Below are 57671 nucleotides of genomic sequence, written 5' to 3' on the forward strand. Positions count from 1 at the left end.
TTTACCGACCGCTTTCGCAGCACCAGTTGATGATGGGATGATATTTTCTAAAATGCCACGACCACCACGCCAATCTTTCATTGATGGGCCATCGACTGTTTTTTGAGTCGCTGTCGCCGCGTGGACGGTGGTCATCAAGCCGCGCTTAATACCAAAGTTATCGTGTAATACTTTGGCAACAGGCGCTAGGGCATTGGTTGTACAGGATGCGGCAGACACAATTGACTGACCGTCATAATCTTTGTGATTAACCCCGAAAACAAACATCGGTGTGTGATCTTTTGATGGCGCAGACTGCACCACTTTTTTAGCACCCGCCTCAATATGTGCCTGACAACTTTCTTCAGTCAGGAAAAAACCTGTACATTCGATGATTAGATCAGCGCCGACTTCATCCCATTTTAAGTCTGCTGGGTTACGTTCGGCAGTAATGCGAATAGTTTTACCATTGACCACCAGGTTGCCGTCTCTGACTTCGACTTCACCATGGAAGCGACCATGTACAGAATCATATTTGAGCATGTAGGCCAGATACTCTGGATCTAACAAATCATTGATAGCGACCACTTCAATATCTGTAAAATCTTTGATGGCTGCACGAAACGCCATGCGACCAATACGGCCAAAACCGTTTATACCGACTCTAATCGTCATGCTTAGTCCCCTATCACTATATCCGTCTGTCTAAGAACTGAAATCTCAGTTTGAAATTTCACTTATTAGACTTTCGAGCTTTAGAGAGAGAAAAACCAGTGAGCAGATGCCCACTGGTTCAATCTCTTTACTTCATTTCTAAACCAGTAATAATTACAGTACTGATTTAACTGTCTTAACGACATTTTCAACGGTGAAGCCGAAGTGTTTCATCAACACACCACCTGGCGCAGATTCACCAAATGTGTCGATACCAACAACACCACCTTCCAGGCCAACATACTTGCGCCAGAAGTCAGTCACACCCGCTTCAACAGATACACGTTTAACACCTGGTGTTAATACGCTGTCTTTGTAAGCTTGGTCTTGACGATCAAACACGTTAGTAGAAGGCATAGAAACAACGCGTGCTTTCACACCGTCAGCTTTCAGTTCTTCTTGTGCTTTAACCGCTAAGTCAACTTCAGAACCTGTCGCGATAATGATGACATCCGCTGCGCCGCCTTCTGCTTCAGACAGAACATAAGCACCTTTACGGATACCTTCAAAGTCAGCTGTGTCGTGTTTACGACCAGGAATACCTTGACGGCTTAATACTAAGCTTGAAGGACCATCTTTACGTTCAACCGCAGCAACCCAAGCAACAGCCACTTCAGTTTCATCAGAAGGACGCCATACATCCATGTTAGGAATGTAACGCAGACCCGCTGTGTTTTCGATTGGTTGGTGAGTAGGACCGTCTTCACCCTGACCAATAGAGTCATGAGTTAAGATAGCGATTGTGCGTTGTTTCATCAATGCCGCCATACGCAGTGCAGACTTAGCATAGTCAGAGAACATGTGGAACGTACCACCGTAAGGCAGTAAACCACCGTGCAGTGCCATACCATTCATGATGGCATACATACCAAACTCACGAACACCGTATGAAATGTAGTTACCTGACTCTTTACCAGAAACATGTTTGAAGCTTGAACAGCTTGTCAGATTAGAACCTGTTAAGTCAGCAGAACCACCGATAAATTCTGGTAATTCAGGTGCTAAAGCAGTGATAACGTTTTGTGATGCTTTACGTGAAGCAACGCTTTCTGCTTTATCGTTGAAATCAGCGATCATTTTATCTGTGAATTGTTTCCAGTCAGCGGGTAATTCACCTGCCATGCGGCGTTTAAATTCAGCAGCTAATTCTGGGTATTCAGCAGCATAAGCGTCGAATTTTTTGTTCCATTCAGCTTCCGCAGCATCACCTTTCGCTTTCGCATCCCAACCCGCATAAACGTCTTCAGGAATAACAAAAGGTTCGTAGTCCCAACCTAACTCTTTACGAGTTAATGCAACTTCTTCTTCACCTAATGCCGCACCATGGCAATCATGGCTAGCTGATTTGTTTGGTGAACCGAAACCGATGATGGTTTTACAGCAGATCAGTGAAGGTTTGTCAGTGACTTTTTTCGCTGCTTCAATAGCTGCATTGATTGCATCAGAGTCGTGACCATCTACTGATTGAACGTGCCAGCCGTAAGCTTCGAAACGTTTAACAGTGTCATCTGTGTACCAGCCATCAATGTGACCGTCGATAGAGATGTTGTTGTCATCCCAGAATGCGATCAGATTACCCAGACCCCATGTACCAGCAAGAGCACATGCTTCATGAGAAACACCTTCCATTAAACAACCATCGCCCATGAAGACATAAGTGTGGTGGTTAACGATGTCATGACCTGGCTTGTTGAATTGATCAGCCATCAGTTTTTCAGCCATCGCAAAACCAACACCGTTGGTGATACCTTGACCTAATGGACCTGTTGTTGTTTCAACACCTGGTGCATAACCATACTCTGGGTGACCCGCACATTGTGAATGTAATTGACGGAATGTTTTGAGTGAATCCATTGGCAAGTCATAACCTGACAAATGCAACAATGAATAAATCAACATTGAACCGTGACCATTAGATAGGATGAAACGGTCACGATCAGCCCAATTTGGGTTATTTGGGTTGTGTTTTAAATGGTCATTCCATAACACTTCGGCAATATCTGCCATACCCATAGGCGCACCGGGGTGACCCGAGTTTGCCTTTTGTACTGCATCCATGCTGAGCGCACGGATTGCATTAGCTAAATGTCTACGTGTAGCCATTATCTACATTCTCCTATTAAAAAAAATTAAGCTGCCCGCCATTTGATCGAGCAACCCATACTAGGTATTTGATTTTCTGGGCCGTGGCCTGTTTCTGCCACTTGTTTCATTGCTTCAAACAAATCTCGTCTGACATCAGATGCTGCGGCTTCTTTTCTACTGGCATCCAAACGACCGCGATATTGTAGTTGCAAATCACTGTTATAACCAAAAAAATCGGGTGTGCAGACTGCACCATAAGCCTGGGCAACCTGTTGTGTTTCGTCGTACAGATATGGAAATGAGAACGCTTGCTGTATCGCAAGCTGTTTCATATTGTCGAACGCGTCTTCAGGGTACTCGTTCACATCATTAGACATAATCGCGACAGAATTGATACCTAATGCTTTCAACTCATTCGTATCACGTACCAATCTATCTATTACCGCTTTTACATAAGGACAATGGTTACAAATGAACATAACTAACAATCCATTTTCACCACGACAGTCTTCTAATGTCCAGATTTTACCGTCTGTTCCTGGCAGAGAAAAATCCACAGCAGGCAAACCAAATTCACAGACTGGTGTCTCTAAAGCCATAAACGCTCACTACAGTTATACTTTATGTCGTTTAAGATGAAAAACGACGCATGAAACTCTTTTGGAGTTCTGCATATTACCAGACAATTTACATAATGCGAAATGAAGCTGTCAGCGATTTTTAGCCTTGCCCTTTGCGATGATCTGTAAAAAAAGTAATGACTTAGATGAGGCACCGATGAAATTCCTCTCAGCCAATCGCAGCAGAAATAGAATAATTTCTGGCACTGCGCGGTTTCTTTGATCGCCTCAAGCTGAACATCGCATATTAAGGTGAACTGTTATCACTTCATGCCAACATCATGTTTTAATGTATTTATTGAATTACTACCTTTAATCAGGTTCATTTCCTAGCTGAGAATTTCATGGCTCAAAAAAAAGCGCCTTCTAAAAAGCGTACCCGCTCAAAAAAGTCATCACCACGTAGAAAAAAACAAACGGGGTTTATCAGCCGCTCAAGTTTGCTGAAAATTGCTTTTACTCTACTGGTTCTACTTGGCTTATTAACCCTTTTCCTTGATGTTCAGATTCGTAGTCAGTTTGAAGGCAAGCGCTGGGCTGTTCCTGCCAAGGTATATGCTCGCCCATTAGAGTTGTATGCCGGGGCTCCTGTCTCACTCTCCGACCTGAAAATTGAATTAAAAGGTTTGGGGTATCAATTTCGTTCAAAAGCCGCACAGCCTGGCCAGGCCGCCTTCTCCTCATCGAAGGCCATCATCGCCACACGTGGCTTTCGTTTTAGCGATGGCATGGAGCCGGCAAGAAAACTCATTCTCGACTTTAATGCTGAAGGTGTAACACGCCTAAGAGATTATCAAGGTCAGGATGTGCCATTGGTTCGCCTTGAACCTGTTCTGATAGGAGGCATCTACCCACTTAATAATGAAGACCGGGATCTTATTCAGTTAAAAGATGCCCCTCCGATGTTGAGCGAAGCTTTAATCGCTATCGAAGACAGAGATTTTTACCAGCATCATGGCATCTCCCCCAAAGGCATAGCCCGAGCTATGGTTGCCAATATTAAGGCTGGTAGTTTTGTTCAGGGCGGTAGTACCCTGACTCAACAGCTTATTAAGAACTTCTATCTCACCTCTGACCGTAGTCTGGTTAGAAAGCTACTCGAAATTCCGATGGCTTTATTGTTAGAGCTGCACTACGACAAAGATGACATTTTGGAAGCCTATCTGAATGAAGTCTATCTGGGACAAGATGGCGCACGTGCCATTCATGGTTTCGGTTTGGGTGCACATTACTTTTTCGCACAACCACTACAAGAGTTGAAACTGCATCAGTTAGCATTACTTGCCGGCCTGGTGAAGGGGCCTTCTTATTACGACCCAAGGCGCCACCCTGAGCGAGCAAAAAATCGACGCAATCTGGTGCTAAAAGTTTTGTATGAGCAAGATAAAATTACACAGCAACAATATCAGCAAGCGAGAAATGCCAGCCTTGATGTTGTCGAGAAAGGCACACTATTAAAAGAAGCGTATCCTGCCTTTTTGGACTTAGTGAAACGACAATTACGTCGTGATTATCGTGATGAAGATCTGAACTCAGAAGGGCTACGGGTCTATACCAGCCTGGATCCGATCACTCAAAGTCATGCTGAGTCATCTTTAAAATCCACCATTACGAGTCTGCAACAACACCATGGCTCTAAATTGAAATCGCTACAGGGCAGTATGGTAGTGACAGACCCACAAACGGGTGAAGTCCTAGCGGTCATAGGTGACAAAAATACACGCTATAAAGGCTTTAATCGCGCATTGGACTCTGTACGCCCCATCGGCTCGTTGGTAAAACCTGCCGTGTATTTAACAGCCTTAGAACAAGGTAAAACACTGGCCAGTATGGTGGATGATTCAAGCTTCACTCTGACACTTCCCAATGGTCAAACATGGAAACCAAAGAACTTCAGCAAACAATCCCATGAGGATGTTTTACTGATTGATGCCTTAGCTCATTCTTACAACATAGCCACCGTTCGCCTTGGAATGGAAGCAGGCTTGGATGAGGTCATTAATACGTTGAACCGATTAGGCATTAAACGTAAGCTAGATGCCTATCCCTCGCTTTTATTGGGTGCTCAGGGCTTGTCACCACTTGAAGTCGCGACCATGTATCAAACCATTGCTGCCAATGGTTTCCAGACGCCTGCCCGAGCTATTCGCACGGTTACAGACAGTCACGGTGAAGCACTATCCAGCTACCCATTTCAACTGCGTCAGACTATCGATGCAGATGATGTTTACCTGATTCAAACGGCCATGCAAGAAGTCACTCACAGTGGCACAGCTGCCAGCATTTATTCCAGTTTACCCAGCCATATCAATACTGCCGGTAAGACGGGCACAACCGATGATCAACGAGATAGCTGGTTTGCAGGGTTCAGCAATAACCGACTCGCCGTGGTATGGCTTGGTCAGGATGATAATTCCCCCTTACCATTCACTGGTTCAGGCGGTGCGTTGCGTGTCTGGAAAAACTTTATGAGGAGTCAGCCTCTGGATTCGTTTGAGGCACCATTGCCAGACGATATAAAATGGCTCTGGATAGACACACAAACGGGCCTTTTATCCGCTCAAGAATGTGAACATTCCCGACAACTGCCTTTCATCTCGGGAACAGAGCCTGTCGAAATGTCTGAATGTGTCACTCAGCCAGGACAGCAATCTAATCCGGTGACTCGGTCACTGGACTGGATTAAAGATTGGTTTCAATAAGGGTTAATAATGACAAATTCTGCTTTACGCTTTTTCATGACGGGGTTGATGTTAAGTATGCTTGCGGCATGTTCAACAACACCTTACCAACCATCTCAACCACCCGTGGATGATCGAAGCAGCGAACCGACACTGCCACAGCCGCCGGAAACACCTGCCTACCCGCCAGTAGAGGACGTTACTCCTGAACAGCCAAGATCTGCTCAGCCAGCACCATCCCCCCAGGTACAAACACCGATAAAACAAAGTCCTGCTGTCGTGGCGTTACTGGATAAAGCGGAACAAGCGAGAGTAAGTGGTGACTTACGGAGTGCACAAAACAACTTGCAGCGAGCTCAACGTATAGCACCGCGGGATCCTAAAGTGTATTACTCACTCGCTCAGACCCATATGAGTCTGGAAGATTATGACCTTGCAGAACAGGTCGCGCTTAAAGGTGTCTCCTTATCATCTGGTAATAATGTACTGCTTAAGCGTTTCTGGCAGTTACTGACCGAAATAAGACTCAGAGCAGGAGATGTCTCGGGTGCCGAAGTGGCGAAACTCAGAGCACAGAAATATTAAGCAGACTGGCTAAGTTGCTGATAAAGAGAAGGGTAGTCTGTCAACAGTTCAGTCATGCCCTCAATGTCAAAGACTTCCACTTTTTCTAGAAGCTGTTGCGCGTAATGAGCTAATGGCGTGAATGTTTCTTTCTCTGCGATTTGCTTCAGATCAGCAGCAAAACGTTTAATTTCACTCATATTGTTGCTTTCATTGACCATTTTCCAAATCGGCATTTTGCTCTCCATAAAGCTAAGGATCACTGGTAATACGGCCATTTCATGATCGGACAATGTCAGGCCACGAGTCTCTTCAGATCCGTTAGGTATCGAAGCTTCATGTTCTAAAAATTCTGCCAGCTTGCTGTAAAGTTCAGACTTTTTGACCGGCTTACGGATATGGTCATCAAAATGCTCTGATTTAAGACGTTCGAAGTCATCTTTCATTACAGATGCTGTCAGGGCGATGATTGGGATATTAAATTCCGCTTTAATTTTCTCTGCTGCCTGATACCCATCCATCACAGGCATACGCAGATCCATCAGAATCAAATCAATACCCTGGGCTTTTACGGCTGCGACGGCCTCTTTACCATTTTCAGCTTCTACAATCTCTAGCGCAGAAGAGGAAAAGCTTTCCGTGACCAAACGACGGTTATCTTCAATATCATCCACCACAAGAATAGTTGCAGGTGAAAACACAGGCAGTGAAGATGCCGAGTACTGCTTCAAGCTTGAATCAGCGGCAATTGATGCGACGACAACGTTATTCAGATGCACCGTAAAAGTAGACCCCTTACCTACTTCACTTTTCACTGTGAGAGCTCCACCCATTAGTTTAATCAGACGACTACAAATGGATAAACCGAGCCCCGTTCCGCCAAATTTTGCATTGTCCTGACCAGGCGTTTGATGAAAGTCTTCAAATATTCGCTCTAACTGATCCTCAGGTATGCCTAAACCAGTATCTTCAATATCAATTCGTAATTTTAGATGACTACCCACAGCGCTCTCGACACTTGCCCGCATCGTTATTCGACCTGACTGAGTAAATTTAACCGCATTTCCCAGTAAGTTGAGTAATACCTGACGCAGACGAACCACATCCAGCATCAGACTATGAGGAATGTCTGAATCGACTTCCAGAATCAGTTCAACACCTTTATTCCGTAATGGCACACTGAATATATGCGATAACTCTTCAAACAAGACATGCGGGTTGGTGGCAGCATATTGTATGTCGAGTTTTCCGGCTTCGATTTTGGATAAATCCAAAATGTCATTAATTAATAACATTAAATCATTGCCAGCCGACTGAATCGTTTTTACATAGGATTTCAACTTATTGTCTTTAACCTGCTCATAGAGCAACTCGGTAAAGCCAATAATGGCATTCATCGGCGTCCGGATTTCATGGCTCATATTGGCCAGGAATTGAGATTTAACGTTACTTGCCTTTATCGCGTCTTTACGGGCAATATCTAAACGCGCATTCTGCTCTTCAATCAGCTCCATATTATTGCGTAAATCGTTAGTTGCCTGCTCAACTTCGCTTTCTAGTTGCCCTCTGCTTTTCTCCATTAACGCAAATGAAAAGAGGCCTGCTTCTAAGAAAACACCCACTTGAAAACAATAGGTGGTGAAGTCGTTGGAAGGTAAAATTCCGATAAGGCTTAACATACCTATAACTGCGCCGGTGGCGAGCATACTCCATGCAAATATGAAGTAACGCGCGGGCTTAAACTTATTGAAAAATGCTNNATTTCATGGCTCATATTGGCAAGAAACTCAGATTTTGTACGGTTAGCCACTTCCGCTTTTTCCTTCGCCTCGACGAGTTGAGCCTCCATCTCGATCCGATCCGTCATATCTACAGCGATACCTAATAACGCCTCCTGCCCTTGGTATTTGATGGGCATAATAGATACCATCATCGAGCGTTCTTCACCGTCCATTTTTTTGAATTCGACGATCTTTTGATCCACAAACCCTTGGGTTTTTATCTCATTAAGTACTTCTTCACGTTGTTTCGGGTTCGAATAAAAACTCAGAATATTAAACTGAGGTAATTCATCCAGCTGCATGTTGTAGTCTAATAATGCCTGAGGGTTAGCAGTGATGATCTGACCGTCAAAATGTGTCACGGCAATCTGTAAGGGCATATGATCAATCAAGGTTTTTGTTTGTGCTTCGGCAGCCTCACGTAAGCGGACTTGAGCGGCTAGTTTTCTATTCCAGAATAAAATCCAAGCCACCACAACTAAAAACAAGATCACAATTTTCAACATCAAACTGTAATCGACAATCGCCGCATATTTATCTTTCCCCCAGTCATCAAGTATGCGTTGCTTATCTGCGAGTGAGATAGCATTAAAGGCCCGGTTAAAAAGGCTAACCATCGGTTGATAAGCCTCGCTAAACCCAAATGCCAATGAGGTTTTGAAGCCGGTTTCCCCTACTATGCGTATGTTGTTAATACTCATTTCGGCAATGTGATAACTGGCCTGAGCCAGTGTGGCTATTAATGCATCTACTTTTCCAGTAGACACGGCAGTCAAGCCCTCTTGAATCGACATGACTTCAATAAAGTTGATATCTGGATACTGACTACGAATATTATCTACATAGCCATATTCATGAATCACGGCAATTTTTTTCTTTTTTATTGACGAGATATTTTCGACATAAACATTATCATCACGCATGACAATGACTATTGGACTGTTTAAATATGGCCTGGTAAAGGTCAGAAACTGACCCAGTGTTGAATCACTGGTTTCTGAAATCATATCGACCTTACCTGCTTTAATAAGCTCAATTGACTCTGCCCAAGTGGAAGTAGGCACGTACTCAATAGTGATGCCCAGTTTGTTTTCTATCAGTTGCAAATACTCAGCAACAATACCGATATAATTTCCATCTTTATCAAAGGCTTCATATGGCAACCAGTTAGGGTCACCGGTAAAACGAATTGTTTTATGCTCGTTTAACCAGAATTGTTCACTCGGTGACAAAATAATATTCTTCGATACGGCCTCATCAGTAATATTTCGTTTAAACCATTTATCATCGATACTACGTTTCTGTACTGCTGATATCGCAAGTAAAGCTTTATCAATAATTGATGACAACATCGGCTCTGATTTTTGCGTAGCCATGTAGAGATTCTCACTCCCTAAATAGCGTGTCGACTGTAATGGTTCGATATTCAAAATAGCTTTGTTATCAAGTTTGTAGCTCAAAACAGCATAAGTGTCGTATAACAGTTCGGCATCGCCATTCAGGACTAAGTGGATAGCCTCATCTGATGAGCCGGTTTCAATGATATTAAGCCTGGGGAAATAGCGTTTGATCGTACTAATTCTGGAGTCATCTTTTGGTAAAGCCACTCGCAATCCATCCAGCGAGTTTTTATTGTCGAGTTTAATGTCATTACGAATAAAAAAATATTCAACAGCCTCATGATACGGACTGGAGAATGTCATATAAGCCATTTTTTCCTGCGTCATAAATACTGCAGGTAATAAATCAATCTCTCCATCAACAAACTGTTTTAGATGATCACGCCAAGAGCCTTCCGTTTCATAGGTAAATTTTAAGCCTGTTAATGAAGAAACGATGTTGAGATAATCCCTGGCAATACCGATGTATTGATTATTTTCGTTCACAAAATCATAAGGTGGCCATTCACTCCCGGCCCCCACAATAATTTCAGGATGGGTGTCTATCCAGGCAATTTCTTCTTTCGTTAATAGCACAGGTGATTGGTACTGAGCTCGGACTGTTTCCGCGGCGGATTGGACAGTTGGACTATAGAAGATGAGGATTGAATTCAGTAACAGAATGAACGTTGTGATTAATGTCATTCTTGTGGTTACTAAAGGATAATTCATCTTATAAGCATCTATTTAACAATGTCAGCAAACTGATCGAGGTGGCTTATCATCAAGTCGACTAACTCAGGATCAAAGTGAAAACCGCGCTGTTCCTGGATGAAAGCAACCGCATCATCAACTGTCCAGGCTGTTTTATAGCAACGTTGATGAGTCAAGGCATCAAATACATCCGCCAGAGCAACAATTCGCCCATAGATGTGTATGTCAGATCCTTTTAAACCACGGGGATAACCGCTCCCATCCCATTTTTCATGATGCTGATAGGCAATAATCGCGGCTGATTTAATTAATTTTCGTTTGGAACCTGATAATAATTTATACGCGTTTGTCGTATGCGATTTCATCACCTCAAATTCTTCTGGCGTGTATTTTCCTGGCTTGTGAAGAATCTCATGAGGGACTGTCATCTTGCCGATATCATGCATGGGTGAGGCATGGTAAAGAGTATCGGCATCAGTATCGCTTAATGTGGGATGCAGTTTGGCCAAGAGTGCAGAAATCTCAGCTACCCGACGAATGTGTTTACCTGTTTCATCTGATGTGGATTCCATCAATTCAGTTAGAAACCAGATGAGTTCTTTTTGGCTATTTTCTAACTCAGATAATAAGCGCGCCTGTGCAAAACGGGATTTTGTTTCCAGATCAATATTTTGCTTCTCAAGCCATTTTTTTGTCTGATATAACTGGACATGCGTTCTAACACGAGCAAGGAGTTCAGCGGCATGAAAAGGCTTGGTCACATAATCGACCCCACCGACTTTAAAAGCTCTGGCTATAGAATCCACATCCGCTTTTGCGGTGAGAAAAATGATTGGAATGTCTTTGAGTTGAGTTTGGCTTTTTATACGCTGACAGGTTTCATAGCCATCTAAGCCAGGCATCATGATGTCGAGCAGAATCAGATCAAACGCAGCATCATCGTTTTGCAGAATTGACAGTGCTTTTTCACCACTATTGGCAAAGGAAAACTCATAGCTGTCTTCCCTCAGTAAGCTCATAGCGACCTGAATATTGTCAGGGACGTCGTCAACTATAAGAATCTGAGCATGTGGTGCCATCAATCCAACCTATTAAAAAGTTGGTTCGATTATATAAGCAAGTTGAAAGAAAAGTACAATACCCTGCATCAAGCAGGGTATTAGAAAATAAATTCAGCTACTACATCGGGCAAGTGACAGCAGCATGAATAAGTGATGTTATGACAAGCCCAAGACATCCTGCATATCAAACAAACCATTTTGTTTTTGCATTAACCAGCTTGATGCCCGCATGGCACCAAAAGCAAACGTCATACGGCTTGAGGCTTTGTGGGTGATTTCAACCCGCTCACCTTCTGCCGCAAACATAACGGTGTGATCACCAACAATATCGCCAGCACGTACTGTCGCAAAACCGATGGTATCTCTGTCACGCTCACCTGTGCGGCCTTCACGACCATATACCGCACATGTTTTCAAATCACGGCCTAAGGCATCAGCCACCACTTCGCCCATACGCAATGCCGTTCCAGACGGTGCATCTACCTTATGGCGATGGTGGGCTTCCACTATTTCGATATCAACGTCATCCCCCAATACCCGGGCAGCCATATCTAATAGTTTTAATGATAAGTTCACCCCAACACTCATATTCGGCGCCAGGATAGTGGCAACTTGTTTGGCCGCATCGTCGATGGCTTGTTTTTGGTCTGCATCAAACCCCGTTGTGCCGATAACAGGTCGACATTGATTAGCCACACAAAACGGCAATAAAGCCATGGTCACTTCGGGCAAAGTGAAATCAATAATGATGTCGGAGTCTTTTGTGGCCTGCTCAATATCCGAGCTAATCGCAATACCTAACTTGCCAACGCCTGCGACTTCACCTGCATCTGCCCCGATTAATGATGAATCGGCACGATCGATCGCTGCACTGAGAGCTAAGCCCTCAGTCTGTTCTACAGCCTGAATCAAACAGCGTCCCATTCTGCCAGCAGCGCCATTTATCGCAATCTTAGTTGCCATATTTATTCCTTTTTCATTTCACCTAGTGATGACAACACATCATCTTATTCAAAAAAACGTTTTACCGCATCCAACCAGGAGCTGTGTTTCGGGTTATGCTTTTCACCACCGCCTTGCAGATCGCCCTCAAACTCTTGCAGTAACTCTTTTTGTTTCTTTGATAATTTCACCGGTGTTTCGATGATAACCCGGCATAAAAGATCACCGGTTGCGCCGCCACGAACTGACTGAACACCTTTACCTTTAAGTCGGAATTGTTGTCCGGTTTGCGTGCCCTCTGGGATCTTAAGATTAGCCTTACCTTCCAGCGTGGGTACTTCCACTTCACCACCCAACGCAGCAGTGACAAAACTTAAAGGTACATCGCAGAATAAATTCGTGCCATCACGGGTAAACACGTCATGACGATTTACCGATACTTCCACGTAAAGATCTCCAGCAGGTGCACCATGGGTGCCCGCTTCACCTTCACCTGAGAGTCGAATTCGGTCGCCGGTATCGACACCAGCAGGCACTTTGACCTGTAAGGTTTTCTCTTCTTGAACCAGCCCTTCACCATGACAATCCGGACAAGGCTCTTTGATCATCTTTCCGGTACCACGACAATGTGGGCAGGTTTGCTGCATGGTAAAGAAACCTTGCTGAATTCGAACCTGACCATGCCCACCACAGGTAGTACACGTGACGGGTTGTGTCCCTTTCTTCGCACCAGAACCATCACAGGTGTTACATTCAACATTGACTGGTATGCGAATAGTCGCCGTGGTTCCCGCCACAGCATCTTCCAATGACAAATCAAGTCGATATCTTAAATCAGCACCACGATAGGCTTGTTGCCGGCCGCCACCTCCACCGCCAAAGATATCATTGAATACATCACCAAAAATATCGCTGAAGCCGCCACTGCTTCTAAAGCCACCGCCCATGGATTGGTCGACACCTTCATGACCGAACTGGTCATAAGCAGCCCGCTTCTGGCTGTCAGATAAAATTTCGTAGGCTTCTTTGGCTTCCTTAAACTTGGACTCAGCTTCAGCATCATCAGGATTTCTGTCCGGATGATATTTCATCGCCATGCGACGGTAGGCTTTTTTAATCTCAGCTTCAGTCGCCGTGCGTGATAATTCTAAAACTTCATAATAGTCTTTTTTGGCCATTATTCTTTTTCCCAACTACCTAAAACGACAAAACAGGCGCCGGAGATTCCTGACGCCTGTTTGCCATGCTCAACATAATCTTGTTAAAGATTATTTTTTCTTATCGTCGTCGACTTCTTCAAACTCTGCGTCGACAACATCATCACCAGCTTTCGCATCATCAGCTTGACCGGCATCTGCAGCACCAGCTTCCGCATTTTCAGCATAAGCACGTTCTGCCAGTTTGCCAGCGACTTCACTTAAAGCGGTTGTTTTCGCTTCAATGTCGTCTTTGTCTTCGCCTTTGATGGCTTCTTGTAAAGCGGCAATCGCTGATTCGATTTTTTCTTTTTCGTCAGCCTCAACTTTATCACCTAAATCTTTAAGTGATTTTTCTGTGCCGTGAATCAATGCATCAGCTTGGTTACGTACAGTGACAAGCTCATGGAATTTACGATCTTCATCCGCATGCGCTTCCGCATCTTTCACCATTTTCTCAACTTCTTCATCTGATAAACCACTAGAGGCTTTAATCACGATAGATTGTTTTTTGCCTGTCGCTTTATCCGCTGCTGATACGTTGAGAATACCGTTAGCATCAATATCAAATGTCACTTCGATTTGTGGTGTACCACGTGGTGCTGGAGGAATATCCGCCAAGTCAAAACGGCCCAGTGATTTATTCGCTGATGCCATTTCACGCTCACCTTGAAGTACATGAATGGTCACTGCAGGTTGATTGTCTTCTGCCGTTGAGAACACTTGATTCGCTTTAGTAGGAATCGTGGTGTTTTTCTCAACCAGTTTGGTCATCACGCCACCCATGGTTTCGATACCCAGGCTCAGTGGTGTAACGTCTAGTAATAATACGTCTTTGACATCACCAGAAAGTACAGCCGCTTGGATAGCCGCACCCACTGCCACCGCTTCGTCAGGATTCACATCACGGCGAGGCTCTTTACCGAACATGTCTTTAACCGCTTCCTGTACTTTAGGCATACGGGTTTGACCACCGACTAAAATCACATCGCTGATTTCAGACGTTGATAAGCCGGCATCTTTCAGTGCCATTTTACATGGCTCCATGCTGCGTGAAATCAGGTCTTCAACCAGTGATTCCAGCTTGGCACGAGTTAAACGCATTTCCATGTGTTTAGGACCTGATGCATCAGCTGTGATGTAAGGCAGATTGATATCTGTTTGCTGGCTTGAAGATAATTCGATCTTCGCTTTTTCAGCCGCATCTTTCAGACGTTGCAGAGCCAGTGGATCTTTTGCCAGATCAACACCTTGGTCTTTTTTGAACTCTGCGACTAAATAGTCAATGATGCGTTGGTCAAAGTCTTCACCACCCAGGAATGTATCACCGTTAGTCGCTAATACTTCAAACTGGTGCTCGCCTTCAATATCCGCTATCTCGATGATTGATACGTCGAATGTACCACCACCTAAGTCATAGACAACCACGGTAGAGTCACCGCGTTTTTTGTCCATACCATAGGCCAGTGCTGCAGCGGTAGGTTCGTTGATAATACGTTTGACTTCTAAACCGGCAATTTTACCCGCATCTTTAGTGGCTTGACGTTGTGAGTCGTTAAAGTAAGCAGGTACAGTGACAACAGCTTCAGTCACTTCTTCACCTAAAAACTCTTCAGCTGTTTTCTTCATTTTCATCAGAACACGTGCTGAAATTTCAGGTGGTGCCATTTTTTTGTCATTTACAGAAACCCAGGCATCACCATTGTCTGCTTCAACGATTTTGTAAGGCACCATGTCGATATCGCGCTGAACGACATCTTCTTTGAATTTACGGCCGATCAAACGCTTGATGCCGTAGAGTGTGTTATTAGGGTTGGTAACTGCTTGACGCTTCGCAGACTGACCCACTAAAACTTCTTCATCTTTTGTGAAAGCGATGATTGATGGCGTAGTGCGATCGCCTTCGCTGTTTTCGATAACGCGCGCTTTACCATCTTCCATCACTGCGACACAGGAATTTGTTGTTCCTAAGTCAATACCAATAATTTTTCCCATTTTTATACTCCATCAATCTTATTCTTGCTGACTATTTATGCAGCCTTCGGGTATGTAATTGGGGGGCAAAATTTAAATTTCAAGCCCCGAATCTATTTTTTATTGAGAGACCACAACCATTGCAGGTCGCAGTAAACGACCATTGAAGCTATATCCTTTTTGCATCACGCTGATCACATGATTGGCCTCGATACCATCTGCCGGCTGCATAGAAACGGCTTGATGTAATTCAGGATCAAACGGCTGTCCAACAGGATCAACTTGCTCCAGTCCGAGTTTGCCAATATTGTCGAGTAACATTTTCATCGTCATACTCATGCCATCACGCACAGCCTCTAAAGTAGCTGATTCTGACTTGGCGGCATTCAGGCCAAGTTCAAGGCTGTCACAAATAGGTAAAAGCTCATTCACAAATTTATCTAAAGCATGTTTATGGGCGTTTTCCAGGTCTCGTGCATGACGACGACGAACGTTTTCCAGATCAGCGCGAGCCAATAACACTTGATTCCAGTTTTCTTCGGCTTGTTGTTGCGCTTCTTCCAGTAACTGTTCAGTCGTTTTTTCAGTTTCTGCTGATGCCTCAGTGTCAGCTTGCTCATTTGCTTCTACATCTGGCTTTTCGATTTCTTCGTTGCTCATGATTGAATCATTCCGGTTTGCTAATCACAGACCGTCAATCTGGGGGTGAAAAATTTGATTTCAAGGCGAAATTTGGATTTTGTTTAGATTCCCGTTCAGGCTTCCGATGAGCGTTGATTTATTTGCAAGCTATTTCGCCTTGCTGGCGAGTCAGGGAAATGCTTGCCCATTTCCCTAACAACCCTAGGGCACCCCACCGTGCTGGCCTACGGCTCCACTCGTCATAACATTGATTCAGGCGGTCGACTAAAACTCGCTGCGCTCAAACACTAGCCTCCCTCAGACCTGAATAAATGTCACTCCTCGCCAGCACAAACGGGGATTAAAAAAGCTCCCAACCCTCCCGTCTATTGCCGCCAAAAATTGGGCTTGGTTGATGGATTGAGTGGTCGAGTGTTTGAGCGCAGCGAGTTTTCGACCACGCCATCAGCCAAGTTTAATTCTTGGATAAAAGGCAATATCGGGTGCTGTACGAATCAAGAACATCGGTAACAAAAAAGTTCAACTACATAGGTAACACATGGTTTAAATCATGAGCATCAACAACGGAGGTGCTCATGCCTTGGCGAGATGTGAAACCAATGGAAGAACGAATTTTATTTATTGCAGATTATCTACGCGGCGCCGGAGGTAGTTTTAGTGAGTTGTGCCGACGATACCAGATCAGTCGAAAGACGGGTTACAAGTGGTTACAACGTTATCAGGCTAAAGGACTCGATGGGATGGCTGAACAATCCCGACGGCCTTTTAGTCATCCCCAAACGATACCCTATGCCATCAAGCAAGCTATCCTTGATATCAGGACAGCTTCTCGCGTCCAGCCAGGTCCCAAGAAAATTCAGGCCCGTCTGAGAATACGTTTTCCCAACCTGGAGCCTCCCTCATTAACCACGATTTACAATGTGCTCAACCGGGAAGGTCTTGTCGATAAACGACGAAAACGCCGACGTGTCGCATCTTACCAAGAGCCATTTAAGTCTGTGAATGCGTCGAATCAGGTGTGGAGTGTAGATTTTAAAGGTCAGTTTAAATTAGGGAATGGGCAATGGTGTTATCCCTTAACCGTTATGGATCATCATAGTCGTTTCTTACTGGCTTGCATCGGTTTGAAAACAACGGCGACTGATTCGACTAGGCGTTGTTTTGAACAGGTATTCAGGGAGTTTGGGCTACCTCTACGTATTCGCAGCGATAATGGGGTGCCGTTTGCCAGTAAAGCGGCGGGCGGCTTATCGGCATTAAGTATTTGGTGGATTAAGTTGGGCATTCATCCCGAACGAATTCAGCCCGGCAGGCCTCAGCAAAATGGTCAGCATGAGCGGATGCATCGCACCTTGAAACAGGATATTAAACATCAGCCTGTCAGTCATTCAATGGCTGCGCAGCAGCAACAGTTCGAGGCATTCTGTCAGGCGTATAATCAACAGCGTCCCCATGAAGCTTTGCAACAACAAACACCTGGCTCCCAGTACACGGTATCTGAAAGGGCTTATCCTGATAAGTTAGAGCCAATCCATTATCCAGATTATTTTGATGTGTTGAAGGTGACTCGGACAGGTGTCGTTTATTGGGGAGGTGGTCAGGTATATGTCTCTCATTTATTGTCTGGTGAGTACATTGGTATGGAGCAGGTGGCGGATGGGGTTTGGGATATTTACTTTGGCCCAGTGAGACTGGGCGGGTTTGACCAACGCAAAGTAAGGGGTGGCGATACAAGTTATTGGACTATTCGGGTGTAACCCATGTAGTTGAATTAATTTGTTACCGATGTAGGTGAACCGTACAGGGCCCTTTTGTTTGGTTCGTTTTCTTTGGGCAAACAAAGAAAATGAACGCCCAGCGGCAGCGTATGATTCTATAAAGAAAAAAGTTGTTAGGTATCGATTTAACCCGACATACTTATCTAGTTTACGAATCTAAGTGTACATAGGCCAGACTGTTCCATATGTAGAATTTTTAGCTTCCAATAGCAAATCATATTTATCAAACTCATAGTTAACAGCAGCTAAAAAGCCGTTATGAAACCTTTTTACAATATGTTGCTCCAGAACATGTCCAAATCCATTCGGGTTGGCATCAGGCCAAACATCTTTTAATAACAATACGGGTAATTGGGCAAAACTATTTTGATACTTATGTATCGGACAATTTGCTATTAGTATCAGATCTCTACTATATAAAACTGTTAATTCTATTGAGGCATTACCGAACTTCAGTTTAAAACCACTTAACAAAAAAATAAGGCAAAATATAAACTCTCTGTACTCAATGTCACTTTCTGATATGGCAACATTTTTCAAACCAACCTTTTGAAAAGCACGTCGAATACCTGTAATAATTTCTTTATGAAAACTAAGCCCCGAAAAAATTGGCGGTCGTGTATGTGAAATAGTGTCGTTGCTATTAACCTGCCCGATATATTCCTCCATTTTAGGAACAATCTTTTCTACACGCTTTAAAAGGATACCTTTATTTTTTTCTTCAGGATGTGCAAGGAAGTCAGCAACCTCACGAATAATACTTCCTTTTTGCGAGTAGTCCCTTATTAATATTAAGAAAAATGCAACATCATCTTGCTCGAACTGCCTTTCTCTAAATAAAGTATAAAAAGATAAAATTCTGTGCTTACAGTATTCATTCATCCTTCAAAGAAGCCTTTTCTTTAAATAAGATGTTTAATCTCTCAACCAAACACACTCACCACCACTACTTTTCTGCACTTTCTCCAGCATAGCCTCATGCGCAGCAAGCTCCTCTTCAGAGGCACGGATGACTCTGAGCTTTCTTGACGGAACGGCTGAAAGGGTTTCTTCTGTTTCATTTTCTGATGATGTCTTAGGTTCCACTTCCTCAGCCGCCAGCAGCATGGCAACCTGCCCACCGGTCATGGCTAAATAAACGTCAGCTAAGATCTCAGCATCCAGTAAGGCACCATGTAACTCACGGTTTGAGTTATCCACCTCATAACGTTTACACAAGGCGTCGAGATTATTTTTTTGGCCAGGATGTTTGTCCCTGGCCATTTTTAAGGTGTCTAACACACTGCATAAAGTATTGACCCTGCGCTTTTCACCTTTAAGCTTTTTCAGTTCGTGATCAATAAAGCCAACATCGAACGGGGCGTTATGAATGATAAGTTCAGCACCATCAATGAATTGTAAGAAGTCTTCAGCAACATCTTCAAAACTGGGTTTGTCGGCTAAAAATTCATTGGTAATGCCGTGGACTTCAATTGCACCGGCATCAATTTCACGATGTGGATTGATATATTGGTGAAATGTTTGCCCTGTCAGGCGACGATTCACCATTTCCACACAGCCAATCTCAATAATCCGGTGATCTTCAGCGGTGCTGATACCGGTGGTTTCGGTATCCAGAATCACTTGTCGTTTAACAACATTTTCTGTCATGACGTCCTCTTATTTCTTAGCGGCTATGTGTTCTCTGGCGGCAACAGCTAATTGATCCGCACGCTCGTTCTCAATATGTCCCTGATGGCCTCGGACCCATTCCCACTTTACCTGATGGGGGGCTACGGCCTTGTCGAGGCGTTGCCACAGCTCAACATTCTTCACCGGTTTCTTTGCTGCTGTCTTCCAGTTTTTGGCTTTCCACCCCGCTAACCATTCCGTCATACCTTTAATGACATATTGTGAATCAGTGGTGATGGTAACCTGACATGGACGCTTTAAGGCTTCAAGACCTGCGATGACAGCCATCATTTCCATCTGATTATTGGTGGTATTTTTTTCAGCACCGGATAGCTCTTTTTCCTGTCCCTTTGCACGTAATATGACACCCCAGCCACCCGGGCCAGGGTTGCCACTACAGGCACCATCAGTAAATAACTCAACGTGGTCCATCTGTTCCTTCTCTTGTTATCGGTTTGTTCACTAAACCGGCTGACGGAAATAAGTTCGGTTGACGCCAGCGTTGTTTAAGCGGGTTGAGCGAGATAGTTCTCTTGCAAGCCACGACTATCGTCACACCACCAAAACACGGCCATAGTCGTTTGCCCCATCGTTCCAAAAAACGACATCTGTTTAACCAGCTGGTCCGACTGAAAGGAGGTCTGAACATCACCTTATGATGTTCGACCACCTCAAAATTTAATAATGCTAACCAATCCCGAATTCGGGTTTGAGTAAAAAAGTGACCATGCCACGGCGCATTATCCTGCCAGGAAAATAAGCGTCTCAGTCCCCATAAACTCCAAGGGCTGAAGCTGCATAATATTAATTTACCGTCTGCCGCCAGAACACGCTCTGTTTCTCGTAACACTTGATGCGGGTCATGTGCATATTCCAATACATGCAAAAGCAGTAAATTATCTATACTGTGTGACTTAAGCGGCAACGACTCAGCACTGGCATTTAAGTCTCCTGAGGGACCCACAATACTGGTTTTGATAATACGGTTTGAAGGTGGAAATAAAGAATAATGCCCACCTAATTGCACATAAAAATAGCCCACCAATGGGTGATTAAGTGAAGTCAAAACCGCCTTTTCCTGCTGTATGACCGACTCACCCAGTGGACTATGCCACCATTGATTCAATCGTCGTTGTTTGTTCTCATTCATAGTCTGAGCCCATTAAGGAGAAATCATGGTGAATGTGCACCGAATTCCCGCATTTGATGACAATTATATCTGGCTAATCCAGGCGCAAGGCACAAATAAAGCGATTGTGGTTGATCCTGGTGATGCAACTCCCGTTCTAAACACATTAAAATCCATTGATCTGGAGCTGATTGCCATCTTCATCACACATCACCATGCCGATCATACTGCAGGCATTGCTGAGTTAACAAAAGCAGTGGCTATTCCAGTTTACGGTCCGCTAAATGAAACCATTGAAGGGGTAACTCATCCGCAATCAGGCAAAGAACCCATCGCTGTTGATCCCGACTTTCCTATTTTCACTGTGCTCAATACACCAGGGCATACGCCTGGCCACATCAGCTATTTAGCCGAAGGCAAGCTGTTTTGTGGTGATACATTGTTTGCTGCAGGATGCGGACGATTATTGGGTGGTACCGCAGAACAATTGCATGCCTCACTTAATCTATTGGCAAGCTTACCTTCCTCAACAACTATCTATTGCGCTCATGAGTACACACTAGCTAACCTACGTTTTGCTAAAACAGTAGAGCCAGAAAATAAACAACTGCAGCAACGCTTTGAACAAACGGAAACAATGCGTCAGAAAAAACAGGCCACTGTACCTTCATTAATGCAGGATGAGCTGGCAACCAACCCGTTTCTTCGTTGTGATGTAGACAGAATAAAAAAGGCGACCGAAAAATTTTCCGGTCACCCTCTTCCAGATAGCCAAGCTGTCTTTAGCTCATTACGAGCATGGAAAGACGAGTTTTAAGCAGCTTTATCGTCTTGTTCTTTATCAAGGTTATTAAAATGGATGTCCATTTGTGGATAAGGAATGGAGATACCATTTTCATCGAACGCGAGTTTTATGGTTTCAATTAATTCCGAACGTACTGGCCAGTAATCAGCAGCGGCCACCCATGGACGAACATCAAAATTCACACTGCTATCGCCTAATTCTGATACCCGAATAACAGGGGCAGGATCGGCCATCACTTTCTCATGACCGGTGACGATATCGGTCAGTAATTGTTTGGCTTTGAGCAGATCATCGTCATAACCAATACCAAAGACCATATCGATACGTCGGGTATCTTTAGCTGAATAGTTGGTAATAGTGTCGTCATAAATTAAACCATTCGGCACGATAACTTCACGGTTATCACCTGTTTTCATAATGGTGTTAAAAATCGTAATTGACTCAATCACACCTGCGGTTCCACCCGCTTCAACAAAATCACCAATTTTGAAAGGTCTGAATAAAATCAGCATCACGCCGGCAGCAAAGTTTTGTAATGAATCTTTCAAAGCCAGGCCAACAGCTAAACCTGCCGCACCCAGCACGGCAATCATCGAGGTGGTATCCACACCCAATTGATCGAGCGCTGCTATCAATACAAATAACAATAAAATGGCATTGGCAATCGTACTGAAGAAATTAATCAGAATAGGGTCAAGGTTTGCTCTTACCATTAATTTGCGTGACATTTTGACCAGCCACTTGACCACGATTCGACCGACAAAAACAATGATCGCAGCATAGAGAATATTGATAAGCCAAAATACGACTATGCTTCCCGTTGCAGTTTCCATGTTAGTTCCTCTTTGATATGGATTGAATTACTTCACGAATTAACTTGGGGCCATGATAAATAAGGCCACTATAAATTTGTACTAGTGATGCACCTGCATCCAACTTGGCTAACGCCTGTTCAGCAGACATGATTCCACCCGCGGCGATGATAGGCAAGTCATCATCCAATGCTTCTCTGAAAAGTTTGACAATCTCTGTTGATTTTTCAAACACAGGTGCGCCACTTAGACCACCTGCTTCTTCCGCATTATCGAGTCCGGCCACAGCATCACGTTCCATCGTTGTATTGGTCGCAATAACGGCATCGATTTTGTGTTTATTAAATGCTTCAGCTAACTGAGAGACTTCATCTATGGTCAAATCCGGCGCAACTTTCACTGCCATCGGCACATATTTTTCATGCTGCTGTGCGAGCTCTGACTGCGCCTTTTTTAACTCAGCTAATAATGTATCCAAGGACTCGCCAAACTGAAGTGTGCGTAAACCCGGAGTATTGGGAGAAGAAATATTGATAGTGACATAATCAGCATGTGGATAAACTTTATTCAGTCCTATCAGGTAATCGTCTACGGCCTTTTCAACTGGCGTATCAAAATTTTTGCCAATATTTATGCCGATTAAGGTGTTTGTATCCGCTGCTTGAACTTGCTCAATAAGATGGTCAACGCCCAGATTATTAAAGCCCATGCGATTAATAATCCCTTGAGCTTCTGGAATACGGAATAATCGCGGTTTCGGGTTGCCTGGCTGTGGTCTGGGTGTCACTGTACCGATTTCAACAAATCCAAAACCCAGTGCGGACATGGCTTCAATGTGATCACCATTTTTATCAAGCCCCGCGGCCAGTCCAACTGCATTCGGAAAGGTCAGCCCCATCACTCGCACGGGTTTCATGTGCAATTTTCGTGTCATCAGCCACGACAGTCCGCTCATTTCCAAGCAATCAAGTCCCACTAATCCTAGGTGATGCGCTTTTTCAGCATCCAGACGAAACATCAGCTCTCTCATCATGCGATAAACCATTTATACCTCCACTTCGATTTGATAACCGCTGAACTTGCGGAGATTGATGACACCCTTATCCAAAATCAGATACTGGCCTTTAATGCCCTCCAGTCGTCCTTCAACATGTGCTGTTTTATCAAAATTAAACGAACTGACTTTATTGGGATAGGTGTTCACTGGGTATTCAATTGTCTGCACATTCTCGGCCGTTAATACCTGAATGGCAGATTCACCAAACTGCTGTTGTAACTCAGACACCTCACTTTCACACAGGGCTAAGAGTCGGTCTCTTTCAGCGGCCAGATCAAGTGGTTCAGCCTCACCTTTCAACATTTTCCGCCAATCTGTCCGGTCAGAGACATGCTGTTTAAACATCACCTCAACCAGGCCCGATTGATAGCGACTTTTCACCCGAAAAATCGGCACAGCTTGAGTCGCACCCTGATCAATCCAACGCGTCGGAATTTGATTAATGCGGGTGATGCCCACTTTTAGCCCCGAACTATTGGCGAGATAAACAATATGATCCTGCATACATACCGCTTCACCCCACTCAGGCTCGCGGCACGTGCCTTGTTCGTAGTGGCAAAGCTCTGGCTTCATAAAACACAGATCACACTGTGCTAGCTTTTGTGAACAGGGAAAACAAAAACCACCACTGAAGCTTTTTTTCGTTAAACGATTACAAGCCTGACAGTGAATCTCCCCTTGATAATGTAATGAAATCGGCTGTCCAATGGTCTGGTTCAGAGGCAACAATTGCTCATCAAGCCTCATAGCGTAGTTAGCTTGCGTATCATCAGCCAGACTGACCTGCATTTTGGACAATTGTCCACTAAGCTTTGTCACTGAGTTTCCCTTTAATCTGAAGTTTTTTTCTAGGCATCTTATCGCAGATAGGCACCCGCCAACAGGGTCGCTATATCTTAATCTTTGTTCTCTGGTTTTGAGTCAGCATCAGAAACCAGGCGAATCGGAAACGGTTCGGTCACGGAGCCGGTATATAAGGAACGGTGTGGGAAAGGAATTTCTATTGACTCAGCATCAAACGCTTCTTTAATTTCTTCATGGATACTGTTTTTTAGCTCGATAAAACTTTCTCGTTTCACCCATACCGAAAACTGCATATTCAGCGAAGAATCACCAAAGCCAAGAAACACAAACTTCGGTTTCGGCTCATCAAGACATAAAGGGTTTGCCTCTGCCACTTTTTCCAGCACTTTTCTGACAGCTTTAATATCCTCTTTTAGAGCCACGGCGATGCTTAAATCAATCCGTCTGATAGGAAAACGCGTCAGCGTCGTGACTTCAGATTTAATCAGTGTTTCATTAGGTATTCGTACAAACAAATTGTCAAAGGTGCGAAGTTTTACTGACAACAGATCTATGGACAGCACTTCTCCTGTAGTCTCTCCTACCTTGATGAGATCACCGACAGAAAAAGGTCGTTCAGCGACTAAAAATAATCCGCTGATGATATTCGATGCCGATGTTTGTGAAGCAAACCCAATAGCGACTGACAATACACCGGCAGCACCAATCAGTACCCCCAAATTAAAGCCGATGGCATTCAGCCCCATGACAATAAATACCAACAAAATCAAATATGAGGCCACGCGAGCCATTAAAAGCTGTTGGTGCGTATCGAAACGATTTTTACTCCACTGACGCACAGCCCGGCTGGCCATCTTTGCCAAAATAAGGCCGACGATAAAATAAATCAGGGCTTCAAATACAGCTATAAACCATGCTGCATCGATATTGTTAATCCATTCTGTCATTCTTGCTCGCCTGAGGTCTTAACCAAATAAAGCTGAAATAGCTTTGGTAATTTTACTGCGTCCGATGTCTTCTCTGGCTGCACATACCAGCTCCAGCGCACTCAATGGTAATCCACCACTGATGACGTCATCCAAGCTCAATATCGCATCATCCAGATTTCGTCTAACCAGTGTAATCCGTTGTGTCCAGAACTGTCCCTGCTTATCCACATATAGACTCAAGTTGGGAGCAGGCACACTGATTTTATCGAGTGTTAACATTTGATCCGACTGATTTTGAATGCGTACTTCTATTGCCGCTCTCGCCTTATTATTGGCAATGGGCTTCACATCTAATTGCTCACTGACCTGTGAGGCATAACTTAAAACGCCTTCACGCGTATTCGGGCCAAACCATGAATCACATACCTTCACTGTCGGAATATCTAATAAAGTCTGCTCAGAAGAAGTAGAAGCAATCTTCAACCAGAGCGGAAGACACACAAACAAAGTGACCTCTTGGAACGGCAATAAACTCACAGATACATCAGGCCGACAAACAACAGGGCGATCCGCTAAGGCTGGTTTAATCGCGACCCTTTCGGGGAGTTCTGCAAACACAAAACGATGTTCATGTTTGGGTGGTGATTCAAATGTACTGGTTTCATTTTTTAGCGACGGTTCAATTTGCTCAGTCGTATGCTGCCACTCGTAGCCCAACCACCATTGATGTGGAGTAGAATGCATTTCCAGACACACATCCGCACACCGCATAACCCATTGAGTTTGCTGGGGAAAATCGAAATCACCCCACCACCTATTTTGTCGTCCAACCATGGTAAATAACAACTTATATAAATTATTCGGAGACAGGTCGAAAATCCTTCCTTATAATAGCGCAGATGTTTACTCGAAATATGATAAAAATAGCGCTTGTTTCGGTGATTACCCTACTTGTCGCTTCATGTAGCAGTACACCGGAAAAAGGCGCGGAAGCGTCAACGACTCCGTCAGTTACTTATTCTAAGGCAAAACAAAAACTGAAACATACGCCTTGGGAACAAGCCTACAACGAATCCTTAGACGACACTGAAAACCCACTCTCCTCAGAAAATCCCCCCATCACCCTCCCCCCTCAAGCACCCACTGACGTCTGGGATCGCATTCGCGATGGCTTCGTGATTTCTGATTACAAAACCTTAGAACCAGATACCGAGCGTCAACTTCGCTGGTTCATTGATCATCAGGACTATGTCGGCCGAGTGGTAGAGCGAGCCAGACCTTATCTCTATCACATTGTTGAAGAAGTCAACAAACGCAACATGCCTATGGAGGTTGCGTTGTTACCTGTCGTGGAAAGCGGTTTTAAGCCGATGGCTTACTCACCTAGTCATGCATCCGGTTTATGGCAGTTTATCCCCGGTACCGGACAGGTTTATGGCTTGGAACAAAATTGGTGGTATGACGGCAGACGTGATGTTGTTAAGTCAACACAGGCCGCCCTCGATTATCTTGAAAAACTGCATAATGATTTCGGTGACTGGCAGCTTGCTCTCGCAGCCTATAACTGCGGTGAAGGTACCGTTGGCCGCGCTATTAAGAAGAATCAGGAACAAGGTAAGCCGACTGATTTCTGGTCACTGGATCTACCAAGAGAAACCTCGGCCTATGTACCTCGCTTAATGGCCGTCAGCCATATGGTGAAATATCCTGAACGCTATGAGTTAGAACTTAGCCCAATCGATAACAAGCCTTTCTTTGGGCAAGTTAATGTTGGCTCACAAATCGATCTAGCCATGGCAGCCAAGCTGGCTGGTATCACTGAAAAACAAATGCATCAACTCAATCCAGCATTTAATCGCTGGGCAACCGCCCCACATGGCGATCATAAGTTAGTACTGCCGCTGGAAAAAATCCCCACATTTAAGGCAGCTCTGGCTAAAACACCAGCATCACAGCGTGTGCAATGGGCTCGCCATGAAATCAAACGCGGTGAATCACTCAGTGTCATTGCCAGCAACTATGACACAACTGTTGAAGTGATTAAACAAGCCAACAAGCTGGGTAGCACACAAATTAGGGCAGGCAAAAACTTACTTATCCCAGTGGCATCGCATGATGTCAGCCAGCTAGCGTTGAAAAAAGCACAACGGAATCTGTCAGCAGCTAAAACCAAAAAAACGACTTACATTGTTAAAGCCGGTGACACTTGGTGGGATATCGCACGGAAAAACAATACCGATGTGCAATCTCTGACTAAACAGAATAAAAAGTCCGCCAGAGATATTCTGCATGCAGGTCAAAAACTCGTTATCACTACAACTGCTGAAGATATTAGAAAGTCAGTTAACTATACCATCAAAAATGGCGACTCTCTCTGGGCAATATCACGCAAGTTCAATGTCAGTGTGGCTGATGTGAAAGAGTGGAATGGTTTAAGTGATCGTTCAACATTACAGCCTGGCCAGAATTTGAAACTGTATATAGACGAAACCTGATTCACAGTGCTGCACGTTGCTCTCTACGAGCCCGAGATTCCACCCAACACGGGCAATATTATTCGTTTATGCGCCAACGCTGGCGCCAGTCTTCACCTGATAGAACCACTTGGTTTTGTGATTGATGATAAACGTTTACGGCGTGCCGGTCTGGATTATCATGAATTTGCTCATGTCACCGTCCATAAGAACTTTGATGAATTCATAGCATGGAGCGACAGCAGACGAATTTTTGCCTGCACCACAAAAGCGACACAACATCACCATCAAGTCAGCTACATCGATGAAGACATTTTGTTATTTGGTCCTGAGTCGCGCGGCTTACCTGATAATGTTTTGAATCAAGTACAAGACAGTCAGAAAATACGCATTCCAATGCTTCCTGATAGCCGAAGTTTGAACCTGTCTAATGCGACGGCCATCATCTTATACCAGGCATGGGAACAGCTCGACTTTGCCGGAGCAAAACGGTTCTGATCATTGGCCATAAATGTGTTCAAAACCTGAGCCAGTTCAATGTCCTATTTTCGCATCTACTCTATGATTCACCCTTTTACGGATAGGTGAGTATCATGCTTGTTTAGTGCTAATAGCGCTAAGCTTGTTTGGCTCAGTTGGGTTATTATTCACCATTCAATAAAACTTCAGTTATGTGTTATGCGCTATGGAAGGTAAATAACCATGATGTATCAATCATTTTTTTTATGTACTTCACCTAACCTCACCACGGATTTAGATTGCTACCAATGACAGGCTATCAATTTTTTTGTGCATGCATTCTTAGTTTGCTACTGAGCTTTTCAGTCACAATTCATGCCCAAGTTGCTCAGACAGACGATGACCTGGCGTTAGAAAAAGTAAGCTTGCAACTGAAATGGAAATATCAATTTCAGTTTGCTGGTTATATTGCTGCCGTAGAAAAAGGCTTTTATAAAGAACAAGGTTTGGACGTTGAGCTACGCCCTCGTCAGTCTGAGTTAAACGTCGTTGATGAAGTCGTCAATGACAAAGCTGATTATGGCATCGGTGGTATCGGTATTTTGTCTCAATATGCGAATGGTTCTCCAATAAAAGCATTAGCTGCTATCTTTCAGCATGATGCTTTAGTCTTTATGAGCCAAGCCGAGTCCGGCATTGTCAGCCCATATGAAATGGTGGGTAAACGCGTCATGTTTGATGGTACCAGCGGTAACGATGCCATCTTGAGGACCTTATTGAATGATGCCGGCATTCAACTCAAAGATATCAATATTATCCCTCAACAAATGAGTATAGACAGTCTGCTTAATGATGAAGTCGATGTCATTTCAGGCTATATCACCGATCAGCCCTATGCGTTTTTACAGAAAAAGTTTCCCATCAACATCATCAATCCGCGTAACTACGGGTTTGATTTCTATGGTGATATTTTATTTACCAGCGATGATGAGCTGAAAAACTACCCTGGCCGTGCACAACGCATGCTCAAAGCATCACTGAAAGGCTGGCAGTATGCGCTTGAGCACAGTGAGGAAATGATTCATATCATCAAAGAAAAATACGGTGCAGAGCAGAGTCTATCTCGACTACGGTTTGAAGCAAGAGAAACAAAGAAGTTGATCTTACCTGAATTAATCCCCCTCGGAAGCATCGAAACACCTCGCCTTAAACGCATTGCTGATATTTATACGCAACTGGGTGTTACGCCCGCACTTTCTGAAAAGGCGCTCAACCACTTCATACACCAACCTAGTACAACGTTATCACTGACAGAAGCGGAACAAGCCTGGTTGCAGGCACATCCGGTGATTAAAGTCGGTGTAGATAAAAACTTCGCTCCTTACGAGTGGGTGAATGATGATGGTGAATATGTCGGTATTGCAGCTGAATATATCAACCTGCTTGAAGAACGGCTCGGCGTTAGATTTGAAATCATCTCCAACCATAGCTGGGATGAGTTGATGACCATGGCTCAGCAGAATGAACTTGACATGTTAGCCTGCTTAAATGAGACGCCAGAACGAGAACAATACCTCAACTTTACCGATCCTTATATTCAAAACCCCGTCGTCATCATTAACACAGATATCAATGGTTATGTCGGCGCACTGAAAAACCTGGCAGGTAAAACGGTGGCCATTGAAAAAGGTAATTTCAGTAATGCCTTATTGAGTGATGACTACCCGGAAATTACCTTACTGTTTACCGACACGCCCAGACAGGCATTGGAAAAAGTGGCTCGTGGTGAGGCTGATGCTTATATTGGTGATGCAGCCTATGCCAACTATCAAATTAAAAACAATGATCTGATAAATCTCCAATTTGCTGGCCAAACACAAGCACGTGCCGTCTACCGGATGGGTATCGTCGAAAACCAACCTGAATTATTGAGTATCATCAACAAAGTGCTGGGACAGCTCTCAGAAAAAGAAAAAAAAGAAATTGAATCACAATGGCTGGGAATCAAAGTCACTCCCGGCCCTCAATTAAAAACATTAATACAATTCGGCGCTGGTATCCTGCTGTTATTTTTATTATTTGGCTACTGGATTCATCGTTTGCGACAGTCTCGCCGTGCTCTTCAGGAAAGTGAAAGTCGGTTAAGTGATGTGCTCAATACCTCACCTGTGCCAGAAATCATTATTGATAATCAAGGTAAGGTGACTTATATCAATCAGGCTTTTATTCAGTCATTTGGTTTTACTCAAACTGATATCCCGACATTGGATGATTGGTTGCTAAGGACCTTTCCTAAACAAGAAACACGTGAACGCTTTATTCAGCAGGCCGATATTTCCACACACAAGCAATACGTATCTTTCAACTTCGAATCTATCGAAACAGACCTAATTTGTAAGGATGGTCAACGCCGGGCTGTCATCGCTAATGCACGAAAAGTCAGTAGTGATGCCGTTCCTGATACATTGATTATTCTCTACGATATTACAGAACGTAAACGCGCTGAAGAAAAACTCAAACTGTCTGGACGGGTATTCACCCAGGCCCATGAAGGCATTTTAATCACCGACGCTAATGGATTAATAGTCGATGTTAATCCAGCGTTTTCTGAGATCACTGGCTACAGCAGGGAAGATGTTTTACATCAGAATCCTTCGATATTGCGTTCAGATAAACATGATGCATTGTATTTTGAAGAGATGTGGCAAGAGCTTCGTCATCAAGGTCATTGGCAAGGAGAAATCTGGAACAAACGCAAGGATGGTCAGATCTATGCCGAACTATTAACCATATCAACATTAGTCGATGATTTTGGTGAAACTTTGCATTATCTCGGCATGTTTTCAGACATCACCCAGAGCAAAGAGCAACAACATGCACTGGAAATGATGGCGCATTATGATGTATTAACTCAATTGCCTAACCGCACCTTATTTGCTGATAGGTTCAAACAGGCAATTGCTCATAGCAACCGTAATAACAGTTTATTAGCTGTAGTTTTTCTGGATTTGGATGGTTTCAAACCGGTCAATGATACTTATGGTCATGAAGCAGGTGACCAGTTACTGATTGAGGTCTCAGCCCGTATCCAATCATGTATCAGACAAGACGATACCGCTTCTCGTCTTGGTGGCGATGAGTTCGCCTTATTATTGAACGATGTAAGCAGTGCTGAACACTGTGAAACGCTCATCAACCGTATAAGAAATGCCATTGAACTCCCTTATATCATCGATGACAACAGCATCAGCTGTAGCGCTAGTATTGGTGTAACGTTATACCCACTCGATGATGCCGATGCTGACACCTTATTGCGTCATGCCGATCAAGCCATGTATCAGGCCAAGGTCTCGGGTCGTCAACGTCATCATATGTTTGATATGCAGCAAGACGAGCAAATTTCGGAAAAACAGAATCAATTTAAATCTATCGAAGATGCGCTTATATCCGATCAGCTGGTTCTGTTCTATCAGCCAAAAGTGAATATGCGTACCGGCGAAATTATTGGCGCTGAAGCATTGATTCGCTGGCAACATCCGGAACAAGGTTTAATCATGCCAGGGGCATTTTTACCTGCTACGGAAGGTAGCCCATTGGAAATTAATATCGGCAACTGGGTAATTGAACACGCTATCAAACAACTTGATGACTGGATTCAACGTGGCTGGTCGCTTGAAATGAGTATTAATATTTCATCACGACACTTGCAGTGGAATGGCTTTTTTGACCATCTAGATCGTGTGCTTGCCAGGTATCCAAATGTGCCTTCATATATGATCCAGTTAGAGATATTGGAAAGCAGTGTTTTAACAGACATTAACAATATCTCATCAATCATTAAGACCTGTCGTCACACTCTAGGTCTCAAAATTTCTTTGGATGATTTTGGTACCGGTTATTCCTCTTTAACACATCTACGCCATCTGCCTGTCGACACCGTTAAAATCGATCAGAGTTTTGTCCGTGATCTCATTGATGACCCCAACGACTACACCATCATTGATGGTGTTATCGGCCTGACAGATGCCTTCCATCACCAGGTCATTGCAGAAGGCGTAGAGACAACCGAGCATGGCTTGATGTTACTAGCCATGGGCTGCGATTTGGCTCAAGGATATGGCATTGCCTATCCCATGTCAGCTGATGACTGTAACCAATGGATTAGCACTTATCAGCCGAATGCACGCTGGATAGATTTGGCCGAGAGAAAACTCGACGCTGAACAAACCCTACTTGAGCTAATGGATTTACAAATAAACTATTGGCTTAATCGGGTTGTAAGCAATCTGCAATCTACCTCAGACAAAATTGAGCACTGGCCTCTAATGAACCATAAAAAATGTCACTTTGGCCTATGGCTGGAACAAGCTAAGAAACAGAATCTGTTTGATAAAGTCTGGATAGAATCCATGAAACTGGCTTATACCGAGCTGTATCACAATGCAAACAGCCTCAAATACCAGTTTCAGGAAAACCAGCATCGCGTCAACGACACTGGTATTACTGAATTAAAATCTCATTTTGAAATCATTCAACGACTCTTGAATGCAAAGAAACAAAGTCATTAATTACCGATAAAACGGCCAAGACTTCTTGGTCCGTCAGGCATGGGCAGATGTTGGACGACTTGCTGTTGTTTAATATCAATCACCGATAAGGTATTACTGAACCAATTCGTCACATAGGCATACTGGCTGTCATCTGAAGAAGCGACTGTTTCCGGCATTTCGCCTACTTTAATTTTTGAGACTATTTCTAAGGTTTCAGTATCAAACACCCAGACATCATTCGTGCCCTGGTTTGCCACAAATAACCACTGGTTATCCGGTGTGACTGCAATGCCATATGGCGCAGTGCCTGCCTTCAACGTTTTCACCACCTCATAGCTCTCACCATCAATGACTGTGATGGTATTATCCTGAATGGCTGTGACAAAGATACGTTTGCTATCAGGACTTACAGCGACGGCATAAGGCGCTTTTCCAGTTTTTACCTCAGCATATTGACGCGGCGTATCAGCATCAAGGACCGTTAAAGTATCACTATTGCGGTTAGCCACAAAGATACGCCGAGTTGCATTATCTAATGCTAAACCAGCAGGATTCTTACCCACCGATAACAGATCAACCACTAGCTTCGTTTCAGGATTAATGACCACAACGGCATTACGATGCCAGTCAGAAACAAATACCTGATGCTTATCAGAGGGGTCAACCGCAATAGCAAAAGGTTGTCCACCCGTATTGATTTCAGCTAATTTCTTGTTATTTTTGGTATCGATCATTGTCACCACACCTTGCTCGGGGTGCGTGACAAATAATTCATGCCGTTTGTTATCTAATGAAACACCGACAGGTCCGGTAGTGACGTCAACCGTGGCTGTTATTTTTTGTGTATCAATATCTAAAACGGTAATTTTATTGGCAGCCTGACTGCTAATATAAGCATGTTGAGCTGCTAGTGGCATCGCCACTAGCAATAAACTCAATGAGAGACCTAAACGCAGCCTCACTTATTTTTTCCCTTCAAGAGATTCTTTTAAGCTGCCCATACCAGTTTTAGCAAAGGCTTCCATGGCTTTAACGGCCGATTCATCATTGTACTGTTCAGGTGGGAAGTTACCCGTATCAGCACGATAGAAACGCCCCTTCCAGCTCATTTCAGTACCTTTACCCTCTTCCGTAAGTTCAATGCTGACGGTATAAAAACTGACAGGAAATGCTTCAATATTCTCTTCCAGCAAGCGATAGCTCATATAGTGTTTAGCATCATCTTTTTCATCCAGGCTATCAGTAATTTCACCTTTGCCTTTTATCTTAAGTACTCGTGTTCCTTCTTCAGGTGATGTGACTGACTCCACCATAGGATGCCAGTCTGCTATAGCATTAAAGTCTGACACTTTCTTCCAAACTGTCTCGACCGGTGCATCGATCACCATTTTTTCATCAATTTTCTGCGGTGTTGGCCCGTGAGCGAAAGCAAGGCTACTGACGAATAATTGACTTGCCATGAAGGTGGTTGCCCATAATTTCATTAAAAATTCCTCTTTAAAATATAAGTGCTGACTTGTAATTTAGAACGCTATTTCGGATCGCGGTTTGTATGGCCGAGTGTCTCAACATGACCGTTTACAATACCGAATTGGGTATAACGATAAATTTTGTCTGAGTGAGCTTGCTGCACGAGATCGTGATAAATCCAAAACTCGATCTTGCCACTGGAGTTTTCTCTTTTAGAAATAGAATCAGGTTCACCTAACTCTGCTTTGATAAATTCTGGGGTTTTACCTGTGAAGTGTTTGAGGAAGGCCATTTCCTCATAAGGTTTTTGCAGGGTAGCATCAGCAGCATGGCTGATACCTGGAATAAAAAGTAGTAATGACAGGAGTAATGGCAAGAGTTTCATGTTCTTCCTCAAAGTGAATAGAAAACTCGACCATCCTACTGAGCATTGTGCCAATACCGTTAGAGACATGTCCTCGTATTTCAGCAGGACCTTTTCATCTATGTCTGCGTGATTTGCTCCCCATCGTATATCTGCCTATGGGTTAATCTATTTGAGTCCTTCATAATTTTGTTTTTAATTGTTAATGAACTCGAAATATGGATGGCCTGCAGCGACAGTTTGATCGCACCAGTGACAATGAGCAACCCAAACGTATCAGACATGACATTGTCTGGCTTATAGCACTCTCTTTGGCTACGTACCTTCTTGCATCATATTTCGATTTGGCTGAGCGTTATATCAACTGGACAGCCTTAGGCGAGTTATATCAACTTGATGAGATAATTTTTGTGTTGCTAGTTTTCTGTGCCGGGCTCATCTGGTTCAGTAAAAGACGTATATCTGAATTATCACAAGCATTGAGACATAACTTGGCCATGCAGGCGGAGCTCACGCAGAATAATAAAAAAATCCGACAGCTACTTAATGAAAAACAATCACTGGTACAGCGGATCACTTTGGTTAGAGAGTCAGAACGTGATCACTTAGCCTCCGAACTTCATGACATCTTTGGTCAACATCTTGCTGCGATGGATGCCAATCTGACTGTCGCTCTGAACCAGACAAACAACTCAAATCTTACATCCATTCTCGAATCTGTGATGGACAGCACCACGGTATTACGCTCGATTACACGTAATAAACTTCGCCACCTCAAGCCACCCAGCCTGGATAGTATTGGTCTTACAGGCGCTATTCGTGAACTGTTATCAGAATGGAGACAAACCTTTTCTGGCACCGACAACATCGCTTTAGATGTACGTGATGATGAACTTCCTAAACCTATTGCTCTAACGTTATATCGAGCTCTGCAAGAGGGGTTGAGTAATATTAGCCGTCATGCCAATGCAGAAAATGTGTTTATTTACTTACACCAGTTTCGTGAACCCGAGCATATGTGTATTCAGCTAAGACTGGAAGATGATGGGCATGGTATGGATACAAACATTGAGAATCAATCCGGGCTTGGGCTTGTAAGTATTCGAGAACGTTGCGAAGCATTAAGTGGAGAGTTTTATATATCCACACGTCAACCACAGGGAACAACGTTAACTATCACGCTTCCTTATGACCCCATTGTTTGAGTAATTATTATGTCTAAAACTACTATTTTGCTAATTGATGATCATGCCATTCTGCGTGATGGTTACCAGCATTTATTGAATTCATCAGGATTTCATGTGATTGATCAGGCCAGTAACTCTGAAGAGGGTTACCGTCTTTACGTGACACATAAACCTGATGTCTGCATTATCGATATCAGTATGCCTGGCGCCGGCGGGCTCGAATGTATCAGACGCATTATCGCACGTGACCCTCAGGCTAAAATTCTTATCTGCACAATGCATGATGACTCTACTCTAGCTATGCGGGCAATGGATATGGGCGCCCGTGGCTATATCACTAAATCCTGTCCTTCTTCTGTGTTAATTGAGGCAGTAAAAACCATTGCAAACCGTGGTCATTATCTAAGTACCGAGATTGCTCGCTCTATCGCCATGGAAAAGTTGATTCATGCGGATCAAAAAGTGCATTCATTATCGCACCAGGAATTTGCTGTATTTCGTATGGTCGCTGAGGGCAAAAGTATCAATGAAATGGCAGATAACTTGGCTCTGGCTCCCAAAACCGTATCCAACTATAAGACAAATATGATGCGAAAACTGGGCACCAATAATTTAGCTGAGATTATTTTTCTAGCACAAAAAACGGGGCTGATTGCTACACCGCCCAATTAACATTTGGCTAGTGAAAAAGTTCATGAACTTTCTTCACATGACTCCCTGAAAAAGCAACAAAATACTTATAAACCATTGTTAAATATAATTATTCAAAAATAGCATCAAAGCTTCACTGACGTATTAAGGACAACTTCCCTGACCCTTTTAGGTGTCGCTCTCTATCCCCTATCACAGCAAAGATAAGAAGATGAGCTTTGTGCTCAGCCGTGCTTTTTTTACAGCTGATACACAAAGTCAGCATTGACTGACTCTCAAAACAAATAGGAGGATATATGAGAGAAATGCATCATAGCCGGTGGTCAAAACTCGGTACTGCACTTGCTGTCTCATCCGCGCTCGGATTGATGTCAGGTATGTCAGTTGCAAATGATAAGTTGGTAGAACTGTCAAAAAGCAATGAAAACTGGGTAATGCAAGGGAAAGACTTCTCGGGCACCCACTACAGTACTGCCAAACAAATTAATAAAGATAACGTTAAAAAACTACGTCCATCATGGTCATTCTCAACAGGTGTACTCAACGGTCACGAAGGTGCGCCGCTTGTTGTAGATGGCACAATGTTCATTCATACACCATTCCCAAATAACACCTTTGCTATCGATCTGGATGAACCAGGTGTGATCAAATGGGAACACAAACCAAAACAAGATCCTGCAGCTCGTGCTGTGGCATGTTGTGACGTTGTAAACCGTGGTTTAGCTTACTGGCCAGGTGACGATAAAGCACCAGCCATGATCGTTAAGAGCTTACTGGATGGTCACGTTGTCGCGTTAAATGCTGAAACAGGTGAAGAATACTGGAAAGTAGAAAACGGTGACATCAGTGTAGGCCAAACAGAAACAGCTGCACCATTCGTTGCTAAAGATCTGGTTATCCAAGGTTCTTCTGGTGCGGAATTAGGTGTTCGTGGTTATGTCACTGCTTACGATATTCATACTGGTGAAATGGTATGGCGTTGGTATGCAACAGGTCCTGACGCAGACGTGGGTCTGGATAAAGACTTCAACAAACATAACCCTCATTATGGACAAAAAGGCCTGGGTACATCTACTTGGGAAGATAACGCATGGAAAATCGGTGGTGGTACTAACTGGGGTTGGTACGCTTATGACCCAGATTTAGACATGTTCTACTATGGTTCAGGTAACCCTGCTCCATGGAATGAAACTATGCGTCCAGGTGATAACAAATGGACCATGACTATCTGGGGTCGTGATCTGGAAACGGGTTTAGCTAAATTCGGTTATCAAAAAACACCTCATGATGAGTGGGATTACGCGGGCGTTAACGTCATGATGCTTTCTGAGCAAAAAGACAAAAATGGCAAAATGCGTAAACTGCTGACTCACCCTGATCGTAACGGTATCGTCTACACACTGGATCGTGAAACAGGTGACTTAGTCTCTGCAAACAAAATGGATGACACGGCCAACTGGGTGAAAAAAGTTGATCTGGAAACAGGTCTACCAATTCGCGACCCTGAATATGGCACACGTATGGGACACCGTTCACGTGATGTATGTCCTTCAGCGATGGGCTTCCATAACCAAGGTTTCGATTCTTATGATCCTAAACGTGAACTGTTCTACTTAGGTATTAACCACCTATGTATGGATTGGGAACCATTCATGCTTCCATACCGTGCAGGTCAGTTCTTCGTTGGTGCCAACGTATGGACATACCCTGGTCCTAAAGGTGATCGTCAAAACGGTATCGGTTCAGGCCAAGTTAAAGCCTACAACGCGATTACTGGTGACTTCGCTTGGGAAAAAATGGAGAAATTCTCTGTTTGGGGCGGCACAATGGCAACCGAAGGTGGACTGGTATTCTACGGAACACTGGATGGCTTCATCAAAGCGCGTGATGCTGACAACGGTAAGTTGTTGTGGAAATTTAAACTTCCATCAGGCGCAATTGGTCACCCAATGACATACACCCATGAAGGTACACAATACGTTGCTATCAACTATGGTGTAGGTGGTTGGCCTGCAGTAGGTCTTGTGTTTGACCTGAATGACCCATCAGCTGGTTTAGGTGCAGTAGGTGCCTTTAAAGAACTGGCGAAAAACACTCAAATGGGTGGTGGTGTCATGGTCTTCGCACTTGATGGTAAGAGCCCATATGACGATGTGAGCTTAGGTGAATACGGCATGTAAGCAAAGGCTTACTAGTCAAATAACTTAAGACTTATTTCGTTAGAAACCTGGCCAGCAACCCACAGGTTGCTGGCCTCCATCAAAGAGACCAACATGATGAAACGAAGCGTGAAAAAAGCCAAATCAGGTCGTATGTTACCTTCATTTTTGGCACTCATATTAGGCAGTGGCTTAGCCTTTAATGCACAAGCCAATACCAGCACTCTTAAAGTGTGTGCAGCCAGTGATGAATTGCCCTACTCAAATAAGCAGCAGGAAGGCTTTGAGAATGAACTGGCAAAAATTCTAGCGGATACCATGGATCGGGAACTAGAGTTCGTCTGGTCCGATAGAGCAGCCATTTTTCTTGTGACAGAAAAGCTGCTTAAAAATCAATGTGATGTTGTCATGGGCGTAGACAAAGGTGATCCTCGTGTCGCGACCAGTGACCCATACTACAAGTCTGGCTATGCCTTTATTTATCCAGCAGACAAAGGTTTGGATATTGAAAACTGGCAAAGCCCAGCATTAAAAGACATGTCTAAATTTGCCATCGTTCCGGGCAGCCCTTCCGAAGTGATGCTGCGTGAAATTGATAAGTATGAAGGCAACTTTAACTACACCATGTCCTTAATCGGTTTTAAGTCACGCCGTAACCAGTATGTACGTTACGCACCCGATTTACTGATATCAGAAGTGGTGTCAGGTAAAGCCGACATTGCTCATATCTGGGCTCCCGAAGCCGCCCGTTATGTGAAATCAGCCTCGGTTCCACTAAAAATGGTGGTATCTGAAGAATTTGCGCCGACCCATGACGGAGAAGGTGTAAGACAACAGTTTGAACAAGCTATCGCCGTACGCAGTGACGATAAAGAACTGTTGAAAGAAATCAATACAGCCTTGCATAAAGCCGATCCTGAGATCAAAGCCGTATTGAAAGATGAAGGCATCCCACTCTTATAACTCTAATAAAAATACTTTTTGTTACTACAGGAAATTTTTTAAATCATGACTAACAAAACATTTTTGCCAAAGAAGATTCGAGGAATCGCACTACTTACTGTCTCGGTACTCTCCGTGGCAATGATTCCTGTCGCTCAATCTCAATTGGTTTTCAGAAATACAGTTACAGGTGATGTCCTGGACTTATCTTTTGGCAAGAAAGGTGAAAAGACAGAAGCTGTTGAGCATTTTCTCAATACCGGTGAAAACCTCTATAACACCGATGAAGAAGCCATCAAATCAGGTGAAAGCTTATTCATGACCGCATGTTCAGGCTGCCATGGACATCATGCTGAAGGCAAGTTAGGGCCAGCATTAGGTGATGATTATTACACCTACCCTAAAAACGCCAATGATAAAGGCTTTTTTGAAACCATTTATGGCGGAGCTCGTAGCATGATGGGGCCGCAATATAACAACCTCACTAAAGATGAAATATTACAAACCATGGCTTGGGTAAGGAGTGTTTATTGGGGGCCAGCAGAAAAAGCAGATTGGTTGACTGAAGAACAAAAAGCCAATTTTGAACCTGCTCCGGTTCCAGAAGACTTCAAAGAAGCTATGGAGAACTTCAAAAAAACTCATTAATTAATGGGTGGTGCGTCGCCATAGTGGCAGCGCACCAATTCATTATGTCGTCGCAACAATAAGGAGAGAAATATGAAACTAAAAACAATCGCTGTGACTTGCTCAGCTCTGATGATGTTATCAGGTGCCAGCGCAGTTATGGCTTATGATGGTACTAAATGTAAAGCACCTGGCGATTGCTGGGAAGCTAAGCCTGGATTCCCAGATAAAATCAAAGGTTCTAAGTACGATCCTAAACACAGTGAAAAAGAACTGAACAAACAAGATGCTGCGTTAAAAGCAATGGAAAAACGCAATGCTGAACGTGTTGAACAGTTCAAAAAAACAGGTAAATGGGTTTATTAATCCGTTACTGAAGCAGACCGGCCTTATTCTCGGGCCGGTCTTTTCTTTTTCTTCCATGTGAAACCACTATGAACCAGCTATCAAATACATCAACGATAGCGATGTCAGATTGGCATGCGCTTATTCGTCAGATGGAAACCAGCATCAATAACACGATTCTCGGTCAGGAACACATTGTCAGATTAATGACCATTGCCACCCTGTCCAGAGGGCATATCCTGCTTGAAGGTGATGTCGGTGTCGGTAAAACGACCTTATTGAAAACGGTAGCCGAATGTCTGGGTGGTAACTTTGAACGGATTGAAGGCACCATCGATCTGATGCCGCACGATCTCGTTTACTACACCTATATTGCCGAAAATGGTAAACCAGGCGTTAGTTCAGGACCGGTTCTGAAACATGGCGATGAACTCTCTATCTTCTTTTTCAATGAGATTAACCGAGCACGGCCACAAGTCCACTCTTTATTATTAAGAATCATGGCTGAACGCAGCGTGCATGCATTTAACCAAACACACTATTTCCCTCATTTGCAGGTGTTTGCTGACCGTAATCGTATTGAAAAAGATGAAACCTTTGAGCTGCCTGCAGCGGCACGTGACCGTTTTATGATGGAACTGCATGTCGAGCAGCCAAAGTCAGAAACACAACTGAAAGATCTGATGTTCAATCCTCGTTTTCATGATGCTGATAAACTGGTTGATTCTGCTGATAAAGCAGTCGTACCGTTTCAGCAGCTGAATGATATTGCGGTTGCCATTCAAGAGCATGTTCACACCAGTGAAAAAGTGCAGGACTATGGCTATCATCTCTGCCGCGCTCTACGTGAACCGGCTGAGTATGGCATTCAAATCACCGATGTGGATACCAACAATATGATCCGTGGTGGTATGGGACCACGCGGTATTAGTTATCTGGCTCGAGGAGCCAAAGTTAATGCCTGGCTGAATGGGCGTGATGCGCTTGTGCCAGAAGATTTCCATATGATCATCCGGCAGATAGCCAAACATCGATTGTTCTTGAATCCTGTCTATGACTATAACCGTGATGATATTGTTGAATCCCTTATCACAGCGGCATTGAATACGATTCAATCACCATGAATCAAACCTTTGATTACAAAACCACTGGCTTGATCAGTGGCTTGATGCTGGGCTCTCATAAAAGCCGGCAGCGTGGTACAGGATCGGATTTCTATAAGAAATCATTATTTTTAGATGAACCAGATACGTCACGTTTGGATTTAAATGCCAGCCTGACTGATCCGTTTGAGTCCCTGCATGTCAAAAGTTACCGACAACGCAGCAAAATCGATGTGATATTACTTATCGATGGCTCATCCTCTATGCTTTATGGCGAGAAAGCGACCTTATTGCATCACGTCTATGAGAGTACCAAAGCCTCTGTCGAAGCCGCTAATGACCGTTTTTCATGTTATCTGCTCAAAGAAAAGCTGGTTAAGCTGGATGATGCGGATGCTCTGACCACAGAATTAACTAACCTCCAGCCCGAGTCTAATCAGGCTGAAGCCACTCAACAAGTTTTTCCGATCTTGCCTGGCAAGCCGGCACTGATATTTTTAGTCTCTGATTTTCACTGGCCGGAAACACAATTGCAGTCATTGCTGACTGTATTGTCAGCCCATTTGGTGGTGCCTATGGTGTTATGGCAATCCAAAGAGTTTCTCGACTTTCCATTATGGCGATTTGTCGAGTTGACTGACCTTGAAACAGGAGCCAGTTCTCTGGTGTTTATCACCCGAGATCAAAAACAAAAAATTCAGCAGCAATATGACGATCGTAAAACCTATCTCACACAACAGTTTCGTCGATTTAATCAACATCCATTTTGGTTGATTGATCAGTATGATGCCAGACAAATGAGTCGATATTTCTCGATGCAGTAGGAACCTTTATGAAGTTTTTCAACACCATTTCACTGCTTTTAGGCTTATTTCTGCTTTCTGCTTTCTGTTCTGCAAAGCCCCATATACCAGGCCAACTTATCAAAATGGATCAAGGACGAAGCTATGGCTTGGTAGTTGGCGATATCATTGAACATCAATACCTGATCGCTATCGATACGGCGTATTCTTTATCCCCCTCATCTCTTCCCGTTGAGGGCGAATTAACCTACTGGCTTGATCTGAATAGCGTCGATATGACTTCCGATCAACAGGGAGCAAAAAAGCTCTATCATCTTACCCTTCGCTATCAAACCTTTTACGCACCTCTCGATGTCCGCAAACTACTTATTCCTGAACAACAATTAGTATTTACTGACAACTCAAATCAGCGATTTGAAATATCACTACCCGAATGGTATTTCACTATGTCGCCGATAAAAGAAGTTGTTTCAAGTGGTGTTGGTAATGATGATGGCAGTCATGGCTTTATGAAGCCCGATATCGCTCCCAGAACGCATTCACTTTTTCGCTATCAATCGCCCATCATCATTTATGGCAGTTTATCTGTGATAGCTTTGCTTATCTGGACTGCGCTCGCAGGATTATTACCCAAGTTCAGTACTTCACCATTTCACAAGGCTAAGCGTCAAATCAAACGCATCAAACGCCAAAAAAATACATCGTCTGAACAGGTGCAACAGGGCATGCAAGCTATGCATGATGCGTTGAATGCGCGAGCCAAACAGACCTTATTTGCCTCACAAATTGATGACTTTATTCATCGACACCCACAATTTAATGAAAGTCGAGGGCAAATAGAAGATTTTTTTCAGCAATCCAGAAGCGTTTTTTTCTTTGATAAAGAAGCTAAACCCACTATTTTGATGGATTGTATCCGTCTATGCGACAGACTCGCAGCCGCGGATAAAGTCGTGCAGAGTAACTCATGAATCTTGCTTTTCATCTGCCTTGGCTGCTGGTTTTATTACCACTCAGCTTATTACCTTTCTTTAACAGTTTGTTTGACAGGCATGCGACTCCCAGCAGACAGCTGATCAAGCTGAATCCACTGACTATTTGGCTTAATCGCTTAATAAAGCTCTCTGCCGCTTTTGCTATAGCGTCAGTCATTATTGGTCTTGCGGGTTTACACAGCCTGGAGCAAACGGTGACACGAACAGGACAAGGTGCCCATATTGTGTTTGTGTTGGATCGTAGTGCCAGCATGAATGAGACCTTTGGTGGTCAAACACCTGATGAAAATGAGCAGTCAAAAGCTCAGGCTGCCAGGCGATTACTATCTGAATTTGTTAATCGTCGACCGCATGATTTATTCGGTGTGGCGGGTTTCAGTACGCAACCATTTTACGTTAGTCCTCTCACTGAACATAAAAGCGCGATTCAGGCCGCAATCAATAGTCTTGAAACACCTGGTTTAGCGTTCACCAACGTCGCTAAAGGTTTAGGAATGGGGCTAAGCTACTTTAAAGACCAACCTCATACCGGTTCTCGCGTGATTGTCCTAGTGTCTGATGGTGCAGCAACCTTAGATCATCGAGCTCAGAAAACCTTGCGTGAATGGTTTGAGCGTTACCGTGTCAGCTTGTACTGGTTCTTTTTACGTACAGAAAATGGGCAAGGCATTTTCACCGAGCCAAAATCACATCGGGATGATAATCCAAGAGTCATGCCTGAACGACATTTACATAAGTTTTTCAATACGTTATCTGTACCCTATCACGCATATGAAGTCGATACCGCCGAATCACTCCAGGCTGCCATTGCAGAGCTGGATGAACTGGAAAGCTTACCATTGATTTATCAGGAAAAACTACCAAAACAAAGTCTGAAAGCTTGGTGTTATGGCTTCGCCTTATTTTTTGTATTACTTCTTGTTGCGGTGAAATTTTTGGAGAAACGCTCATGATGTTGCGTCGTCGTTATATACAACATCTTATGTTGGTGATTAGTCTGTTTTTTCTCACCTTACTGAATCTGCAAATATTGGAAAGACAGCATCAAAAAGCGATTAACGAGGCCATACAACTTTTACAGTCTCCTCGTTTGGTAGAGATGAATGAAATTGATCTGACAGAGCCTGAATTACAGTTTGCTTATGCCCATCATTTGCAACAGCGAGGCATGTTTGAAGACGCGGTTGATGCCTATGGTAAAGCCGAACGTATGAGCTCTCCTGCCATGCTGAAACTGGTTTATTACAATATGGGGAATCTCTATCTAGAGCAGGCGATTGAGACAGCAGAGAAGATGGGAATTGATCGTGCCACAGCACTGGCCGATGTCGCTAAAGATCTCTATAAATCAGCATTAAAAAATGATCCTGAGTTCTGGGCAGCAAAATACAACTATGAAGCAGCGCAGCGACTTTCTCGTGATTTACCTCTTGGTGATTTACAAGAGTCAGGTGAAGCACAAGAAAGCTCCGAAGAATTATGGTCAGCCATGCCCGGCTTCCCCCTCGGTTTGCCTTAGGTTGTTGTTATGAAACGCTTATATGCATTGATAGCCTCTGCAATATTATTGCTTATCGCTATTGTTCTGCCGCCCTTGCCCTTCACCGTGAAAAGCTATGACTTTGTGTTTGTGCTTGATATTACGCGTAGCATGAATGTGCAGGATTATTCCGATAAACAGGGGGGCGCTATCAGTCGCTTAGAAAAAGCCAAAGTGGCTATGCTTCAGGCTGCCAGAAGTTTGCCATGTGGCTCAAAAGTAGGCTTGGCTGTGTTCACCGAACGTGTTCCAGCGCTACTCTATTCACCTATCGAAGTCTGTAATGATTATCCGGTACTTGAGGCCAGTATTGATGCACTTGACTGGCGTATGGCATGGGTCGCTGACAGCAATATCGGACAAGCCCTATATAACACCCGTGAGCTGATGATGAATGACGTTCTTGCAGGAAGTAAGCTGGTGTTTTTCACCGATGGTCATGAAGCACCACCCGTGAATCCACGCTATGCCCCCGATTTCAGTTACCTGGATACCGAAAAGCAAAAAGAAGATTGGAAAGCCGGCATCATCATTGGTGTTGGCGAACTTGGCTTGAGTAAAATCCCGAAATTTGATGAAGACGGTGTGCAGATTGGCTTTTATACCGCTGAAGATGTGCCTCATGCCTCTCGCTTTGGTTTGCCAGAAGACCCAAGTAAAGTAGAAGGATATATCCCTCGTAATGGCCCTTGGGGAACAGCCAAAGTGGTCGGTACTGAACACATGTCCAGTCTCAAACAAGACTATTTAATGGACCTGGCTCAGCAAAATCATATGCTTTATCATCATCTGGAAAACAATGCCGCGCTGGCTAAAGCCCTGCAAAAAAATGACTTTGCTTATGAAGCCAAACAACCCACTCAGTTCAACAATATAGCAGCTGCCCTGGCCTTATTCCTGCTTCTGTATTGCTATCAACCTTTCAGAAAGAAATGGGCTATATAATTTAAATAAGCTACCAAAGCCCCAGTCTTAAAGTTAAGTATATTCAGCCGAAATTCAAGCTGTCTCGCTGCTTGTTCTTCATTTTTGTATTCTGTTTCGTCTGCCCTAATAAAGCTATACATGGCTAACGTAGCTCCGATAAGAAGCACCTGTAGGATTGAGTCGCACAAGGAATTCATCCCCTCTATTAGACAATAGAGGCCCAGCAGCCAATTTCTTTTTTTTATGTTGCTTTAGTCAAGCAAGAAACTCAGTAAGTGAAGAGCTGAAAGCAAGTGCTAGAAAACAAAACTTTAGACGAAAAAAAACCGGAGTAGAACTCCGGCTTTTTTGAATCTTTGGTGGCTATACCTAGATTCGAACTAGGGACCCCATCATTATGAGTGATGTGCTCTAACCAGCTGAGCTATATAGCCATATGAAGCGCGAAATAATACGATATAAATGCTTAAGTTTCAAGTGAAAAGATCATATTTATAACCAGTCACTCAGCTGGATACCAAAACCAATGCTATTGGAGTGTGCGTCATAGTCAATCAGGCTTTCACCATAGCCATTAAACCATTGCACATAACCCTTTACGCGGTCGGTAAGCGGGAAACTCCAGCCCAATTGAACGGCACCATAGTTATCATCAAAATTGAGGTTATTCCGCAGCAAAATATCAAAGCTGTGGTTATCCATCTTATATACAGCGCCAAGTTCAAAGTTACCCATATATTCTTCGATATCAGGGTTATCATCGTCGCTACTGCTATCCGGAATACGCCACCATGGTTTGAATGAGTAATACCAGTCATTGTGCTCAAACACAAAGTCGGTATAGACCCGATTCCAGCTACGTGACAGCGTACCTGCCTGACCGTTTGACTGGTGCACAACACCCGTCCGAATAAGCGAGTTTTTTATACCGAATAATTCATAATTTGTTTTAAACGATAGCCAAGCTTCTGGTTCATGATCTGATTCACGGAAAGGGGATGAGCTGTTTTTATTAAACTGCTGCCAGAATGAGCGATTGGTATAGGCCACATAGGCATCTGCCCGACCATTGAATAGGTCATAGGCAACAGGTAGTTTCAAACTGATTTGAAACTTGGTTTCCCAGGGTTGTAAGTGAATATTGTCACCCGGATAAGCGGTCTCAAAAGGCGCTTCATTCGGCGACGCCATATTATTGCTTAAAATAATGTAATTTGGCTTATGCGGTAATAATACAAACGGGTTTTTGGCTTCTTTCTTTTCCAAAAACAAACGGCGAGTGATCGCAGACTTATCTTCTGTCTCTACACCCGATTCTGTCACTTTGATATCAACAGGCTCAGGTTTAGGTGAGGCTTCTTCGAGTGCTTGTTGAGTGATACTTGATTCACAAAACTGTCTGATATCGCCAACCGGCATGCTATCATCAGCAGTAGCTAATTGGGTGAGCAAGCATTGATTTAACTTATCATCGGCAATGACCATGGGCATATAGCCAACAGTCAGCATTGATAAAAGAAACGAGAGTGATGCCGTCTTCATGGCTTGCCTTTAAAAAGTGAACAACAATTCACGACATCATAGCTCAGAACGCTAAACGTTGAAGCGGAAATGCATGACATCACCGTCTTTGATGACATACTCTTTCCCTTCCAGACGCCATTTACCTGCATCTTTAGCGCCTTGCTCTCCGTTGAATTGCACAAAGTCATCATAACTAATAACTTCAGCACGGATAAAACCTTTCTGGAAGTCAGTATGAATAACGCCAGCGCCTTCTGGTGCTGTCGCGCCAACTTTCACTGTCCAGGCACGAACTTCTTTTACACCCGCAGTAAAATATGTATGCAAACCAAGCAATTCATATCCGGCACGGATGACACGATTCAGGCCAGGCTCGTCTTGTCCGATTTCACTTAAGAACTCGACTTTTTCATCGTCTTCCAGTCCAGCAATTTCTGACTCAATCGCCGCACAGATAACCACTACATTGGCGCTTTCTTGTTCTGCCAATTGTTTCACCGCATCCAATGCCGGATTATTTTCAAACCCATCTTCAGAGACGTTAGCGATATACATGGTCGGTTTGATCGTCAGCAGGTGTAAGTCACGAATCAAGGCTAGTTGATCTTTATCCAAGCCCATAGCCCGGACAGGTTTACCACCATCTAACTCCTCACGCATTTGTGTGAGTAACTCTAATCTTGCTTTCGCCGTTTTATCGCCACTTTTTGCGTCACGTGTGGTTTTAGTGATGGCTTTCTCAACACTTTCTAAATCAGCCAAGGCTAATTCCGTGTTAATTACTTCGATATCATCCAGTGGTGAGACTTTGCCAGATACATGGACGATATTGTCATCTTCAAAACAACGTACCACGTGGGCAATCGCATCCGTTTCACGGATATTGGCGAGGAATTTATTACCTAAACCTTCACCTTTTGAAGCACCAGCAACTAAGCCAGCAATATCAACGAATTCCATGGTGGTTGGCAAAACCCGTTCAGGACTGACAATCGCAGCCAGCTTATCCATTCGAGGGTCAGGGACTGGGACGATGCCAACATTCGGTTCAATGGTACAAAAAGGATAGTTCTGCGCATCGATACCGGCTTCAGTCAATGCATTAAACAAGGTTGATTTGCCAACATTAGGTAAACCGACGATACCGCACTTAAATCCCATGAGAAATCCTATTGTGAATGTAGCCAGTTCATAGCCTTATCCATATTTCCGGATAACACCTCTGGCAAAATACGTAAAACATTATCGATGGCTTGCTCGATCTGTTGACGATCGGTCGGAGAAGGTTTGCTGAGTACATAATCAGAAACCAGTTTGCTATGTCCAGGATGCCCTATCCCCAAACGACAGCGCAGGAATTGCTTGCCACCCGTCTGAGCAATAATATCTCTGAGCCCGTTGTGTCCGCCATGGCCACCATCACGTTTTAATTTAACGGTGCCGGGCGCCAAATCTAATTCATCGTGTATGACGAGAACATTCTCTAATGGAATTTTGAAAAAATTGGCTAATGGCGCGACAGACTGACCGCTTCTATTCATAAATGTCAGCGGTTTTAGCAAATACACTTTATGACCATCCAGAGAGCATTGAACCAGCTCCCCGTGATATCGGTTTTGAACAGTAAAGTTCACACCGAGATCACGAGCAAGCTGGTCCAATAGCCAGAACCCGACATTATGTCGGGTTCCTTCATACTGGGAGCCGGGATTACCTAAACCGGCGATGATCCAGCTCCCCATCTAAAGATTACTCTTCAGTTGCTTCTTCATCACCTTCTGCGTCTTCAGCTTCATCATCCACTGTATGTACGCGAGGCATATGAATGTTAACGACTGCTTGGTCATAAGCAGAACGTTCACCTTCTTCAAGGTGCTCTTCCTGACCGTGTGACAGTGCAGTTAAGCTCACACCTTTAGGCAGGGCGATTTCTGATAAGTGAATCGCTTCATCTAATTCCAGCTTGCTGATATCCACTTCGATGTACTCAGGCAGATCAGCTGGTAAACAAGCAATTTCAACCTCAGTCATCACGTGTGAAACAACACCACCGGCTTTTACGCCTGCTGCTTTTTCTTCACCAATGAAGTGAAGAGGTACAGTCATTGTCATTTCATGTTTCGCATCAACACGCAGGAAGTCAGCGTGAATGATTTTGTTGTCATTGGCAGGGTGACGTTGCAGGTCTTTTAATACAACTTGCTCTTTTTTCTTACCAATGTTCAGCGTCAGAATGTGTGCATAAAATGCTTCTTCAGCTAAATGACGAATGAATTGGTTATGATCTAAAGCGATCGAAACTGGCTCTTTTTCAGCGCCATAAACAACAGCTGGTACTTTACCCGCATGACGAAGGCGGCGGCTCGCACCTTTCCCCTCATCAGTACGCGCTTCAGCTTGTACTTCAAATAAGTTTTCCATTTTTTTCTCCAAAAACAATGGACTTTTGCCCATCAAAAATGCCGCTATTCAAGCGGCGTAAGCCTCCCCCGCGACCAGGTTCGGCACGTAGAAGTCAGCCGAAGCTGACTAATCCATATACAAGGAGCTAACAGACTCCTCGTTACTAATTCTGTACATCGCTTCTGCCAGCATCTCAGCGATGCTTAACACGCGAATTTTTTCACATTCCTGTGCATGTGGTTGCAACGGAATGGTATCGGTCACGACCAGTTCATCGAGTACCGAATTGCTGATATTTTTTATAGCAGGGCCTGATAAAACAGGATGTGTGGAATAGGCAACCACGCGAGTAGCGCCATGTTCTTTCAATGCTGCAGAGGCCGCGCATAATGTTCCAGCCGTATCCACCATGTCATCAATTAACACGCAGACACGTCCATCGACATCACCAATAATATTCATGACTTTGGCTTCATTAGCACGCGGACGACGTTTGTCGATAATAGCTAACTCAACACCAAGATGTTTTGCTAAGGCACGCGCTCTAACCACACCACCCACATCAGGTGAAACCACGACTAAGTCCTGGTATTTGTGTTTCCAGATATCACCCAGTAAGACAGGTGAAGCGTAGACATTATCAACAGGACAATCAAAAAAGCCCTGAATTTGGTCGGCGTGTAAATCGACAGTTAAGACTCGGTCAGCTCCTACGCCAGTCAGCATATTCGCCACGACTTTTGCCGTGATAGCAACACGGGCTGAGCGAGGACGGCGATCTTGTCGAGAATAACCAAAATAAGGCACAACCAAGGTAATACGCTTTGCTGATGCACGACGAATAGCGTCGGTCATCACCATCAGTTCCATCAAATGGTCATTGGTTGGCATACAGGTAGGTTGAACGATAAAGACGTCTTTACCACGTACGTTATCAAGGATTTCAACCATGATTTCGCCATCACTGAATTTTTCCACAGTGGCTTTACCAAGGGAAATATTAAGGAAATTGGCGATGCTTTGAGCCAGCTTACGATTGGCATTACCAGTAAATACCATCATGCGGCTGTCGGCTGTTCGTTGTTGTAACTGGAGAAGTCGGTTTTGTGTCACGGTAGAGGCGCCGAGTTTTCTATCAAAAAAACAAAAGAGTGGCTGGGGTACCAGGATTCGAACCTGGGAATGCTGGGATCAAAACCCAGTGCCTTACCGCTTGGCGATACCCCAACTGACAAAACTCATTCTATCATCTTGCTGTCACATCTGGCTTATTTTTCTGCCAGTGTTCTTGCAGTGAGTGGCGACTGATTACAGCCTTTTGCCACAAAACCCTGCCAGTGTGAAGGCAGTTTATCTATCACGTCTTGTGCTTGTTGCTGACTTTGAAAATCAGCGAAAACACATGCTCCTGTACCAGTCATTCTTGGAGGCGCGTATTGTGCCAACCATTCTAGTGCATTTGCAACTGCTGGATAGTGTTTGACGACTACCGCTTCGCAGACGTTTCTGCCTTCCCCAGAAAGGAAGCGCGGTATTGTGATAGGTTCGCAGTCCCGTGTCAATTCCACTGATGAAAATATTTCTGCCGTAGACACATGACAATCTGGAAAAATCACCGCAAACCAAGGTTCTACCAGGGATATTGGCGTTAAGTCTTCACCGACACCTTCAGCCCAGGCAGCATGTCCCGCGATAAAAATAGGGACATCGGCCCCTAAATTGAGTCCAATTTGCGCTAATTTTTGCTGTGATAAACCACACTGCCAAAGTTGATTGAGAGCGACTAAGGTGGTTGCCGCATTAGAACTTCCGCCACCCAATCCACCACCCATTGGCAATCGTTTGGTGATGGAAATATCCACACCCTGCTCACTATCTGTAAAAGGCTTGAGTAACTTTGCAGCTTTGACAATCAGATTATCTTCGTCTGCTACTTCATCAAAAGTTGTTTTGAGATTTACTTGCCCAGAACGGTTGATATCAAAAAACAAACTATCGCCATAGTCCAGAAACTGAAAAGCGGTCTGGAGGTTATGGTAACCATCCTCTCTTCGTCCGGTGATGTGCAAAAATAAGTTTAATTTTGCCGGCGCTGGCCATGCTTTCACTCAGGTCGACTCCAATCAGCAATGATTAATCTAATATTCAAATCCGGGTGTTTGATAAAAATTTTGGCCGGCACAACCATACCATCAAAAGGTACATAACGCAGATATTCAATCTGCCAACCGGCTTGCTGTAAGGTTTTTAAGCGTCCGTTTTCATCCAGCTCATACTCATCAACCGCCACCTTTTGATATGGCACACCTCTCACCCAGTCCCGTAATGCACTGACAGGTAACAGCCAGCCTAAGGTTTTGGCTAATAACTGCTCGGGCGTTTGTGCTGAATATTGCTCACCATCATCCAGCGTCAATGTGACTTGTTCGTCATCCCCAACTAACTCCGCCCCACCTTGAGAGAAAGGACCGGTGAGTTTGATATCGAAATCTTCACCTTGTTGTTGCCAGCTAATGCCTGCATTCCAGCCTTCACGCCCCTGAGTGATGGCAGTACGGCCTCTAAAACGCCAGTCTTTCAGTGAAGCTATTTCTGTCTGCTGCATTTGCCATCGTTGCTCTGGCGACTCTGTCGTTTTAGGTTGCCATAATGGCGCGCAGGCAGTGAGTAATAGACTCAGTCCGGCTAACCAAACTAATCTCATTGGCCAAACCTGCGCATCGTTTCAATCAGAAGTTTATTATCAGGATCCTGCAATAAACCTTTATCCCAGATGTCTTTAGCTTCTCTTTTTTTACCACGTTGCCACAGCACTTCACCTAGATGCGCAATAAACTCAGGGTCAGGATTAGCTTCAGTGGCTTCTCGCAGATATTTTTCTGCTTTCGCTAAGTCGCCTAGTCGGTAATAGACCCAGCCCAGACTATCGAGGTAAAAAGGATCACCAGGCTTCAGTTCTAAAGCACGTTGAATCAACTTTAATGCTTCCTGATGACGATCCGTACGATCGGTTAAGGTATAACCCAACGCGTTTAATGCTTGAGAATTGTTGGGATCGTTGGCCAGAATTTGTTTTAGATCAGCTTCCAACACATCTAACTTATCCAGCGACTCAGCAATCATGGCCCGACTGTATAAAGCGTCTTCATTTTTCGGGTAGTGTTTGATGGCTTTTGTTAATAAGTCAAAAGCCTCCTGCTTCATATCTTGATCGCGCAGCAAGCTGGCTTCAAATAAATAGTATTGCAGTTCTTTATTCGGTAACTGTTTTCTCAACTGGGCCAGATGCTCACGTGCTTTTTCAATATCATCACGCCCTAATAACAGGTTGATGTAATGTGTCTGCGCCAAATCAAAACGACTACTTTGCACAGGTACAGAGGCAAACCAGACCAGCGCAGCATCCACATTGGCATTTAATTCTTCTGCAATGCCCATGAAATAAGCGGCTTGATTCGTCGGATCGCCGAGTTGCAGTAAATCACTGAAATATGACTTTGCTTTTTCGCCATCTTTCTCTTCCAGCGCGAGCAATCCAAGCGCAAACAACACATCACGGTTTTCAGGATTATCTGCCTGAATCGATTCAAAGATAGTGCGTGCTTTATCCAGTTGACCGTCATCACCTAATAATTTGCCATAGGTAAAACGTAGTTCATCACTGGCATCCTCTTTTGCTGCAGGTTTGGCCAGCAGTTTGATACCGTCTTTGGTTTGTCCTAAACGCTGTAATGTGTCAGCTTTCAGTACAAGATAACTTTCATTATCAGGGTCAGCTTTTAACAAAGGATCAATTTCAGCCAATGTAATCGGATACTGCTGATAGAAGAAAACTAAACGTGCATAGGCGTAATGCGCATCTGGATGGCCTTGTTGATAAAGGTCTAACTTCTGCAGCGAGGCAAGCGCTTCTTCCGGTGGCGCTACTTCCGCCAGGTTCTCTGTCGCTCTGACTAGATACACTTTTTGATTTTCCGGCGCGAGTGACAATGCTTTATTGATGGCCTGAACTGCACCGTCATAATCTTTCTGCATCATCAGAAATGGCGCGCGCATCATGTAAACATCAGCATTGTTAGGATCGACTTCCAACCAGCGATCTAATGCATGACTAATTCTTTCTTCGTTTCTGGATAAGGTGGCGACTTGTGCACTTCTGCTCGCCAGTTTTGGTGACTTGACCATATCCGCAGCACGTTCATAAAGCTCAACCGCCGCACCCACTTCACCACGCTGTCCCGCCACTTCCGCAGTAAGGATGTAGTACATCAGTTCAGGTGACATTGGCATAGTCACTTCCGGCTTTTTCTCCTCTTTTACTTCGGGAGCAGCCTTAACAACTTTTTGCGTCTCATCAACTGTGGCTTGAGTTTGCTGTGCGGGGGTTGCAGCACAGGCAGTCATAAGAGAGGTAAGTCCGATCAGAGCAAAATATTTAGTACGTTGCCCTACATTCATCATGAATGATTTCGTTGAATCCATATTAAAACGACCTGAACGTTTGATTTTGATAGAATGGCGAATTGTTTTCACTAAATAACAGACGATTGTAATAATGGCTGTAAAGTTTAACAGCATTTAATAACGACTTTTTCTTAATATGCATCTTGTCACCTATGGCATCAACCACAATACTGCTCCGGTTCATATCCGTGAGCTTTTTGCGTTTGATGCGAGCATGCTTCCAGCAGCTTTATCCAAATTACATGAAGATGATTCCATACTTGAAGTCGTTATTCTGTCGACCTGCAATCGTACTGAAATCTATTGTTGTATCGATGGAGAGTCTGACAACCAGATCCTCGCTTGGTTGCATGACTATCATCAGCAGGAAGAGGGGGCCATCACCCCATACCTTTATCATTACCAACAAGCCGATGCGATCAGACACCTGATGCGAGTCGCCTGTGGATTAGACTCCATGGTGCTGGGCGAACCACAAATACTCGGTCAGTTAAAAGACGCTTACAGCCAATCACTCAATGCCAACACCCTGGGGAAATCATTAGGTCGCTTATTCCAACACGCATTTGCTGTCGCTAAACAAGTCCGTACCGATACGGCTATCGGTAATAGCCCGGTCTCGGTCGCCTTTGCGGCAGTCAGTCTGGCCAAACAAATTTTCAGTGAACTGGCTGACTCTACCGCTTTACTAATCGGCGCCGGCGAAACCATCGAACTAGTCGCACGTCATCTTTATGATAACGGTATCAAGCGCATCATCATCGCAAACCGTACGATTGAACGCGCGCACAATCTCGCCACACAAGTCGATGGTTATGCCATCAGCCTCAGTGAACTACCTGCTCACTTAGCAGAAGCCGATATTGTCGTCAGCTCCACGGCCAGCCAGCTACCAATTCTGGGCAAAGGGGCAGTAGAAAGAGCCTTAAAAGTCCGTAAACGTAAACCCATCTTCATGGTCGATATTGCCGTACCACGGGATATTGAAGCGGAAGTGGGATTATTAGATGATATCTACCTTTACTGTGTGGATGATTTAAAAGAAATCATTGAAGAGAATTTACAATCTCGTCGTGATGCAGCCTTACAGGCGGAAGAAATTATCGACACACAAGTGGATCATTTTCAGGCATGGCTAAGAACACAAGATGCCGTCCCTGTAATTAGAGCCATACGTGATAATGCTGAAGAGATAAGTAAGCATTCACTAGAAAGAGCAATAAAACAACTTGAGCAAGGCATGCCTGCTGAACAGGCCATGACTGAACTCGCTCGTACACTGACCAACCGCTTACTGCATGAACCGAGTCGCCAACTCCGTCATTCCGGATTTGATGAAGAAGGACAGTTACTCAATGCAGCGCGACGTCTGTTTAATATCAAGGATCCCAAGTGAAAGATTCGATCAAACATAAACTAGAATCCCTCGTTGATCGTCATGAAGAAATTAGTGGTCTGCTCGCTGATCCTGACACCATGGCCGATCAAAATAAGTTCCGGTCACTGTCACAGGAATACGCGCAATTAGAGCCTGTTGTCAGCAACTTTAATGCTTATCGCCGCACAATCGACGCATTGGAAGATGCCAAGCTGATGCTGGATGAAGATGATGCTGAAATGCGCGAAATGGCAAAAGACGAAATTAATACGGCAGAAGAGAAGCTCGAAGAACTCGAACTCACCCTGCAAAAATTATTACTGCCTAAAGATCCGAATGATCAACGCAATATCTATCTGGAAATTCGTGCTGGAACGGGTGGTGATGAAGCAGCCATTTTCTCTGGTGATTTATTCCGTATGTACACTAAATATGCTGAGTCTCGTCGCTGGAAAGTTGAAGTCATTAATGCACAAGAAGGCGAGCATGGCGGCTATAAAGAAGTCATTTGTCGCGTCGTCGGTGAAGGTGCGTATTCTCGCCTGAAGTTCGAATCAGGTGCTCACCGTGTACAACGGGTTCCGGAAACCGAATCACAAGGCCGTATTCACACCTCGGCTTGTACTGTTGCTATTCTCCCAGAAGCAGATGAGATTGATGAAGTTGATATCAATCCAGCGGATTTAAAAGTCGATACCTACCGATCTCAGGGTGCCGGTGGTCAGCACGTTAACACCACGGATTCTGCGGTACGTATCACGCACATTCCAACCGGTATCGTCGTCGAATGTCAGGAAGAGCGTTCACAGCATAAAAACCGTGCCAAAGCGATGTCAGTGTTACAAGCACGCATCATGGCTGCGCAGGTAGAAAAACAAGCTGCCGAAGAAGCTCAAACGCGGAAGTCACTGGTGGGTTCAGGTGACCGAAGTGAACGGATTCGTACTTATAATTATCCTCAAGGACGTGTCACTGATCACCGCATCAACTTAACCTTATACAAACTGGTTGAAATCATGGAAGGTGAACTGGAACAAGTCATTGAACCACTGATCAACGAATACCAGGCGGATCAGCTCGCCGCCTTATCCGGCGAGTCTTAAATCCAGTCGCGTGGTGGCAGAAAGTCCGTGTATAAACGGGCTTCTGCTGATCCGGCTTCCGGAATCCAGTGATAACGCCATTTCACCAATGGTGGCAGTGACATCAGAATCGATTCAGTACGACCCCCCGACTGCAATCCAAACAATGTACCGCGGTCATACACCAGATTAAACTCAACATAACGACCACGACGATAGAGTTGAAAATCGCGCTCGCGCTCACCAAATTCGGCATCTTTTCGTTTTTGCACAATCGGTGCGTAAGCTTTGATATAACTGTCTCCGACTGACTGCATAAATGCAAAGCAACGCTCAAAGCCCCACTCATTCAAATCATCAAAAAACAAACCACCGACGCCACGACACTCATCACGATGTTTCAGGTAAAAATACTCATCACACCATGATTTAAAGCGTGCATAAACATCATCACCAAATGGATCACATGCAGCTTTAGCCGTGGTATGCCAGTGAATCACATCCTCTTCATTGCCGTAATAAGGTGTTAAATCATAGCCACCACCAAACCACCAGATAGGGGCTTCGCCTTCTTTTTCTGCGATAAAAAAGCGGACATTAGCATGTGATGTGGGCACATAAGGATTATGAGGATGAATCACCAGCGACACACCCATTGCTCGAAAGCTTCGACCCGCTAACTCTGGACGGCTGGCCGTAGCTGAAGCCGGTAAATTATCACCACTCACTTCAGAAAAATTGACACCACCCTGCTCAAACACCGCACCATTGCTTAAAACTCGTGTGCGACCACCACCGCCCGTTTCACGTTTCCAGTCATCAATTTCAAACGAGGCTTCACCATCAATTAATTCAAGTTCATTGCATATACTTTCTTGTAGGCGAAGTAGATACTCACGAACGGCAT

General features: G+C 44.1%; 52 protein-coding genes and 2 tRNA genes (2 of these 54 cut by a window edge). 21 read left to right on the forward strand and 33 right to left on the reverse strand.

The window, feature by feature from the left end; all coding sequences use genetic code 11:
* The 3 genes from gap to B3014_RS04890 all read right to left on the reverse strand — a co-directional run.
* On the reverse strand, positions 1-654 hold the 5' portion of the coding sequence (gene gap / locus B3014_RS04880) for a type I glyceraldehyde-3-phosphate dehydrogenase (RefSeq protein WP_289243734.1). The gene continues 345 nt to the left of window position 1, outside the view; only the first 654 of its 999 coding nucleotides appear in the window; the start codon lies at positions 652-654; its stop codon lies beyond the left edge, outside the window.
* Positions 655-807: 153 nt separating this feature from the next.
* The gene (tkt, locus tag B3014_RS04885) at positions 808-2796 is read right to left on the reverse strand and encodes a transketolase (protein ID WP_286305763.1); all 1989 of its coding nucleotides are present in this window, start codon (positions 2794-2796) and stop codon (positions 808-810) included.
* Between the two features lie 26 nt (positions 2797-2822).
* Positions 2823-3377, reverse strand: coding sequence for a thioredoxin family protein (locus tag B3014_RS04890; RefSeq protein WP_286305764.1), 555 nt, complete (start codon positions 3375-3377; stop codon positions 2823-2825).
* A gap of 365 nt (positions 3378-3742) precedes the next feature.
* Between B3014_RS04890 and mrcB the strand changes: the two genes are divergently transcribed.
* Positions 3743-6100, forward strand: a complete 2358-nt coding sequence (gene mrcB, locus B3014_RS04895; protein ID WP_289243733.1) for a penicillin-binding protein 1B — start codon at positions 3743-3745, stop codon at positions 6098-6100.
* A gap of 9 nt (positions 6101-6109) precedes the next feature.
* Positions 6110-6664: a tetratricopeptide repeat protein gene (locus B3014_RS04900; protein ID WP_289243732.1), complete on the forward strand. Its 555-nt coding sequence runs from the start codon at positions 6110-6112 to the stop codon at positions 6662-6664.
* Here the strand turns inward: B3014_RS04900 and B3014_RS04905 are convergent.
* The 7 genes from B3014_RS04905 to grpE all read right to left on the reverse strand — a co-directional run bounded on the left by B3014_RS04905 (position 6661) and on the right by grpE (position 16350).
* The gene (locus tag B3014_RS04905) at positions 6661-8349 is read right to left on the reverse strand and encodes an ATP-binding protein (RefSeq protein WP_289286919.1); all 1689 of its coding nucleotides are present in this window, start codon (positions 8347-8349) and stop codon (positions 6661-6663) included. The genes B3014_RS04900 and B3014_RS04905 overlap by 4 nt on opposite strands.
* Positions 8325-10508, reverse strand: coding sequence for a transporter substrate-binding domain-containing protein (locus B3014_RS04910; RefSeq protein WP_289286920.1), 2184 nt, complete (start codon positions 10506-10508; stop codon positions 8325-8327). Before B3014_RS04910 ends, B3014_RS04905 begins: the two co-directional genes overlap by 25 nt.
* 38 nt (positions 10509-10546) lie before the next feature.
* Positions 10547-11596 (reverse strand): HD domain-containing phosphohydrolase, encoded by a 1050-nt coding sequence (locus B3014_RS04915; protein WP_289243730.1) that lies wholly within the window; start codon positions 11594-11596, stop codon positions 10547-10549.
* Between the two features lie 138 nt (positions 11597-11734).
* Positions 11735-12541 carry a 4-hydroxy-tetrahydrodipicolinate reductase gene (dapB, locus tag B3014_RS04920; protein WP_286305769.1) on the reverse strand — a complete coding sequence of 269 codons (807 nt, stop codon included), beginning with the start codon at positions 12539-12541 and terminating at the stop codon, positions 11735-11737.
* A gap of 44 nt (positions 12542-12585) precedes the next feature.
* Positions 12586-13698, reverse strand: coding sequence for a molecular chaperone DnaJ (dnaJ, locus tag B3014_RS04925; protein WP_286305770.1), 1113 nt, complete (start codon positions 13696-13698; stop codon positions 12586-12588).
* Between the two features lie 90 nt (positions 13699-13788).
* Entirely contained in the window at positions 13789-15711 is a 1923-nt protein-coding gene (gene dnaK, locus B3014_RS04930) for a molecular chaperone DnaK (protein ID WP_289243729.1), read from the reverse strand.
* A gap of 99 nt (positions 15712-15810) precedes the next feature.
* Positions 15811-16350, reverse strand: coding sequence for a nucleotide exchange factor GrpE (grpE, locus tag B3014_RS04935; protein ID WP_286305772.1), 540 nt, complete (start codon positions 16348-16350; stop codon positions 15811-15813).
* Between the two features lie 557 nt (positions 16351-16907).
* Here grpE and B3014_RS04940 point away from each other — a divergent pair.
* Entirely contained in the window at positions 16908-18089 is a 1182-nt protein-coding gene (locus B3014_RS04940) for an IS481 family transposase (RefSeq protein ID WP_289243728.1), read from the forward strand.
* Between the two features lie 177 nt (positions 18090-18266).
* On the opposite strand, the gene B3014_RS04945 is transcribed toward B3014_RS04940, so the two are convergent.
* Genes B3014_RS04945 through B3014_RS04960 form a run of 4 tightly spaced genes read right to left on the reverse strand, consistent with a single transcriptional unit; the run spans position 18267 to position 20931 of the window.
* Positions 18267-18992 (reverse strand): hypothetical protein, encoded by a 726-nt coding sequence (locus tag B3014_RS04945; protein ID WP_289243727.1) that lies wholly within the window; start codon positions 18990-18992, stop codon positions 18267-18269.
* A 33-nt stretch (positions 18993-19025) separates the two neighbouring features.
* Positions 19026-19760 (reverse strand): DNA polymerase III subunit epsilon, encoded by a 735-nt coding sequence (gene dnaQ / locus B3014_RS04950; protein WP_289243726.1) that lies wholly within the window; start codon positions 19758-19760, stop codon positions 19026-19028.
* Positions 19761-19769: 9 nt separating this feature from the next.
* A complete protein-coding gene (gene rnhA, locus B3014_RS04955) occupies positions 19770-20213 on the reverse strand; it encodes a ribonuclease HI (RefSeq protein WP_286305774.1) in 444 nt (147 codons plus the stop codon).
* On the reverse strand, positions 20200-20931 hold the full coding sequence (locus B3014_RS04960) for a class I SAM-dependent methyltransferase (protein ID WP_289243725.1): 732 nt from the start codon (positions 20929-20931) through the stop codon (positions 20200-20202). The genes rnhA and B3014_RS04960 overlap by 14 nt, the downstream gene beginning before the upstream one ends.
* Before the next feature lie 25 nt (positions 20932-20956).
* Here B3014_RS04960 and gloB point away from each other — a divergent pair, with 25 nt between their 5' ends.
* Entirely contained in the window at positions 20957-21727 is a 771-nt protein-coding gene (gene gloB / locus B3014_RS04965; protein ID WP_289243724.1) for a hydroxyacylglutathione hydrolase, read from the forward strand.
* Here gloB and B3014_RS04970 read toward each other — a convergent pair.
* From B3014_RS04970 to B3014_RS04990, 5 genes are all read right to left on the reverse strand, one after another.
* Complete coding sequence (locus B3014_RS04970) at positions 21724-22548, reverse strand: mechanosensitive ion channel family protein (RefSeq protein WP_286305777.1); 825 nt, start codon at positions 22546-22548, stop codon at positions 21724-21726. The two genes, gloB and B3014_RS04970, sit on opposite strands and share 4 nt — an antisense overlap.
* Before the next feature lies 1 nt (position 22549).
* Positions 22550-23572, reverse strand: coding sequence for a quinone-dependent dihydroorotate dehydrogenase (locus B3014_RS04975; protein ID WP_289243723.1), 1023 nt, complete (start codon positions 23570-23572; stop codon positions 22550-22552).
* Complete coding sequence (locus tag B3014_RS04980) at positions 23573-24373, reverse strand: DUF2797 domain-containing protein (RefSeq protein ID WP_289243773.1); 801 nt, start codon at positions 24371-24373, stop codon at positions 23573-23575. It lies immediately after the preceding gene.
* Positions 24374-24480: 107 nt separating this feature from the next.
* Positions 24481-25335, reverse strand: coding sequence for a mechanosensitive ion channel family protein (locus B3014_RS04985; RefSeq protein ID WP_289243722.1), 855 nt, complete (start codon positions 25333-25335; stop codon positions 24481-24483).
* Positions 25336-25353: 18 nt separating this feature from the next.
* On the reverse strand, positions 25354-26151 hold the full coding sequence (locus B3014_RS04990) for a hypothetical protein (RefSeq protein WP_289243721.1): 798 nt from the start codon (positions 26149-26151) through the stop codon (positions 25354-25356).
* A 65-nt stretch (positions 26152-26216) separates the two neighbouring features.
* On the opposite strand from B3014_RS04990, the gene B3014_RS04995 reads away from it, so the two are divergent.
* The 3 genes from B3014_RS04995 (at position 26217) to B3014_RS05005 (ending at position 32818) form a co-directional block, all read left to right on the forward strand.
* Positions 26217-27812 carry a LysM peptidoglycan-binding domain-containing protein gene (locus B3014_RS04995; RefSeq protein WP_289286921.1) on the forward strand — a complete coding sequence of 532 codons (1596 nt, stop codon included), beginning with the start codon at positions 26217-26219 and terminating at the stop codon, positions 27810-27812.
* Between the two features lie 6 nt (positions 27813-27818).
* Positions 27819-28289, forward strand: a complete 471-nt coding sequence (gene trmL / locus B3014_RS05000; protein ID WP_286305784.1) for a tRNA (uridine(34)/cytosine(34)/5-carboxymethylaminomethyluridine(34)-2'-O)-methyltransferase TrmL — start codon at positions 27819-27821, stop codon at positions 28287-28289.
* 269 nt (positions 28290-28558) lie between these two features.
* A complete protein-coding gene (locus B3014_RS05005) occupies positions 28559-32818 on the forward strand; it encodes an EAL domain-containing protein (RefSeq protein WP_289243772.1) in 4260 nt (1419 codons plus the stop codon).
* Here the strand turns inward: B3014_RS05005 and B3014_RS05010 are convergent.
* From B3014_RS05010 to B3014_RS05020, 3 genes are read right to left on the reverse strand one after another with little or no spacing between them, the layout of a single operon-like run.
* The gene (locus B3014_RS05010; protein WP_289243719.1) at positions 32815-33762 is read right to left on the reverse strand and encodes a YncE family protein; all 948 of its coding nucleotides are present in this window, start codon (positions 33760-33762) and stop codon (positions 32815-32817) included. The genes B3014_RS05005 and B3014_RS05010 overlap by 4 nt on opposite strands.
* On the reverse strand, positions 33763-34284 hold the full coding sequence (locus tag B3014_RS05015) for an SRPBCC family protein (protein WP_289243718.1): 522 nt from the start codon (positions 34282-34284) through the stop codon (positions 33763-33765).
* A 47-nt stretch (positions 34285-34331) separates the two neighbouring features.
* Positions 34332-34655 (reverse strand): hypothetical protein, encoded by a 324-nt coding sequence (locus tag B3014_RS05020; RefSeq protein ID WP_286305789.1) that lies wholly within the window; start codon positions 34653-34655, stop codon positions 34332-34334.
* A gap of 197 nt (positions 34656-34852) precedes the next feature.
* Here B3014_RS05020 and B3014_RS05025 point away from each other — a divergent pair, with 197 nt between their 5' ends.
* The 12 genes from B3014_RS05025 (at position 34853) to B3014_RS05080 (ending at position 45931) form a co-directional block, all read left to right on the forward strand.
* Positions 34853-35839, forward strand: a complete 987-nt coding sequence (locus tag B3014_RS05025; RefSeq protein WP_289243717.1) for a sensor histidine kinase — start codon at positions 34853-34855, stop codon at positions 35837-35839.
* Between the two features lie 9 nt (positions 35840-35848).
* Positions 35849-36493 carry a response regulator transcription factor gene (locus B3014_RS05030; protein ID WP_289243716.1) on the forward strand — a complete coding sequence of 215 codons (645 nt, stop codon included), beginning with the start codon at positions 35849-35851 and terminating at the stop codon, positions 36491-36493.
* A gap of 275 nt (positions 36494-36768) precedes the next feature.
* The gene (locus B3014_RS05035; RefSeq protein WP_289243715.1) at positions 36769-38652 is read left to right on the forward strand and encodes a methanol/ethanol family PQQ-dependent dehydrogenase; all 1884 of its coding nucleotides are present in this window, start codon (positions 36769-36771) and stop codon (positions 38650-38652) included.
* 93 nt (positions 38653-38745) lie between these two features.
* Positions 38746-39594, forward strand: a complete 849-nt coding sequence (gene moxJ / locus B3014_RS05040; RefSeq protein WP_289243714.1) for a methanol oxidation system protein MoxJ — start codon at positions 38746-38748, stop codon at positions 39592-39594.
* A gap of 45 nt (positions 39595-39639) precedes the next feature.
* Positions 39640-40221, forward strand: coding sequence for a cytochrome c(L), periplasmic (moxG, locus tag B3014_RS05045; RefSeq protein WP_289243713.1), 582 nt, complete (start codon positions 39640-39642; stop codon positions 40219-40221).
* Positions 40222-40293: 72 nt separating this feature from the next.
* Positions 40294-40566, forward strand: a complete 273-nt coding sequence (locus B3014_RS05050; RefSeq protein WP_286305796.1) for a methanol dehydrogenase — start codon at positions 40294-40296, stop codon at positions 40564-40566.
* A gap of 68 nt (positions 40567-40634) precedes the next feature.
* Positions 40635-41669: an AAA family ATPase gene (locus B3014_RS05055; RefSeq protein WP_289243712.1), complete on the forward strand. Its 1035-nt coding sequence runs from the start codon at positions 40635-40637 to the stop codon at positions 41667-41669.
* The gene (locus B3014_RS05060) at positions 41666-42472 is read left to right on the forward strand and encodes a hypothetical protein (RefSeq protein WP_289243711.1); all 807 of its coding nucleotides are present in this window, start codon (positions 41666-41668) and stop codon (positions 42470-42472) included. The genes B3014_RS05055 and B3014_RS05060 overlap by 4 nt, the downstream gene beginning before the upstream one ends.
* Positions 42473-42480: 8 nt before the next feature.
* Positions 42481-43422: a hypothetical protein gene (locus tag B3014_RS05065; protein WP_289243710.1), complete on the forward strand. Its 942-nt coding sequence runs from the start codon at positions 42481-42483 to the stop codon at positions 43420-43422.
* The gene (locus B3014_RS05070) at positions 43419-44399 is read left to right on the forward strand and encodes a vWA domain-containing protein (protein WP_289243709.1); all 981 of its coding nucleotides are present in this window, start codon (positions 43419-43421) and stop codon (positions 44397-44399) included. Before B3014_RS05065 ends, B3014_RS05070 begins: the two co-directional genes overlap by 4 nt.
* Positions 44396-44965: an MxaK protein gene (locus B3014_RS05075; RefSeq protein ID WP_289243708.1), complete on the forward strand. Its 570-nt coding sequence runs from the start codon at positions 44396-44398 to the stop codon at positions 44963-44965. Before B3014_RS05070 ends, B3014_RS05075 begins: the two co-directional genes overlap by 4 nt.
* A gap of 9 nt (positions 44966-44974) precedes the next feature.
* The gene (locus tag B3014_RS05080; protein ID WP_289243707.1) at positions 44975-45931 is read left to right on the forward strand and encodes a vWA domain-containing protein; all 957 of its coding nucleotides are present in this window, start codon (positions 44975-44977) and stop codon (positions 45929-45931) included.
* Between the two features lie 339 nt (positions 45932-46270).
* On the opposite strand, the gene B3014_RS05085 is transcribed toward B3014_RS05080, so the two are convergent.
* From B3014_RS05085 to B3014_RS05130, 10 genes are all read right to left on the reverse strand, one after another.
* Positions 46271-46347, reverse strand: a tRNA-Met gene (locus B3014_RS05085).
* A gap of 58 nt (positions 46348-46405) precedes the next feature.
* Positions 46406-47455, reverse strand: coding sequence for a phospholipase A (locus B3014_RS05090; RefSeq protein WP_289243706.1), 1050 nt, complete (start codon positions 47453-47455; stop codon positions 46406-46408).
* Positions 47456-47506: 51 nt separating this feature from the next.
* Entirely contained in the window at positions 47507-48598 is a 1092-nt protein-coding gene (gene ychF, locus B3014_RS05095) for a redox-regulated ATPase YchF (protein WP_286305805.1), read from the reverse strand.
* 8 nt (positions 48599-48606) lie between these two features.
* Entirely contained in the window at positions 48607-49179 is a 573-nt protein-coding gene (pth, locus tag B3014_RS05100; RefSeq protein ID WP_286305806.1) for an aminoacyl-tRNA hydrolase, read from the reverse strand.
* Between the two features lie 7 nt (positions 49180-49186).
* A complete protein-coding gene (locus B3014_RS05105) occupies positions 49187-49858 on the reverse strand; it encodes a 50S ribosomal protein L25/general stress protein Ctc (RefSeq protein ID WP_286305807.1) in 672 nt (223 codons plus the stop codon).
* Between the two features lie 108 nt (positions 49859-49966).
* Positions 49967-50902, reverse strand: coding sequence for a ribose-phosphate diphosphokinase (locus B3014_RS05110; RefSeq protein WP_286306080.1), 936 nt, complete (start codon positions 50900-50902; stop codon positions 49967-49969).
* A gap of 90 nt (positions 50903-50992) precedes the next feature.
* Positions 50993-51067: transfer RNA gene (locus tag B3014_RS05115), tRNA-Gln, on the reverse strand.
* Positions 51068-51108: 41 nt separating this feature from the next.
* Positions 51109-51948 carry a 4-(cytidine 5'-diphospho)-2-C-methyl-D-erythritol kinase gene (gene ispE / locus B3014_RS05120; RefSeq protein WP_289243705.1) on the reverse strand — a complete coding sequence of 280 codons (840 nt, stop codon included), beginning with the start codon at positions 51946-51948 and terminating at the stop codon, positions 51109-51111.
* Entirely contained in the window at positions 51945-52544 is a 600-nt protein-coding gene (lolB, locus tag B3014_RS05125; RefSeq protein WP_289243704.1) for a lipoprotein insertase outer membrane protein LolB, read from the reverse strand. Before lolB ends, ispE begins: the two co-directional genes overlap by 4 nt.
* Positions 52541-54322 carry a tetratricopeptide repeat protein gene (locus tag B3014_RS05130; RefSeq protein WP_289243703.1) on the reverse strand — a complete coding sequence of 594 codons (1782 nt, stop codon included), beginning with the start codon at positions 54320-54322 and terminating at the stop codon, positions 52541-52543. The genes lolB and B3014_RS05130 overlap by 4 nt, the downstream gene beginning before the upstream one ends.
* 118 nt (positions 54323-54440) lie before the next feature.
* Between B3014_RS05130 and hemA the strand changes: the two genes are divergently transcribed.
* Entirely contained in the window at positions 54441-55700 is a 1260-nt protein-coding gene (gene hemA, locus B3014_RS05135; protein ID WP_289243702.1) for a glutamyl-tRNA reductase, read from the forward strand.
* Complete coding sequence (gene prfA, locus B3014_RS05140) at positions 55697-56785, forward strand: peptide chain release factor 1 (protein ID WP_289243701.1); 1089 nt, start codon at positions 55697-55699, stop codon at positions 56783-56785. Before hemA ends, prfA begins: the two co-directional genes overlap by 4 nt.
* Here prfA and hemF read toward each other — a convergent pair.
* Positions 56782-57671: the 3' portion of an oxygen-dependent coproporphyrinogen oxidase gene (hemF, locus tag B3014_RS05145; protein ID WP_289243700.1), read on the reverse strand. Its footprint extends 19 nt past the window's final position; only the last 890 of its 909 coding nucleotides appear in the window; its start codon lies off the right edge, out of view; it ends in the stop codon at positions 56782-56784. The genes prfA and hemF overlap by 4 nt on opposite strands.

The organism is Methylophaga sp. UBA678, assembly GCF_002299105.1.
Classification (GTDB): Bacteria; Pseudomonadota; Gammaproteobacteria; order Nitrosococcales; family Methylophagaceae; genus Methylophaga; species Methylophaga marina.

Coding starts and splice junctions, on each gene's coding strand:
- tkt (WP_286305763.1), bottom strand. CDS start 2,796: ATGGCTACACGTAGACATTTAGCTAATGCAATCCGTGCGCTCAGCATG.
- B3014_RS04890 (WP_286305764.1), bottom strand. CDS start 3,377: ATGGCTTTAGAGACACCAGTCTGTGAATTTGGTTTGCCTGCTGTGGAT.
- mrcB (WP_289243733.1), top strand. CDS start 3,743: ATGGCTCAAAAAAAAGCGCCTTCTAAAAAGCGTACCCGCTCAAAAAAG.
- B3014_RS04900 (WP_289243732.1), top strand. CDS start 6,110: ATGACAAATTCTGCTTTACGCTTTTTCATGACGGGGTTGATGTTAAGT.
- B3014_RS04905 (WP_289286919.1), bottom strand. CDS start 8,349: ATGCTCGCCACCGGCGCAGTTATAGGTATGTTAAGCCTTATCGGAATT.
- B3014_RS04915 (WP_289243730.1), bottom strand. CDS start 11,596: ATGGCACCACATGCTCAGATTCTTATAGTTGACGACGTCCCTGACAAT.
- dapB (WP_286305769.1), bottom strand. CDS start 12,541: ATGGCAACTAAGATTGCGATAAATGGCGCTGCTGGCAGAATGGGACGC.
- dnaJ (WP_286305770.1), bottom strand. CDS start 13,698: ATGGCCAAAAAAGACTATTATGAAGTTTTAGAATTATCACGCACGGCG.
- dnaK (WP_289243729.1), bottom strand. CDS start 15,711: ATGGGAAAAATTATTGGTATTGACTTAGGAACAACAAATTCCTGTGTC.
- grpE (WP_286305772.1), bottom strand. CDS start 16,350: ATGAGCAACGAAGAAATCGAAAAGCCAGATGTAGAAGCAAATGAGCAA.
- B3014_RS04940 (WP_289243728.1), top strand. CDS start 16,908: ATGCCTTGGCGAGATGTGAAACCAATGGAAGAACGAATTTTATTTATT.
- B3014_RS04945 (WP_289243727.1), bottom strand. CDS start 18,992: ATGAATGAATACTGTAAGCACAGAATTTTATCTTTTTATACTTTATTT.
- dnaQ (WP_289243726.1), bottom strand. CDS start 19,760: ATGACAGAAAATGTTGTTAAACGACAAGTGATTCTGGATACCGAAACC.
- rnhA (WP_286305774.1), bottom strand. CDS start 20,213: ATGGACCACGTTGAGTTATTTACTGATGGTGCCTGTAGTGGCAACCCT.
- B3014_RS04960 (WP_289243725.1), bottom strand. CDS start 20,931: ATGAATGAGAACAAACAACGACGATTGAATCAATGGTGGCATAGTCCA.
- gloB (WP_289243724.1), top strand. CDS start 20,957: ATGGTGAATGTGCACCGAATTCCCGCATTTGATGACAATTATATCTGG.
- B3014_RS04970 (WP_286305777.1), bottom strand. CDS start 22,548: ATGGAAACTGCAACGGGAAGCATAGTCGTATTTTGGCTTATCAATATT.
- B3014_RS04975 (WP_289243723.1), bottom strand. CDS start 23,572: ATGGTTTATCGCATGATGAGAGAGCTGATGTTTCGTCTGGATGCTGAA.
- B3014_RS04980 (WP_289243773.1), bottom strand. CDS start 24,373: ATGCAGGTCAGTCTGGCTGATGATACGCAAGCTAACTACGCTATGAGG.
- B3014_RS04985 (WP_289243722.1), bottom strand. CDS start 25,335: ATGACAGAATGGATTAACAATATCGATGCAGCATGGTTTATAGCTGTA.
- B3014_RS04990 (WP_289243721.1), bottom strand. CDS start 26,151: ATGGTTGGACGACAAAATAGGTGGTGGGGTGATTTCGATTTTCCCCAG.
- B3014_RS04995 (WP_289286921.1), top strand. CDS start 26,217: ATGTTTACTCGAAATATGATAAAAATAGCGCTTGTTTCGGTGATTACC.
- B3014_RS05005 (WP_289243772.1), top strand. CDS start 28,559: ATGACAGGCTATCAATTTTTTTGTGCATGCATTCTTAGTTTGCTACTG.
- B3014_RS05015 (WP_289243718.1), bottom strand. CDS start 34,284: ATGAAATTATGGGCAACCACCTTCATGGCAAGTCAATTATTCGTCAGT.
- B3014_RS05020 (WP_286305789.1), bottom strand. CDS start 34,655: ATGAAACTCTTGCCATTACTCCTGTCATTACTACTTTTTATTCCAGGT.
- B3014_RS05025 (WP_289243717.1), top strand. CDS start 34,853: ATGGATGGCCTGCAGCGACAGTTTGATCGCACCAGTGACAATGAGCAA.
- B3014_RS05030 (WP_289243716.1), top strand. CDS start 35,849: ATGTCTAAAACTACTATTTTGCTAATTGATGATCATGCCATTCTGCGT.
- B3014_RS05035 (WP_289243715.1), top strand. CDS start 36,769: ATGAGAGAAATGCATCATAGCCGGTGGTCAAAACTCGGTACTGCACTT.
- moxJ (WP_289243714.1), top strand. CDS start 38,746: ATGATGAAACGAAGCGTGAAAAAAGCCAAATCAGGTCGTATGTTACCT.
- moxG (WP_289243713.1), top strand. CDS start 39,640: ATGACTAACAAAACATTTTTGCCAAAGAAGATTCGAGGAATCGCACTA.
- B3014_RS05050 (WP_286305796.1), top strand. CDS start 40,294: ATGAAACTAAAAACAATCGCTGTGACTTGCTCAGCTCTGATGATGTTA.
- B3014_RS05055 (WP_289243712.1), top strand. CDS start 40,635: ATGAACCAGCTATCAAATACATCAACGATAGCGATGTCAGATTGGCAT.
- B3014_RS05060 (WP_289243711.1), top strand. CDS start 41,666: ATGAATCAAACCTTTGATTACAAAACCACTGGCTTGATCAGTGGCTTG.
- B3014_RS05065 (WP_289243710.1), top strand. CDS start 42,481: ATGAAGTTTTTCAACACCATTTCACTGCTTTTAGGCTTATTTCTGCTT.
- B3014_RS05070 (WP_289243709.1), top strand. CDS start 43,419: ATGAATCTTGCTTTTCATCTGCCTTGGCTGCTGGTTTTATTACCACTC.
- B3014_RS05075 (WP_289243708.1), top strand. CDS start 44,396: ATGATGTTGCGTCGTCGTTATATACAACATCTTATGTTGGTGATTAGT.
- B3014_RS05080 (WP_289243707.1), top strand. CDS start 44,975: ATGAAACGCTTATATGCATTGATAGCCTCTGCAATATTATTGCTTATC.
- B3014_RS05090 (WP_289243706.1), bottom strand. CDS start 47,455: ATGAAGACGGCATCACTCTCGTTTCTTTTATCAATGCTGACTGTTGGC.
- ychF (WP_286305805.1), bottom strand. CDS start 48,598: ATGGGATTTAAGTGCGGTATCGTCGGTTTACCTAATGTTGGCAAATCA.
- pth (WP_286305806.1), bottom strand. CDS start 49,179: ATGGGGAGCTGGATCATCGCCGGTTTAGGTAATCCCGGCTCCCAGTAT.
- B3014_RS05105 (WP_286305807.1), bottom strand. CDS start 49,858: ATGGAAAACTTATTTGAAGTACAAGCTGAAGCGCGTACTGATGAGGGG.
- B3014_RS05110 (WP_286306080.1), bottom strand. CDS start 50,902: ATGATGGTATTTACTGGTAATGCCAATCGTAAGCTGGCTCAAAGCATC.
- lolB (WP_289243704.1), bottom strand. CDS start 52,544: ATGAGATTAGTTTGGTTAGCCGGACTGAGTCTATTACTCACTGCCTGC.
- B3014_RS05130 (WP_289243703.1), bottom strand. CDS start 54,322: ATGGATTCAACGAAATCATTCATGATGAATGTAGGGCAACGTACTAAA.
- hemA (WP_289243702.1), top strand. CDS start 54,441: ATGCATCTTGTCACCTATGGCATCAACCACAATACTGCTCCGGTTCAT.